Here is a 55,802-nt window from a genome sequence, read left to right as displayed (position 1 = left end):
TCCTTGGGACCATAGCGATTTCGGCTGTCGTCTATCTGGTTGCCGTTGTGCTGTCGGGTGGAATCGACAAGGGCGAGATCAAGCGGAGCCTGCGGCGTCGCAGGGCTTGATCAGGCGCTCCGGCTCGTACATAAGCGCACGAATATTGCGGACAGGCGACTGGGCATTCACAGAGCGGATTATCGGGAGCAGCGGATGAGTGAGTTCAAGCAGCTCGTTTTCTCGGGGGTGCAGCCGACAGGCAACCTGCATCTGGGCAACTATCTCGGGGCCCTGCAGAAGTTCGTCGCGCTTCAGGACACGTACGAGTGCATCTACTGCGTCGTCGATCTGCATTCGCTGACCGCCACGCTGGTCCATGACGATCTGCCGGGCCAGACCCGCTCGATCGCGGCGGCCTATCTCGCTGCAGGCCTCGATCCGAAGAAGAGCATCATCTTCAACCAGAGCCGCGTGCCGCAGCATGCGGAACTCGCCTGGATCTTCAACTGCGTGGCCCGCATCGGCTGGATGAACCGCATGACGCAGTTCAAGGACAAGGCGGGCAAGGACCGCGAGAACGCCTCGCTCGGCCTGCTCGCCTATCCGAGCCTTATGGCCGCCGACATCCTGCTCTACCGCGCCACCCATGTGCCGGTCGGCGACGACCAGAAGCAGCACCTGGAGCTGACGCGCGACATCGCCCAGAAGTTCAACAACGACTTCTCGCAGCGCATCGCCGAGCTCGGCTACGGCGTCGAGATGCAGGTGGGGGAGGAAAAGGTGAACGGCTTCTTCCCGATGGCGGAGCCGCTGATCGAGGGCCCTGCCACCCGCGTGATGAGCCTGCGCGACGGCACCAAGAAGATGTCCAAGTCCGATCCATCGGACCTGTCGCGCATCAACCTGTCGGACGACGCCGACACGATCGCCAAGAAGATCCGCAAGGCCAAGACCGATCCGCTTCCGCTGCCGGACAATGTCGAGGAGCTCAAGGACCGTCCCGAGGCGCAGAATCTCGTGGGCATTTACGCCGCGCTCGCCGGCATGACGAGCGCCGAGGTGCTGTCCGAGTTCGGCGGCAAGCAGTTCTCCGAGTTCAAGCCGGCGCTGGCCGAGGTGGCCGTGGCGAAGCTCGGCCCCATCAATGCCGAGATGCGCCGCATCTCCGCCGATCCGGCATACGTGGACAGCGTGCTGCGCGACGGCGGTGAGAGGGCAGGTGCCAAGGCCGAGGAGACCATGAAGATGGTTCACGAAATCGTCGGCCTGCTCACGAATTAGCAAGCCCCTGCAAAGTGGCTTGCGCGCCGGTTCGGTGGAATGTCAGATTAGCGCGTCCGGCAGAGGCCGCAAGCTCGAGGAAGGACACGCATGGTTTCCAAGCGACTGAGCCGTGAAGCAGGCCACAAACGCAAGTTCCTGGCGATCGTCGACGAAACGCCGGAGTGCGAGCGCGCCATCTACTACGCCGCCCGCCGTGCCCTCGCGACAAACGGTTCGCTGGTGCTGCTCTACACGGTGGAGCCGGGCGATTTCCAGCACTGGCTAGGGGTCGAGCAGCTCATGCGGGACGAGCAGATGGCGGCAGGGCAGGCCGCCCTGGACGCGCAGGCCCAACGCATCCGCACGACGGTCGGGATCGAGCCGGAGCTGGTGCTGCGGGAAGGCAAGAAGGCCGAGCAGATCATGCAGCTCATCGAAGAGGATCAGGACATCGCCATCCTGGTACTCGCCGCAGGCAATGCCAAGGAAGGCCCGGGACCGCTGGTGAGCTCGATCGCCGGCAAGGGCGCAGCCTTTCCCATACCCGTGACCGTGGTGCCGAACGCTCTCAGCGACGAGGAAATCGACGCTCTGGCCTGAAGCGGACCCAGAGGGCGGCTTCCGGGGGTTGATGTTCCGCCTTCGCATCTCTATTTTAGAATTATTCCAAACGCGGAGCATTTCTCGATGTTCATCCAGACCGAATCGACTCCCAACCCTGCGACGCTCAAGTTCCTGCCGGGCAAGGTGGTGCTTGAACAGGGCACGGCGGAATTCCGCGATGCGGAGAGCGCAAGAAATGCTTCGCCCCTTGCGGGCAAGCTGTTCGAGATTCCCGGTGTCGTCGGTGTATTCTTTGGCTTCGACTTCATCGCCGTCACCAAGGCCGACGCGGACTGGCAGCACATCAAGCCCGCGATTCTCGGCACCATCATGGAACACTTCATGTCCGGCAAGCCGATCATGCCCTCGACGGCCGCTGCGGCGCTGGATGAGGATCACGACGGCGAGTTCTATGACAAGGAAGACGAGGAGATCGTCGCGACCATCAAGGAGCTGCTGGAGACGCGCGTTCGTCCGGCCGTGGCCCAGGATGGCGGCGACATCACGTTCCGCGGTTACCGGGATGGCACCGTCTATCTGAACATGAAGGGCGCGTGCTCCGGTTGTCCGTCTTCCACGGCGACGCTCAAGCACGGCATCCAGAACCTGCTGCATCACTTCATTCCGGAGGTGGTGCAGGTCGAGCAGAGCAACCTCTGATCGCCGTTCTTCCGTCCTTTCTGACGAAAAAGCCGGGCTGGAAATCCAGACCCGGCTTTTCTTTACGTGAAACCGTCGAACGGGAACGAGCGAAACCGTTCCCGGGGTGAAGGATGTGCCTACTGGACGATCACCTTGGCGCCAACCTTGACGCGGTCGTAAAGGTCGATGATGTCCTGGTTGAGCAGGCGGATACAGCCGGAGGACATGGCCTTGCCGATCGAATGCCATTCCGGCGTGCCGTGCAGGCGGTAACCCGTGTCACCGTTCTTGTTGAACAGGTAGAGCGCACGGGCGCCCAGCGGGTTGCTAAGGCCAGGGGGCATGCCGCCGCGCCACTTGGCAAGCTCGGGCTGGCGCTTGATCATCTCGGCCGGCGGGGTCCACGTGGGCCATTCGCGCTTCATCGCAACGCGGGCCGTGCCGGACCACTCGAAGCCCTGGCGGCCGACGCCGATGCCGTAGCGCATGGCCTTTCCGCCCTCCATCACGAGATAGAGAAACTTTTCCTTGGTATCGACAATGATCGTGCCCGGCTTTTCGTCCGTCTTGTAGGATACGACCTGACGGTGATACTTGCTCGGGATCTTGTCGACCGGCACGCTTGGCAGCTTGTAGCCGGCGTCGGTCACGGCGCCATATTCATTCGTGAAGATGCGCGGAACGCCATCGCTGCTGCAACCGGTCAGAATCGCTGCCAGACCGAGCAGCACGCTCAGATAGAAAGATCGGAAGTTCATAGAAAAAAGCCCCATTGCCGGACGGGACTGTGCCCAACCCGATGCCCCATTGTTGCCTCAATTGTTAAAATTTACGTTAATTAGCCGTTACGGCAATTCCGCGTACCCGGCTGAAGTCATTTTCTGCTTGGGCGGACCATCACTTTTGCGTTATTTGTAACGGACGTTCTACTTTTGTACCGGGGCGGACCCGCAAGCCATGGCCATCATCTCACCGACCTTCCGCAATCCGCTGGCTGACGGCCGACAGTCCGACAGGGCGCTGCTGGTCAGGCGTGGGGTGCAGCGGCTGCTTCTGGACATGGGAGCGGTGGCGGTGCCGGAGCTTTCGCTTGCGAGCGGGCGGCGGGCCGACCTCGTCGCGCTGATGCCAAAGGGCGACATCTGGATCATCGAGATCAAGTCGTCGGTCGAGGATTTCCGGGTGGACCGGAAATGGCCGGACTATCGGCTTCACTCGGACCGGTTCTTCTTCGCGTCGCATCCGGACGTGCCCACGTCGATCTTTCCGGAGGAATGCGGGTTCATCCTGTCGGACGGCTACGGGGCGGAAATCCTGCGCGAGGCGCCGGAGCACCGCCTGCCGCCGGCAACCCGGCGGGCGCTGATGTTCCGCTTCGCGCGCGTCGCGGCGATGCGGCTGACGGCGGCGGAGCTGGCCGGCATCCACCTGCCGGCTGACGAAGGGGAAGAGGGTTGAGCCAAGGTTCCAAACGAAGCTTGACGGCCGGTCGAGCGAGGCGGCCCGGACTGACCGGCTGAGAAAAGGACGTTCAGGGCTCCTGCCTCGAGCAATTCAGATTTTCATGGAGACTCTGAATTGCTCTAAGTAAGAGTCGTGTCGCAGTTCGGACGGAAACCGGTTTCACCTTTTCCCTAAAGCTGCTGAGGAGCCACTGTTCGCGGCAAAGGCTTCCGCCCGACAAGGCCGCGTACGCGAAAAAGGCGCCTGCGCGGCGCCTTTTCGATAACCTTCTCGGAGCAGGATCTCAGCGCGGTGCACGCTTGGCGAGAATGCGCTGCAGGGTCCGGCGGTGCATGTTGAGCCGCCGCGCCGTCTCGGAGACGTTCCGGTCGCACATCTCGTAGACGCGCTGGATGTGCTCCCAGCGCACGCGGTCCGCAGACATCGGGTTCTCCGGCGGCTCAGCCTTCTCGCCTTCCCTGCGCATCAGGGCGTTGTAGATGTCGTCCGCGTCGGCCGGCTTGGAGAGATAGTCGATCGCGCCCAGCTTCACCGCCGTGACCGCCGTCGCGATATTTCCGTAGCCGGTCAGGATGATGGCGCGGGCGTCCTGGCGCTTTTCGCGAAGGGCCTCGACGACGTCCAGCCCGTTGCCATCCGTCAGGCGCATGTCGATGACCGCAAAGGCGGGAGGCGACGTGCGGATCTTGTTGATTGCTTCCTCTACCGTTTCTGCGGTCTCAACCTGGAAACCACGCCCTTCCATGGCCCGAGCCAACCGAGCAAGAAACGGCCTGTCGTCCTCGACCAGGAGCAGAGTCCGATCCTCGGGGAGGACATTGCCATTTTCAACAGCCGTGTTCGTCATTTTGTGCTCGCTTTCGTGAACAATCTAGGAAGTCGGCATCACTTTTTCCAGCCGCTTCCTACAGCCGAGTGCCTTCCGCAGATAAAAATCTTTCCCGTGGCCAGGTGATCGTGACGACAGCCCCCTTACCCGCCTCCACGGCGTTACTGAATTCAAGTGTCGCGCCGGAGCGCTCGAGCAGCGTCTTAGCAATGAACAATCCAAGGCCCAAGCCCCCACCTGACGACGATCCCGAACGACGCCTGGAAACATACGGCTCCCCGATCCGGTCGATCACCTCAGCGGGGAAGCCGGGACCATCATCGGTTATTGTCAGCCTCACGATCGAGTTGTCCCACTTCCAACGGATGACAACGGTTTCGCGCGCGAAGTCAACAGCGTTCTCGACCAGGTTGCCAAGCCCATATGCGACGCCCGGGTTCCGGCGCCCGACAGGTTCTGGACCAACCGTAGCCTCGGGCTCCATTATTATATTTATACCAAAGTTTCTGTGAGGTGCCGCAATTTCCTCGATCAGCGACGTCAGCGGCAGACGCGCCAGATGCTCCTCGCCCTCCGAGGAGAGGCTTGTCAGTCGTTTCAGGATTTCGCGGCAGCGCTCGCTCTGGCTGCGCAGCAGGGTGACGTCCTCGGCAAAGCGGGGATCGTTGCCGAGCGCCTTTTCCATTTCGCGCGCCACAAGGGTGATCGTTGCAAGGGGCGTGCCAAGCTCGTGGGCGGCGGCGGCGGCGAGGCCGTCGAGCGCGGACAGATGCTGCTCGCGCTGGAGCACCAGTTCCGTCGCGGAGAGCGCATCTGCCAGCATGTGCGCTTCCTTGGCCACCCGGTATGCGTAGACGGCGGTGAAAACCGTCGCGCAGATGAGGGCGATCAGCATGCCGAGCACATGGACCGGCGGTATGACCAGCTCGGTGTCGGGCCGCCAGGGCAGCGGCAGGTGAAAGACCGAGATGAGCGTGATGATGGCCACGACATAGATCCCGAGCATGGCGGTCCAGCGTTCGGGCAGGGTCGTGGCGGAGATCACCACCGGCACGATCATCAGCATTGCAAAGGGATTGGTGATGCCGCCGGTAAGATAGAGCAGGCCTGCGAGCTGCGACGCGTCGAAGGTGAGGATCGCGAGCGCAGCCATGGGCGGCAGCAGGTGGACCGACGGGTAGCGGAACGTCAGATAGAGGTTGAGCCAGGCGGAAGCGGCGATCAGCGCGAAACAGGGACCGACCGGCAGCGGAAATCCGAGACCGAAGAAAACCACCAGGATCGTTATGCTCTGGCCAATGATGGCCAGCCATCGCAGGCGGATCAGCGTGCCGAGCCGCAGACTGCGGTGGCGGATGGTTGGGGTGCCAATTTCTTCCTTCTCGGCCATCTGTCGTTCCTGCGCGGTTGGGTGACGGTCAGGTTCCGCGCGGCTTTGCCCTGTTGGTGGGAGCCGCGCTGGCCGGGTCCTCCGGCCACACGTGTTTCGGATAGCGCCCGCGCATCTCCGCCCGGACATCGGCCCAGGAGCCGCGCCAGAAGCCGGGAAGGTCGCGGGTCTTCTGGATCGGGCGGTGGGCGGGCGAGAGAAGTTCGAGCGTGAGCGGTATGCCATTGCCGATGGTCGGATGAACCGTCAGGCCGAACAGTTCCTGCACCCGTATCGCCAGAACCGCTTCACCGTTTTCATACCGTATCGGTACGCGACTCCCGGTGGGCGCCGTGAAGTGGCTCGGGGCAAGCGTGCCAACCTGGCGCTGCAGGTCGTAGGGCAGAAGCGACAGCAGTCCCTGCTGCAGGACGTCGGGAGTGACGGCGGCAATGGAAGGCTCGCCCGTCAGGAAGGGCAGCAGCCATTCGTCCAGCCGTTCAAGCAGCGTTTCGTCGCTGAGATCCGGCCAGGGCTCGCCTTCCATGGCGTGCATGAAGGAGAGGCGGGCGCGCAAACTCAGGACTCCGTCCGTCCAGTCGAGAATGCCGAGGCCGTGGTGGCGCAGGGCATCCAGGATCGCTTGGTCCGCATCGGCCCCGCGCGGTGCGGGAAGCGGCTTTTCGGACAGGACGATCGCCCCAATGCGCCGGATCTCGCGCTGGCGCACCGCACCCTTCTCGCGGTCGAAGACGGTTTCGACGCGGATTTCCACCCGGTGACCGAGTTCGGCCAGCAAATCCTCTTCCGTAATGGCGCAGGCGGCGGTGATGCGGGCATTGCGGGCCTGGCCCTGAAGGTCGGCCACTACAAGCCAGGGGGAGCCCGCGAGGCGCTCGGATTCGTCCAGCTGGCCGCCGCGGCCGTTGGCGAGCACGAAATGGCCGTAGGCGCCACGTGCCTTCGCCACGCGGTCGGGCCAGGCGTGGATCAACAGCGGACCGGCGGGCCCGCCCTTCTCTTCGGACTGCACCTTGCCGCCACTCGCCTGGGCGGCAAGGCGGTCGGCGAGCGCGCGGGCGCTCTGGGCGCGCGGCGCGCGGTCGGAGGCAAAGCGGGACAGGCGCTCGTCGAGGTCCACAGAATTGCCGCCCAGACCGCGCTCGGAGATGACCATTGCCAACCGCGCGGCATCGCGGGCGCGACCCTCTCGCGCCGCTACGACGACCATGTGGGCAAGCCGGACCGGCAGGGCAAGCTTCCGCATTGCGGCACCCTCCGGCGTCAGGCGGCCAGCCTCGTCGAGGGCGCCGAGGTTGCGCAGCAGGGCCCGCGCTTCCGCCACGGCTGACGCCGGGGGCGGATCAAGGAAGGCCAGGGTCCCGGGATCAGTGACACCGAAGGCCGCGCAGTCCAGGAGAAGGCTCGAGAGGTCGGCTTCCAGAATCTCCGGCGGCGTGAAGGCGGGCAGGGCAGCCGTCTGCTCCTTGCGCCAGAGCCGCAGCGCGATGCCCGGGGCGGTACGGCCCGCACGGCCTGCCCGCTGGTCGGCGGAGGCGCGGGAAACGCGCACGGTTTCGAGGCGCGTGAGGCCGGTGTCCGGCTCGTATTTCGGCAGGCGGGAGAAACCGCAGTCCACCACCGCCGTCACGCCGTCGATGGTGACGGAGGTTTCCGCGATGGCCGTGGCAAGAACCACCTTCCGGCGACCGGTTGGAGCCGGTCGGATGGCGGCATCCTGGGCAGCGCCTTCGAGGTTGCCGTGGAGCGGGACCACGTCCACATTGGCCGGCACCTTGCCTTCCAAAAGATCCTGCACCCGCTGGATCTCGCGCTGCCCGGGAAGGAAGGCGAGAATGCTGCCGCTCTCGTCACGGAGCAGCATCTGGATCGCGGAAGCAACAGCCGTTTCCATGGTGTCGTTCGGCGACCGGTCCATGTATCGGACGTCGACGGGATAGCTGCGGCCGGCGCTTTCCAGCACTGGGGCATCGCCGAGCAGTTCGGCGACGCGGGCGCCGTCGAGCGTCGCCGACATGACGATCAGGCGCAGATCGGGCCGTAGAGCGCCCATCACGTCCAGCGTGAGCGCGAGGGCGAAGTCGCCGTCGAGGGAGCGCTCGTGAAATTCATCGAAAATGACCGCCGAGATACCTTCGAGCGACGGGTCGTCGATGATCATGCGGGCGAGGATGCCCTCCGTCACCACGAGAATGCGCGTGCGCGCGGAGGCCTTGCGCTCCATGCGCATGGCATAACCGACCGTGCCGCCGGGCTCCTCGCCCAGGAGCGAAGCCATGCGCCGCGCCGCCGCGCGGGCCGCGAGCCGGCGCGGTTCGAGCAACAGGATCGTGCCGCCGTTCATCCACGGCTCGTCGAGGAGCGCGATGGGCACCAGCGTCGTCTTGCCGGCACCGGGCGGGGCTACAAGCACGGCCTTGCCACGGTCAGCCAGAGCCGCCTTCAGCTCGGGAAGGACAGCGGTGACGGGCAGTTCAGGCATACTGAAGGCGTTCATACCCTAGCCCATAGAGCATTTTGCCGCCGAAGCAAAACAGGTTCAGCATCCATATAGGATGCCCGCGACCGCGCCGCACCTTGCGGCCCTCGTTCCTGCCGTTGTCGATGCGGGACCGACACCTGACCCGTCCGGGAACCGCGCTCCGTTCATCTGACGCCGTTCTGGATGGAAAACCGGTCCCCACGCCTTCGCCACCGCTTCAGAGGATTCCGGCCGACGTGAGCGACATGATGGCCGGCGCGAGGATCACCACGAAGAGGACCGGCAGGAAGAACAGGATCATCGGCACGGTGAGCTTGGGCGGCAGCGCGGCCGCTTTCTTCTCGGCGGCGTTCATGCGCTGCTCGCGGCTTTCCTCGGCCATCACGCGCAGGGCGTTGCCAATCGGGGTACCGTAGCGTTCGGCCTGGATGAGCGCCTGGGTCACGCTCTTCACGCTGTCGAGCCCGGTGCGCGTGGCAAGGTTCTCGTAGGCCTGGCGGCGCTCGGGAAGGAAGGAGAGCTCGGCCATGGTGAGCACCAGCTCTTCGGCCAGCGGAACGGACTGGGCGCCGATTTCGTCGGCCACGCGCCGGAAGGCGGCTTCGATGGACATGCCGGATTCGACGCAGATCAGCATCAGGTCGAGCGCATCGGGCCAGGCAAGCTGGATCGATTCCTTGCGCTTGGTGGCGGCATTGGCCACGTAAAGCACCGGGGCGTAGAAGCCGGCGTAAGCGCCGAGGATGCAGGCCACAACCTTGAACATGGTCGGCTGGTTCGCAAGACCGCCGCCCAGATAGATCCACGCGAAGACCAGCGATGCACCCACGAAGGGCAGTGCAAACCGCAGGAAAAGGTAACGCGTCATGGCGCTTTCGCTGCGGAAGCCCGCGTTGCGCAACTGTGCGGCGGTCTTCTCGTCCGCCAGCGCGCGGCGCAGATCGAGGCGATCAACGATGCCGCGGACGCCCGAGGTGTCCTGGCGGCGCAGGCTGCCGCCGCGATTGCGCTCGGCTTCCGCCAGGCGCGCCTTCTGCTTGGCGCGCAGGGCCTCGCGTTCAAGGGCAACGCTTTTCATGCGCGACCTGAGGGATGGCCCGGCCGACGGCAGGAAGGTGAAAACCGTCGCGAAGACGGCAATGGAAACCAGTGCCGTCATCAGGAATTGAGGGTCCATCACGATCCGGGCGATTTCCTGCATGCTAGACCTTGAAGTTGATCATCTGACGCATGATGAAGATGCCGAGGCCCATCCACACCGCACAGATCAGCAGCAAAAAGTGACCCGTGGTCGTCGTGAACAGCGGCATGATGTAGTCGGGGCTTGTCAGGAAGACGATGAAGGCCACGAGCGGCGGAAGCGCACCGATGATGGCCGCCGAGGCCTTGGCTTCCATCGACAGCGCCTGAACGCGCGCTTTCATCTTCTTGCGGTTGCGCAGCACGCGGGCGAGGTTGGACAGTGCCTCGGAGAGGTTGCCGCCCGACTGGCTCTGAATCTGGATCACGATGGCGAAGAAATTGGCCTCCGGGCAAGGCATGCTCTCGACCATGCGCGCCGTGGCTTCGGGCGCCGAAAGGCCGAGGTGCTGGGCCTCGACGATGCGGCGAAACTCGGTGCGCACCGGCTCGCGCGCCTCTGCCGCGATCATGCGGATCGCATCATTGAAGGGCAGGCCCGAACGGACGGCGCGGACGATGATGTCCAGAGCGTTAGGAAACTCCTCCAGAAACGCGGCGATGCGGCGCTTGCGCTTGAAGCTCACGTACCAGCGCGGCAGACCAAGCCCTCCCGCCACGGCGGCGCCCAGGGCCAGCAGGGGATTGGCACCCGCGACCAGCGTGACGAGCCCAACGGCTGCGCCGCAGATGGCCGAGAACATGTAGAATTTCTGGGGCGTGATCTCCAGGCCAGCCTGCTTGAGCAGGAGCCTCAGCGGCGGATTGGTGGAGCTGCGCTCCTTGTTCTTCTGCTTCTGTTCCAGTTCCTGGAGCGAATCCTGGATCGTCTTGCGGCGGCGGGCGGCCTCATTGTTTTGCTCGCGAAGCGCGCGGGCCTGGCTGCGCTCGGACTCTCCCTTCTTGACCGTCTCCAGACGGCGCTCCGTCGTCTTCTCGCTGGAGATCGTGTTGAACAGCAGGACGTAGGCAATTCCGCCGGCGCTGACCGCCGCCAGGACCACGAAGCCAATGGTTCCAAGGTCGAACCCGAACATCAGCTGTTGCGCTCCATCGCCTCGAATGCCGCGGCCAGGCGGGCGTCTTCGCCATAGTAGCGCGCACGCTCCCAGAAGGCCGGACGGGCAATGCCCGTCGAAATGTGCTTGCCAATCAGGCGGCCATTGGCGTCTTCGCCGCGGATGTCGTACACCACCAGGTCCTGGGTGATGATCACGTCGCCTTCCATGCCGACCACTTCCGTGATGTGCGTGATGCGGCGGGAGCCGTCACGCAGGCGCGCGGCCTGGATGATGACGTCGATCGAACCATTGATGATTTCGCGGACCGTCTTCTGCGGCAGCGAGAAGCCGCCCATGGCAACCATGGATTCGATACGGCTCAGGCACTCGCGCGGATTGTTCGCGTGGATTGTGCCCATGGAACCGTCGTGGCCCGTGTTCATCGCCTGGAGAAGGTCGAAGACCTCCGGTCCGCGCACCTCGCCCACGATGATGCGGTCGGGACGCATGCGAAGACAGTTGCGCACCAGGTCTCGCATGGTGATCTCGCCCTCGCCCTCGAGGTTGGGAGGGCGGGTTTCAAGGCGCACGACGTGCGGCTGCTGAAGCTGCAGCTCCGCCGCGTCCTCGCAGGTGATGATGCGCTCCTCGCGGTCGATGTAGTTGGTCAGGCAGTTGAGCAGGGTCGTCTTGCCCGAGCCCGTGCCGCCCGAGATGACCACGTTGCAGCGGACGCGGCCGATGATGCGCAGAAGCTCCGCGCCCTCCGGCGAGATCGAGCCAAGCTGCACGAGCTGGTCGAGGGTCAGACGGTCCTTCTTGAACTTTCGGATGGTGAGCGCCGCGCCGTCGATGGCCAGCGGCGGAACGATGACGTTGACGCGGGAGCCGTCCGGCAGGCGGGCGTCGCAGATGGGGCTCGATTCATCGACGCGGCGGCCAACCTGGCTCACGATGCGCTGGCAGACGGTCAGGAGGTGCTGGCTATCGCGGAAGCGGATGTTGGCTTCCTGCACCTTGCCGCCCACCTCGATGTAGACCCGCTTCGGGCCGTTGACCATGATGTCGGAGATGTCGTCTCGCGCGAGCAGCGGCTCAAGCGGGCCGAAGCCCAGCACGTCGTTGCAGATGTCCTCGAGCAGCTGTTCCTGCTCGGAGATCGACATCACGAAGTTCTTGATCGCGATGATGTCGTTGACGATGTCGCGAATTTCCTCGCGCGCCGTCTGGGAATCGAGCTGTGCCAGCTGCGACAGGTCGATGGTGTCGATCAGAGCCGAGAAGATCTGGCTCTTGATGTCGTAGTAGTTCTCGTTGTGTTCATGGGACGCAGCAGCCCTGGCCGGCTCCCGGGGGGAGCTGGCCGCCGCCGGCGGGGGCGGCGACGCGGGCGCGGCTTCCGCGCTGCGCGGCTGCGTTGCAGGCGCCGCAGCGGGAGCGCCATCAGCAACGGCAGAGACCTTGGGAAGGTCTCCCTTCGGTTCGTCCCTGCGACCGCTAATGCCTCTTTTCCCGAACATCTCTACCGCCTGTTACTTGCTCTTCCTGCCAAGACCCTTCAACAGCCAGGCGAGCGGAGATTCCTTGCCGCCGGAAGCCGTCCCGCGCCGGCGGGCCAGCGTGGAGGCGATGGTGTTGATGGTCTGGCTGATCGGATGCTTCGGATTGATCTGTGCGAGCGGGCGACCGCTGTTCGCCGCCTTTCCGAACAGTTGGGGATCGAAGGGAATGACGGCCAGGGGCGTGAGACCCAGCGGATCGCAGAACTCGCTGACGGAGATCTCCGGCTTCTTCGGGATGCCTGCCTGATTGATGATGAGCCGCGGGGCCGGATCGTTCGGCCGCAGCTTCTTCAGCGTGTCAATCAGGTTCTTGGCATTGCGAAGGTTGGCGAGGTCCGGCATGGCGGTGATGACGATCTCATCGGCACGCGCCAGTGTCGTCTGAATCCAGTTGGTCCAGCCATGCGGCACATCAAGGACGACGTTCGGCACGGTCCGCTGGGCCGTTTCGATGACCGGCGAGAAGGCCTCGGCGTCGAAATCGTAGGTGCGTTCGAGCGACGAGGGCGCGGCCAGCAGCGACAGGTGCTGCGAGCAATCCGCCAACAAACGGTCGAGATAGACCTCGTCGATGCGGTTGGGCGAGTAGACGGCCTCCGCAATACCCTGGGGCGGGTCCTGGTCGAAGTTGATGTTGGCGGTGCCGAAAGGCAGGTCGAGATCGGCGATCATGACCTGGCTTTCCAGCAGTTCCGACATCGCCCAGGACACATTGTGGGCAATCATGGAGGAGCCGACGCCGCCCTTGGCCCCGACAAACGCGATGGTGCGGCCGAGCGGCTCGGCGGCGGGATCGACGAAAAGGTCGGAGATCACCGTGATGACGTCGGTGAGGCTCACCGGCGCGATCAGGTACTCCGAAACGCCGGCGCGCATCAGGTCGCGGTAGAGGCTGACGTCGTTGTAGTGGCCGATGATGACGACCTTGGTGCTCGGCTCGCAGACTTCCGCCAGCGCCTCCAGCGCCTGCATCAGCCTGCCCGGCTCGTCATGGGTCTCGAGTATGAGCAGGTTGGGCGTCGAGGTCGCGCGGTAGAATTCGGTGGCGTCCTCGATGCCGCCGGTTCTCACACCGAAATGTGCCTTGGACAGCCGGCGGTCCTGCCCCGTCTTGCGCAGGACATCCGCCACATCCTCGCTTTCGCAGAAGGCCTGGATGGAAATGCGGGGAATGGGCCGCATTTCCTGCAGCGTCTCCGCATCAGCGGTTCTCTCCAGAGATGGTTCGGTTTCCACGCTGAGGCTCATCGTCTTCATCTCCGGGCGTTAGTAGTTGACCTCGGAACGCGTCATGAATTCGCTCGAAATGCCGCGCGACTGGTAGACGTTGATGGAGCGCGTGCGGTTGGCCATGTCGGCCGGCGCCATCTTGCGCGGTCCGAGCAGATCCGCCGGATTGGCGATCTGCGCGGCCAGATTGTTCTGGTAGGAACAGCCGAAGTTGTAATACTGGCGGTTCTCGTAGGTGTTGGCGAGATCCTCCGGCCACTGGCCGCACGGTTCCACCGACGCCCTCATCACCGGATAGGAAATACGGATCGGCGCCGAGTCCGAGGGATCGGCCTCGTAGGTCAGCGTCTGCATGCGGCCCGAAGAGATCCCGCGCGAGCGCAGGAACTTCGAGATGTCGTTGGCCGTGCTGCGTGCCGCGCCCGCGTTGGCGGAACCCCGCGGGACCAGGATCGTCACCACACCGTTGCCACTGTTGGCATAATTGGCCATGAAGCCTTCCAGCGCGGTCCGCTGCATCGTCGTCATATTGAAGGATGTCAGGCCGACCGGAAGGTCCAGTACCTGGTCCTTCTCCTGGATGACGATCGGATGGCGGGTCCGGTAATCGTCCGGCAGAGAATGGACGACCATCGGGTCCTGCTTGGTGCATCCCGCCAGCACCGGCACGGCCGCCGCCACCAGGAGAGCAAGCGCGTTTCTAGTTGCCCGAGATTTCTGCATAGGCCCCCGCCTCCTGCTACTTGTAAATGTACCCAACCACGCCGTGGTAACGGCCTTCCGGCAGCTTCGCCTGGCGATTGCCGTAGATCTTGTTCACACGGCCCAGGAACATGCCGTTCGTGTCATCCGGGACGTTGAAATTGTCGTCCGGCTTGGACAGCTCGTTGCGTGCCACGGGCTTCGACAGATAGGGCGTGATGATGATCACAAGTTCGGTCTCGTTGCGGACGAAGTCGCGGCTGCGGAACAGAGCGCCGAGAACGGGCACCTTCGACAGGCCCGGCACGCCGTTCAGAACCTGGCGCACGTCGTCGCGGACAAGACCGGCGATCATCATGGAGCCGCCGGACGGCAGCTCGACCGTCGTGTCGGCCAGGCGCTTGCGGATGGAGATGAGATTGGTGCCCCAAGAGGCGCCAAAATAACCACTGGACCGAGGATCTCTGGCAGAGCCTTCCATCATCACCGAGCCTTCCGTGGCCGGCTCCGATACCGACGTGCGAACCTTCAGGCTGATGCGGCCCGGGGACAGGACGACGGGCTGGAACTCAAGCCCGATGCCATATTCAATCTTTTCGAGCTCGTATTGCGTCGCGCCGTCCAGATTGTCGCGCGAGCGCGCATTGGAGACCTTCGTCACGAGGTTGAACTCGCCGCCGACCTTGAAGGTGGCCTTCTCGCCGGAGACTGCCGTGAGCGTCGGTTCGGCCAGCGTGCGCATGACGCCTGCCTGCTCCATCGCGTTGAAGTATGAGGTCAGCAGCCGTCCGCTGACAGCACCCATGGTGTTCGACAGCGGCTTGCCGAGGCCGAATGCGCTCTCGGTAATCAGGCCCCAGGAGATGTTGTCAGCCGAGCCGCTGCCGATCATGTTGACGCCGAGCTGCTTCATCACGTTGCGGCTCACCTCGGCCACCGTGACCTTGAGGGTCACCTGGTCCTCGCCGATGACCTGCAGCATGTTGACGATGGCGCTCTGGCGGCGCTGCCCGTCCGGGTTGCTGATCGCCACACCGCCGCCGTCGGTCGGCGCGGTGGCCGTCTGCGAATAGGCGCCGGTGGTGGCCTCGCCGCCGGTGACGAAGGCCTGGGCCAGCTGAACGGCGCGCGCCGCATCCATCGGGGTCTGGACCGTGCCGGTCAGCACCACGTTGTCGTTGATCAGCTCGACGCTGATGCTGGAGTTCGGGAGGAAGCGCTTCAGATAGGCTTCCAGATCCTGCACGTCGCGCTCCACTGCCACGTCGAAACTGGCGATCTGCTCGCCGTTGCGGCCGAAGACGAAAATGTTGGTCTCGCCCACCTGCTTGCCGAAGAGATAGATCCGTCGGGAGGTGCGGGTAATCGCGTCGGCGATGCGGGGGTTCGACACGAGGATGTCAAAGGCGTCCGCCGGCAGGTCTACCACCAGCGACTTGCTAAGACCCAGCCGCACGCGCTCCGATGCGCCGCGCAGGGGGACGACCGATTCAGCGTGGGCGTGCTGCATCCCCAGATCGACAGTTGCAAACGCGCCGGCCACAGCAATCAGGACTGCTGCCTGAACGCGACGGAAGATACCCAATTCAGCCCTCATTTCGGCGCCCCCACGTAGCTGACTTCGCCTGTCTTGATGAACCGTATCGCGTTGCCATGAGAACCGCTGATCAGATGGCGACCGGTTTTCGAGGATCGCTGCCTGTAGTCCGCCAGGGATCGCAGGGCGAGCGTCAGCCGGTCCGCCATGCGCTGCGCGACGGTCACGACTTCGGCCTGCTCGGGCGTAACTTCCAGGGTAGCAGTCTCGCCGATGATTGCCGGCTGGCCGTCCTCGTTCTCATCAAGCTTCTGGTCGATCGCCAGGACACGAATGTTCTCAAGAACCGTCTCGGTGATGTAGGTGACGGAGCCGTTCTCGCTCTCCGAGCGGCGGGTCATGATCAGGTCGACATGGTCCCCCGGCAGGATAAAGCCGCCGGCCGACGTTTCCGGCGATATCTCAACGGCGACCGCGCGCATTCCCGGCGTCAGAAGGGCGGACATAAGCGTCTGTCCGCCGGGCACCAGCCTTTCGCGGCGTACAGGCTCGCCGGGATACAGTGTGTAGCGCGCGATCGATTCCTGCAGCTCGTCGAGCGCATCCGGCTGTTTTTCCCGGGTGATGAAGGAGTCGTCAATGAGCGTTACCGGCCATTCCTGCCACTTGAGTGCAGTGCCCAGCCGCTCGCCCATATCTACCTTCTGCGCGACCAGAAGGACGTCCCGCGTTTCAACAGGCGGCTTTGCAGCGGTCTCGGCGACAGGCTCGGCCGGTTGGGAGGACATGCTCCTGGCAATGTAACCAGCGCCAATCGCGGCAAAGACCGCGACGCCCAGTATGACGATGCGGGATCGGTTCATTCATTGCCCCCTTCTGCGAATCCCATCAGCCGGGGATCATGGGGCGTAAACCTCAAATTAAGGTTAACAAAACCATTCCGCCGACCGGATCCCAAGGCAGCGGACGGATCATTCGGTCGCAGGCTCGCGCGAGGCGCGGGTTAGCCGGCGCACTCGGACAAAGGGGTCAACTTATAGAGAATCAGAATATATTCGAGAAAACAAAAAATCATTAAAGGAAATATTATAGAATCATGTACAAGAATGGAGAAATCGAAATCCGAGTGAAGTGCCGTGAAACCTTACGGTGAATTCAGCGTTTGTTGAGCGCCATATGAGAAAAACGAGGTTTGAATGAGGTTGCGCGGCAACAGGACCGCCAGGAAGACTGATATTGCGAACGCGATTTACAGGCAGACGAGGCGGAAAGAGAATACGACGTTTCTGCGGTGCATGCCGCAGTTCAGGGTCCAGGAGACCGTTCCCGCCTATATGAACAGTTTACTTTTCGAGCTCGATCAGGCCGAACGGAGAAGCAAGGGGCAGAACGGTAACGCCCCCTGATTCATCACATCGGCATGGTCAGTGAAGCGCGTCTGCAATCAGGCAGCGCGATTTCCGCGCTTGGTCGACAGTCCCTCGCGCTGGGCGAGCTTGCGCGCCAGTTTGCGCTGGCGGCGGATGGCTTCACTCTTCTCCCGAGCCCGACGTTCCGAGGGCTTTTCATAGGCCCGGCGGGCCTTCATTTCACGGAAGACGCCTTCACGCTGCAGCTTGCGCTTGAGGACACGAAGAGCCTGATCGACATTGTTGTCGCGTACAAGAACCTGCAATGGAATACCTTCTTTCTTCGGTTGGAGTTGAGAAGACGCCGCGGCAACCCAAGGGTGCCGGTCGAAAATGCCAGAGCGATCCCGATGGAGCCCGGCCAATCAACGGCAAGCGGAGACGTCTTCATACACTTTACCGTACAAAGGGGATATAGGCAGCCAGAAAATATTTCCAAGACCGCCGGCACGCGGCCGCCCTTGTGGCCCAGCCCGGCCCATGGACGGCCGGGCCGTTGCCATCACGGCTTCAAGGCCACACCACCGACGATCATCCATTAACAACGGGACTAAGAGGCCAGCCGGCGCCAGGCGTATCCGTTGCGGGCGGCCGGAAGGGCCGCGGGCTGGTAATGATACCGTATCCCTCCCTTATTGCCCGCCTCGAGCCTGCGGATCGTTACGGGGTTGCTTACCTCGAACTCGGAAAAGCCGCAGCGCAGCATGTGCGAGATCTGGTCGATCAGCACGTCGCCGGTGGCGCGGATTGCGCCCCTGAAATCGTGACGCGTGCGCAGGAGGGCGGCCTTGGAGTAACTGCGGCCGTCATTATAGGCCGGGAAGGAAAGCGCGACGAGCTCCATGCGATCGAGATAGGGAAGGAGCGGGTCGATCGGCTCGGCGGGCTTGAGCTCGACGGCAATGCGGTCGGCAGCGCCGCGCCGCGTTTCCTCATCGAGGCTCTGGAAGTCTTCGAGTGAAAGGATGAGGCGTGCGTTGGAGGCTTGCAGCTCTTCGGCCGTCCCGCGCCGCCACTCGTCGGCCTGAAAGCCGAAAAGGGTCCAAAGTCTGGGTGTTATTAAGTTCGTCATTGCTGGTGAATCCTGGATGCGCTTGAGGAAAGCGCGTTCTCGAGTCCTGATAGGTGAATGCCGCATTCGGTCTTGGCTTTGCCGGCCCAGCGCCCCCAGCGCGGATCGTCGCCCGGCTGGACCGGTTGGGTACAGGGGAAACAGCCAATGGAGAAATAACCGAAGGCAACCAGCGGGTTTTCGCGCAGGTTGTGGCGACGCATGTATTCGGCCTGATCGGCGGTCGTCCAGCGCGCGAGCGGGTTGATGCGGATGCGCGTTCCCACCGCTTCGAACACGGGCATGGCGGCGCGGGTGGCCGCCTGATGGCGCTTGCGGCCGGTGAGCCAGGCGGCGTAGGGCTCGACAGCGCGGGCCAAGGGCTCAACCTTGCGGATGGCGCAGCAGCGGTCGGGATCGGACTGGTGGAGCCTGCCCTCCGGGTCGGCCTCGGCGAGCACGTCGGGCAGCGGGGAGATGCTGATGACATTGGTGAGGCCGAGGTCGGCCGCCAGCCGGTCGCGGTATTCCAGCGTCTCGCCGAAGTGCTGGCCCGTGTCGAGAAAAAGCACGGGCAGGTCCGGGTCGACCGTCGCGATCAGGTGCAGCAGAACCGCCGAATCCGCGCCGAAAGACGACACAGCCGCCAGGCCGCCGCCGTTCCGAAACAGCTCGTGGGCGGCGCCAATGATCGTCTCGGCGCTGCTCGTCTCGTGCCGGGCATTGAGTTCGGTGGCGAGTTCCTTCGCGTCAGGCAGCCCGTGCGTCGCTCCCATACAGCGCCTCCCTGAACGGTGCGGGGCCGAGCCGCTGGTAGGCGGCAAGAAAGGGTTCCTCCGGCCCCGTGCGAAACTTCAGATACGTGGTCACCAGGATTTCGACCGCATCCACGATTTCGTCCGCGCCGAAGCCGCGGCCGATAATGTCGCCGAGTGCGGCATTCTCGTCTCCGCTGCCGCCGAGCGTGATCTGGTAGAGCTCATCACCCTTCTTCTCGACACCGAGGATGCCGATGTGGCCGACATGATGATGGCCGCAGGCGTTGATGCAGCCGGAAATCTTGATCTTGAGATCACCAATCTCCTCCTGCCGGGACAGGCTGGCGAAGCGTTGGGCGATGCCCTGCGCGACGGGAATCGAGCGGGCGTTGGCGAGCGCGCAATAGTCGAGGCCCGGGCAGGCGATCATGTCGCTGATGAGCCCCGCGTTGGGGGTGGCGAGCTTCACGGCGACCAGGCCGTCATAAACCGCGCGCAGGTCGCCGCGCGCCACATGCGGCAGGATCAGATTCTGCTCGTGACTGACGCGGATTTCGGAGAAGGCGAAGGCATCCGCCAGGTCCGCCACGGCCTCCATCTGATTGGCCGAGATGTCGCCCGGCACGTCGCCAATCCCTTTGAGGGAAATGGTGACCGACACATAATCCGGGTGCCGGTGGGTATGGAGGTTGCGGCGGGTCCAGGTTGCGAAGCCCGGGTCGCGCGCGGCTTCGAGGGCGACGAGCGCGTCGCCCTCGGGACGGTCCGGCAGGACGGGCGGAGCGAAATAGGCCCGGATGGCGCGGATGTCTTCCTCGGGAAGTCTGAGCTCGCTCTCCCTCAGGTGGGCGAATTCCGCCTCCACCAGTTCGGCCATCTTCTCCGCGCCGATCTCATGAACGAGGATCTTGATACGCGCCTTGTACTTGTTGTCTCGGCGGCCCTGCAGGTTGTAGACGCGCAGGATCGCCGTGACATAGGCGAGCAGGTCGGACTCCGGCAGAAAGTCGCGGATCTTCTTGCCGATGAAGGGCGTGCGGCCGAGCCCGCCGCCGACGTAGACGGTAAAGCCCAGTGCGCCGGCCCCGTTTCGCCTCAGGTGCAGGCCGATATCGTGCACCTGTACTGCGGCGCGGTCGCGCTCGGCGCCGGTCACGGCGATCTTGAACTTGCGCGGCAGGTACGAAAATTCCGGGTGGACGGTGGACCACTGACGCAGGATTTCCGCATAGGGACGGGGGTCCGCCACCTCGTCCGCAGCCGCGCCGGCAAAGTGGTCGGCTGTAACGTTGCGAATGCAGTTGCCGCTGGTCTGGATGCAATGCATTTCAACCGAGGCAAGCTTTTCCAGGATGTCGGGAATGTCCTTCAACGCCGGCCAGTGGAACTGCAGGTTCTGGCGCGTGGTGAAATGGCCGTAACCCTTATCGTACTCGCGGGCGATGCGGGCCAACATGCGAAGCTGCCGGGACGACAGGGTACCGTAGGGGATGGCGATCCGCAGCATGTAGGAGTGAAGCTGCAGGTAAACGCCGTTCATCAGGCGCAGCGGCTTGAACTGCTCCTCCGTCAGCTCGCCGCTCAGGCGCCGGGCCACCTGGTCGCGGAACTCATCGACCCGTGCCCGGACGAAGGCGTGGTCGAACTCATCGTATCTGTACATGGGCACGCGCTCTCAACGGAATTCGACGGCGGCCTTGCGGGCCGCCTGCTTGCCGAGATTGGGGTGAATGGAGGGACCTGCCGCGCGGATGCGCTCGCGCAGGCGGAGGGGCCGCACCTCACCGCCGGCCAGATCCACATCGATCAGTTCGGGCTCGACGATGATGTTGGCGGCGACGGCCTCGCGGGCGATCGCCACCAGTGCGTCCGCGGCGGCGGGATCGGCGACGACGTCTGCGCCGTTGATGTCCTCGACCCAGGTGCCGTCGGGTCCGAGCCAGACCGCGATGCCGTCGATGAGGCGGTTTGCAGCGAGAATCTTCATGCGGCGGCCTCCTCGCCCATGGCTGACGCAAGCGCGCGGCGGCGGGCGAGCGGCTCGGAGTTCTCGAAGGAGGCGCCCGCCACCGCGTCGCCGATGATGGTGAGCACCGGGCCGGTCAGGTCGTCGAACCCGGCGAGCGCTGGCAGGTCTGCCAGCGTCCCGTGGAACAGGCGGCTGTTGGGCAGGCTCGCATTCTCGACCACCGCCACGGCGGTGTCGGGCGAGAGACCGGCGGCGGCGAGGCGCTCCGAGACGTCGGCGGCCGTGGAGCGGCCCATGTAGACGGCGACTGTAGCGCCCTCGATGGCAAGCCGCGCCCAATCGGGAAGCGAATTGCCCTTCAAATCATGGCCGGTGGTGAAGACCATGGACGAAGCCACGCCCCGGAGCGTCAGCGGCAGGCGGAAGTCGGCCGCGGCGGCGCAGGCTGCGGTGATACCCGGCACGATTTCGTGCGGGATGCCGGCTTCGCGCAGAGCGGCAAGCTCCTCGCCGACGCGGCCGAAAACCATCGGGTCGCCGCACTTCAGGCGCACGACGCGCTTGCCTTCGCGCGCGAGCGAAACGAGCAGCTCGTTGATCTCTTCCTGGCTCTTTGAGTGGCAGCCCTTGCGCTTGCCTGCGTTGATGCGGTCGGCATCGCGGCGGCCCACGGATACGACGGACTCAGGAACCAGCGCGTCGTGAACGATGACGTCGGCCTCCATCAGCAGACGCTGGGCGCGGAGCGTCAGAAGATCCTGGGCGCCGGGGCCGGCGCCGACAAGGGCGACGTGGCCGACAGGCTCGACGGGTTCGTGATCGCGCAGCAGCTTTTCGACCTCGAGGGCCGCGTCCTGCAGGGCGCCATTTTCGACAGAGCGGGCGATCCTGCCACCAAAGAAGCTCGACCAGAACCGGCGGCGCGCCGCGCCGCGCGGCACGCGCAGCTCCACGGCCTCGCGATAGTGGGCGGCGAGGGTGGCAAGCCGGCCCAGGGCGGGGGAGAGCATCTGGTCGATGCGGGCGCGGATCTGCTGAGCGAGTACGGGGCCGGTGCCCTCCGTGCCGATCGCTACGGCAACCGGCGCGCGGTTGACGATCGCCGGCGTGTAGAAGTCGCAGAGCTCCGGGCGGTCGACCACGTTCACCGGAATGGAAAGGGCGCGCGCATCCTGCGCCACCCGGCGGTCGGTGGCGAGATCGCCGGTCGCGGCGAACACGAGGACGGAGCCAGCGAGCAGGTCGCGGTGATAGGGGACGCGCAGGAAGTCGATCCCGTGATCGGCTCCCCACTTGGCAAAGGCGGGGTCGATGACTTCGGCAATGACGAGAAGGCGCGCGGAGGATTGCGCCAGCAGGCGCGCCTTGGCGAAGGCTTCGCCTCCGCCGCCAATGATGGTCACGCGCTTTCCGTCCGTCTTCACGAAGATCGGAAAGGCATTCAGTGTGGCGTTCTGTTCGGACATGGCGGTGCTCCGGGTCGTTGCCCAGAGTCTGGACCGGAACGCCGCATTCAAGAAGGAACCCGGTGGCGCGGGTGGATGACAGGCGCGATTGCTTTTCCTAATGTGTGGAGATCCAGAGAATTTCGTTCGTCGGGTCCACCCGGAACGACCCCCCGCGCAAGATGTTTGTTCCAGAGGTACACGGCATTCCAAAGGAGAGCATCATGGCAGGTCCGCGACTTGAAAAGGGCATCTGGGTACTGGTTGCAGACGGCGAGAAGGCGCTGTTCCTGCGCAATGTCGGCGATGCCCTGCGCCCGAATTTCGAGGTGTTTCACGAACTGGCAAACGAGAATCCGCCGAACCGGGAGCAGGGAACAGACCAGCCCGGCCGTTACTTCGATGCAGGGATGCCCAACAAGAGCGGTTTCGAGGCGACAGACTGGCACAGGATCGGCAAGGAGCGGTTCGCGGAGACGCTTGCCGAACGCCTCTACAAGCATGCACATGCCGGCGAATTCAAGAAGCTGATCATCGTCGCGCCGCCGCTGGTGCTCGGAAAGCTGCGCAAGGAGCTGCACAAGGAGGTGGCGGGGAAGGTGGTCGAGGAAATCCCCAAAACCCTCACCAACCACGCCACTTGGGATATAGAGGAACTGCTGAAGTCCGCGGTGGAGGAGTAGCGTCACTCAGAGCGCGGCTTCCGGCCGTCATGGCGGGAGGTGATACCGCATGAAACAAACGCGCCGGCGGTGGCCGGCGCGCCTTCGGTCCTGATGGAGTCCGACAGCCAGGGCTGGTACGACAATTCGTGTCCTCCGGTTCCAGAGCGGGAGCCGATGATCGTTCGTCCCGTTACAGCTCTAGAACTTGTAGGCCACGCCCGCCCTCAACGTATGACCTTTCACGCGAACACGAGCATAGTCGGTCTCGTCGGAGAAGCTTCGGTTGCCGAAGTCCAGATACTGGTATTCGAGCTTCGCGATGGTGTTCCGGTTGATCGCGTAGTCGAAACCGCCGCCGAGCGTGTAACCCGTGTCGCCCCGTTCTCCGACCCACTCGTTGCCATTGTCGGTCACCGTGGCCTTGAATGAGCCGAAGGCCAGACCGCCGGTAACATAGGGGAGCAGGTGGCCCATGTCCTGCCCGAACATGTCGTTCATGGCGTAGCCCGCACGAAGCCGCGTCGAGCCAAGCCATTGGGTCGTGAATTCAGCGACGGGACCGCCGTCATCGGCATGGGTGCCCTTGATGCCGGCGTACTGAATGTCACCCTCAAATCCAAAATACAGTTTGCGGGCCTGACGCCCAAATCCCGCATAGACGCCACCGAAGGCACCTTCCGTCTGCCGGATGTTGAAGATGCTTTCGGGGATGTTTTCGGTGACGAAACTCTCCTTCACCTTCCCCCGACCAAAACCAAGGTCAACCCCGACGTAGCGTCCCGACCATGTGAAGGGACCCTCGGGAAGGGAAACGATCGGCGGAACCGGATCCGGATCGAAAATGATGTCGGCAGCAAAACTCGGAGCACTAATCAGAGAAAGAATAGAGATTGAAAGAATGGCTCGCATAGTTGCCTCGCAGAATCATTATTCTTCAAATTACTATGCATGAGTGTGTCAATAATTTGGCATATTAATTTTAAGCAATAACTTATTAATATATAGGGGATATATATTTACGATATGCCTGCCTGACGGGAAATTCTGACGCTGCCAGCCTCCTGCGCGCGAATGACGCACGCAAAAATGCAAACCAGAAATGCGTCTGAGGCCTTTAAATTCGCGGCCAGGGGGATTATGTAGCCGCCAAGTTTCCGGCGGGGTCCTCCTCCTCCTCCCGTCCCTGTCGGACTGGTCAGCACTCCTCCCTCCTCCCGAGGCTGACCAACTTAAGAAGCGCTCGCCGGTCCTCCTCCCTCGGCGAGCGCTTTTTTGTTTGCCGAACAAGTAAAATTGTCTTTCGGAAGGCGAGCGGAAATTTATTGAATAGAATCGTATGGGGCTAATCATTTCCATATTTCGTCATAAAGCGGTCCATCCCCCGCCCAATTTCGCCGATCTAAGCTCCGTCATATCCAAAATCTTTCCGGAGCTATCGTTGATGAAGAACCTATTCTCTCCGGGAGGCATCCGTCTTCTTACGGCAACAGCCGTGCTTCTCCTTGCCTCCCACGCCGCCGAGGCCCAATGCGGAAAAGCATCCTGGTATGCGCTGCATTCCAAGACCGCCTCGGGCGAAAGAATGAATCCCTCGGCCATGACAGCCGCTCACCGCAGCCTTCCCTTCGGAACCAAGGTCAAGGTCGTCAATCCCAAGAACGGGCGCAGCGTCGTTGTAAGGATCAATGACAGGGGCCCCTTCATCCGCAACCGCATCCTCGATCTTTCCAAGGGCGCTGCTGCAAAGCTCGGTTTCATCCGGACCGGCCACACCCACGTGTGCCTGGAGAAGATCGGTTAGGCCTCGAGCGGAACGCGATCCCATCCTCGTGGCTGGACTGCGAAACAGGATTTCGGCGCAGCTTGAAGCATGCCGCTGCGGGCTGCGCCGGCTTCCTGTCAACGGATGGGAAGCGCGCCGTTCAGCCGAACAGGAATAGGCCGATCATTCCGGCGATGCCCACGATGATGCGCCACCAGCCGAACAGGCTGTAGCCACGGACCGAAACGTAGTTCAGCAGAGAGCGGACCACGAACAGGGCCGACACGAAGGCGGCGACGAATCCGACGCCGATGATCTGCAGGTCTGCGGCACTCAAGGCGTCGTAATTCTTGTAGAGATCGTAGGCGAAGGCGCCCGCCATGGTCGGCATGGCAAGGAAGAAGGAGAACTCGGCCGCCGAGCGCTTGTCTGCCCCGAGCAGGAGAGCGCCGACGATGGTGGAGCCGGAGCGCGAGGTGCCCGGGATCATGGCCAGGCACTGGAACAGGCCGATGCCGAAATAGACCGAGAGCGGGTAGCGGGTCGCGTCGTGGTAGCGGGGCCGCGTCGCCCAGCGGTCCACCCAGAGGAGGACGATGCCGCCGAGGATCAGCGTGGTGCAGATCAGCATAGGCGTCTCGAACAGGACGGTCTTGATGATCTTATAGGCGAGCACGCCGATCACCGCGGCCGGGAGGAATGCCAGAAGGACGCCGAGGACGAAGCGCTGCGTGGCGCGATCGCGGGGCAGGTCGAGGGCCATTTTCCAGAGCCGGGCGGCATAGACGCTCAGAATCGCGAGAATCGCGCCGAGCTGTATAAGAATTTCAAAAGCTTTGCCGGTAGACTCGAAACCAAGGAAATGTCCTGCCAGAAGGATATGGCCGGTGGACGAAACGGGAATGAATTCGGTAAGGCCTTCGAGAATGCCGAGCAGCAGTGCTTCGACTATGGTCGTGTCGTCCACGGTACCCCCTTCGGCGGGTTTGCTTGTCACATCTGAAATCTGCCCATATAGCTCGGTGAGCCTGTGAATCGGGCTATGGGAGGAATAGCGATCCGGTGGCCGGTTGGCCAGTAACTTCATACCATGAGCCCTCGCATGCTGACGCTCTTTCATCATCCTCTCTTCGCTTCATGCCGGTTCGTGCGCATCGTCCTCGGTGAGTACGGCGAGGACGTCTCGCTCATCGAGGAGCGGCCATGGGCGAGACGGAAGGAGTTTCTGGCGCTCAATCCTGCGGGCACGATTCCGGTGCTGCTGGCGGAAGGGGATCACCCCGTCATCGGAGCGGTGCCCATCGTGGAGTATCTGGATGAAACACGCGGCGTGTTTCACCGGGAGCGCCGGCTGATGGCCGAGGATCCGTTCGCCCGCGCGGAGATCCGCCGCCTGATGGAATGGTTCCTGGTCAAGACCGAAAACGAGGTGACGAAGCACCTGGTCCGCGAGCGGGCGCTGAAGCCTCTGATGGGCGGCGAAGGTGCGCCGGACGCCGGCGCGATCCGCGCGGCGCGTGCCAACGTGCGCCAGCACCTCAAGTATGTGAACTGGCTGGCCGCCACGCGTGACTGGCTGGCGGGCCCAAGGATTTCCTACGCCGACCTTGCCGCCGCCGCGGCCTTCTCGATCCTCGACTACATGGGCGAGATCGAGTGGAGCGAATTCGAGGCAGCGCGCGACTGGTACAGCCGGATCAAGTCGAGACCGTCGTTCCGCCCGCTGCTGGCTGAACGGGTGCGCGGTCTCGCCCCGGCCTCGCACTATGCGGACATCGACTTCTGATGACTGAGACCCGCGCCCGGCCGAAGGATCGGCTGCGCGCCTTCATCGAAAGGGAAGCTTTCGCCGCCGGGTTCGACGCGGTCGGTTTCACCCACCCGGACGCCATCCCGCAGGCGGGGCCACGGCTTGCGGCGTTCGTCGCCGACGGCCGGCACGGCACGATGGAGTGGATGGCGGAAACCCTGGAGCGGCGGGCCTCGCCGCACGGGCTGTGGCCGGAAGTGCGCTCCATCGTCATGCTGGGCATGAACTACGGGCCGGATGGCAATCCGCTGGAACTGCTGCAGCGGAAGGACCGGGCGGCCATCTCGGTCTATGCCCGGCACCGTGATTACCACGATGTCATCAAGGGCAAGCTCAAGCAGATCGCGGGCAAGATCGCGGCGCGCACAGGCGGCGACGTGAAGGTGTTCGTGGACACGGCCCCGGTGATGGAGAAGCCGCTGGCGCAAGCCGCCGGGCTTGGCTGGCAGGGCAAGCACACCAATCTCGTCAGCCGCCCGTTCGGCTCGTGGCTGTTCCTCGGAGCGATCTTCACCACGGCGGAGATCGAGCCGGACGAGCCGGAGCGGGATCATTGCGGCTCGTGCCGCGCGTGCCTTGAGGCCTGCCCGACGCGGGCTTTTCCGGCGCCCTATCAGATCGACGCGCGGCGCTGCATCTCTTACCTCACCATCGAGCACAAGGGACCGATTGCGCGTGAGCTGCGGCCGCTCATGGGCAACCGGATCTATGGCTGCGACGACTGCCTGTCCGTCTGTCCGTGGAACAAGTTTGCGCAACAGGCGCGGGAGGTGAAGCTCCAGGCCAGGGATGACCTCAAGGCCCCGGAGATCGGTCAGTTCCTGACCTTCGACGATGCGGCGTTCCGCACGTTCTTCTCGGGTTCGCCGGTGAAGCGGATCGGGCGCGACCGGTTCGTCCGCAACGTGCTCATCGCGGCGGGCAATTCGGTCATGGGCGCGTTCATTCCCCAGTGCGAGCGGCTTCTGGGCGATCCGTCGCCGCTGGTGCGGGGTGCTGCCGTCTGGGCGCTGTCACGGCTGATGGATCCGGAGGCATTCGCTTCCCTGAAGGCGCGGATGTATGATGGCGAGACGGACCCGCAGGTCCGGGAGGAGTGGAGCGCAGGGCTTGCGCCGCAGGAGGAGTGATCCATGGACCAGACGCGCGTACTCATTCTCGGCGCCGGATATTCGGGACGGGTGATCGGACGGCGGTTGGCGGAACAGGGTGCGCTGGTGGCCGGAACCAGCCGGACGGCCGACAAGGCCGCCGCACTTGCGAAAGCCGGCATAGGTCCCTTCATCTATGCAGCGGGGGACATGACGCCCGACCTGCTTGAAACGGTTCGCGAAGCAAGCCACCTCATTGTTTCGGTCCAGCCGGACGAGGCGGGCGATCCGGTGCTGCGCGATCTTCGGGCGGCGGGCGTGAAGGCGCTGCCCAGGCTCAGCGGCATCATCTATCTCTCCACCGTCGGCGTCTACGGCGACCACGGGGGAGCCTGGGTGGATGAGGAGGCCGAATGCCGGCCGGTCTCACGTCGCTCGGCACAGCGGCTGAGGGCCGAGGCCGAATGGCAGGCGTTCGCGGATAACGTCGGGGCAGGGCTGGTGGTCTTCCGGCTGGCCGGGATCTACGGGCCGGGGCGAAATGCCTTCGTGAACCTCAGGAACGGGACGGCGAAGCGGATCATCCGGCCCGGACAGATCTTCAACCGCATCCATGTGGACGATATCGCCGGCGCGGTGGAGCATTTCATCCGCACCGGCGCGACGGGCATCTTCAATGGCGCGGACGATGAGCCGTCCCCGCCGCAGGACGTGGTGGAATATGCGGCGATGCTCATGGGCGTTGAGCCCCCGCCAGCGGTCGACTTCGACGAAGCGGAGCTCTCGCCGATGGCGCGCTCGTTCTATGCGGAATGCAAGCGCGTTTCCAACCGGAAGCTGCGTCAGCGCGGATACGAACTGGTCCATCCCGATTTCCGCAATGCGCTCACAATCATGTGGGAAACGGGTAGCTGGAAAGGGTTAACGCAGCCTTTACCATGAGGAAACCGTCGGGCTGTTAGGGTTGGCACACTTGTGTCCGTGTCACCCGTACGAAAGAGAGGGGCCCCAATGCGTCAGTTCCTGTACCGTCTAGCGTGTGCGTCTCTCGTTCTGTGCTCCGCGTTCGCCGCCAATGCCATGGCAGAACCGCTGGCAAAGGATCTGTTTGCCGCCCACCGGCTGCCGGCTGTGGCCGCGCCGCAGTCCATCGGCTTCTACTCCAAGGGTTGCGTAGCGGGGGCGATTGCCATTCCTCCGGACGGGCCGACCTGGCAGGTGATGCGGCTCAGCCGCAACCGGCGCTGGGGACACCCGGAACTCATCAAGCTTCTCGTCCAGTTCTCGCAAGATGCGGCGCGGGACGGATGGCGAGGCCTGCTGATCGGCGATATCTCGCAGCCGCGGGGCGGACCCATGTCGTCGGGACATGCCTCGCATCAGATCGGGCTGGACGCCGACATCTGGTTCTCGCCCATGCCGGCACAACGCATGACGGTTGAACAGCGGGAACGCGACGGCTCGCCTTCGATGCTGAAGAAGGGGTCGCTCTACGTGGACGACAGCCGCTGGACGCGCGCCCACGAGGCGGTGTTGCGGCGGGCGGCAAGCTATCCGCAGATCGAGCGCATCCTCGTTCATCCGGGCATCAAGAAGAAGCTCTGTGACACTGTGAAGGGAGACCGGAGCTGGCTGAGAAAGATCCGGCCCTACTGGGGGCACGATGCCCACTTCCATATCCGGATGAAGTGCCCTGCAGACTCGCCGGGCTGCAGGCGGCAGGATCCGGTGCCGCCGGGAGACGGCTGCGACAAGTCGCTGGCCTGGTGGTTCACCGAAGAGCCGTGGCGCCCGGCCAAGGGACCGGCCAAGCCACCGGCGCGCGACGTAATGACGATCTCGGCGCTGCCCAAGGAATGCCGGGCGGTGCTGGCCGCGCCGTCGCCAGCTTCGGAGGTGGCGGTGACCTATATGGGTGGTGGCGGTCCGTCGGCCCCCGTTGCGGCCAGCGCGGCGCAGGGCCTGCCGCTCATGTCGCTTCAGCCGCAAAGCATCCCGCTGCCGACGCCCCGCCCCATGCGGTGAGGCGGGCAGCGACAGTGCGTCGGGAACCATTATGTAAGTCATTGTTTTGGCACATTTGGACCGAGAGGATGGTGTTCCATCTCGCAGGCGAATGGGGTAATACGCGATGCGCATAACCTGAAGGCTTGTACCCATGGCGTCCCTTTCCGACCACAGCAGCATCATGGAATTCCCGATCCTCATAGGTGACATCGGGGGAACGAACGCACGGTTCGCCATCATCGTGGACGCTTATGCGGACGCGCGCGAGTTTCCGACGATCCAGACGGCGGATTTCGAGACGATCGACGACGCCATCCAAAGCGTGCTGGACCAGACCAACATCATCCCGAAATCGGCGATCCTGGCGGTGGCCGGGCCGGTCGAGGGCGACGAGATCGACCTCACCAACAGCAAGTGGGTGGTCCGCCCCCGCGAGATGATGGAAGGGCTCAACATCGGCGACATCGTCGTCCTCAATGATTTCGAGGCGCAGGCGCTTGCGGTGGTCGCACTCGGCGAGGAACATCTGGAGAAGATCGGCGGCGGGCCGGCGGCGACCGCTGGCAGCCGAGTGGTGCTCGGGCCCGGAACGGGGCTTGGCGTTTCGGCTCTGCTGCACGCGCGCCGCGTGTGGATCCCGGTGCCCGGCGAGGGCGGGCACATCGACCTGGGGCCGCGCACGGAACGCGAGATCGAGATCTTCAGACACCTTGAGAAGGTGGAAGGGCGCGTTTCCGCCGAGCAGGTGCTTTGCGGCCGCGGCATCGTCAAACTTTACCGCGCGGTCGCCAGGGCCGACGGCAAGGAGCCGACGTTCTCCAAGCCGGAGGAAATCACGGCCGCGGGGCTCGACCGCTCGGACGAGACCGCCAGCGAGACGCTGGACCTGTTCGTGACGTTTCTGGGACGCGTCGCCGGCGACCTGGCGCTGATCTTCATGAGCCATGGCGGCGTGTATCTCGCCGGCGGCATCTCGCAGCGCATCCTGCCGGCGCTCAAGACCGGGCTCCTCCGGGAGGCCTTCGAGGACAAGGCCCCGCACAGCGAGGTGCTGCACGAGATTCCGATTTTCGTCATCACGCATCCGCGCGCGGCAATTGTCGGCCTTGCCGCCTATGCCCGGACGCCCGCACGCTTTGGCGTCAACACGACGGGGCGGCGGTGGAAACGGGGCGAGGTGCTCTAGAGCCATTCAGGTTTTCACGGAAACCCTGAATGGCTCCGGCCATTTGTTCGCTCGACTTCCGGGGAAGCCCGGTTTCCACTTTTCGTGGAACCGTTCACGCTCAATCGGTTCAGGGCCCGAATGCAGGATTGCGGTAAGGCTCATCAACCGCTAAGGCAAACGCGAAATGGCAGAGCAATTCGGTCTGCCGACAGTTCAACGCATTCCCGAGGAGTTTGCTTCGGGAACTGCAGTTTCAGGGCTTTGGACCGTTGTCTCGAAAGAGCAAGCAAGACAGACCCGGGTCGGATGAAGTCATCGCCATAATGCGCCGCGTCATCGGCGAGAATGGCCGGGAGTTCATGTCCCACTACGCGCTTGCCGCGTTCTTCATGGTCGTGATCGCTGCAACCACGTCCTTCTCGGCCTGGATCATGCAGTCGATCGTGGACGATGTGTTCGTCCGCCAGCGGTGGGATCTGCTCGGCTGGATCTGCGGGGCGGTTCTCTTGTCATTCATGCTGCGGGGATTTGCAACCTACGGGCAGAACGTGCTGCTCGCCAAGGTGGGCAACAATATCGTGGCGCGCTACCAGCGGCGGCTGTTCGACCACCTGATGCAGCTCGACATGGGCTATTTCTCCGGCGCGCATTCCGGACAGTTGGCGGCGCAGATCGCCCAGAACGTGACGGGCATCCGCGATCTGCTCAACATGACGGTGACGGCGGCGGCAAGGGATTTCATCTCGCTCATCGGCCTGATCGCCGTGATGGTCTACATGGACCCGGTGCTGTCGCTCGCCGCATTCCTCATCGGCCCGCCGCTGATCTTTTCGGTCAATTACCTGATGCGCCGACTGCGCACGGTCACGCGCGAGTCCGTCGAGATCAACTCGCGCCTGCTCGGCGCCATGCAGGAGGCCGTGCAGGGCATCGCGGTGGTCAAGGCCTTCACAATGGAGAAGGTGCTGGCCCAGAAGATGGCCGGCCTGATCGACTATGCCGAAAACCGGTCCAACAAGATCGCCCGGGTGTCCGAGCGGCTGGGGCCGATCACCGAATTCCTCGCGGGTGCGGCGATCGCGGCGGTGCTTGCCTATGCCGGCTGGCGCGCCTCGACGGCGGCGGAGCCGCCCGGCTCCGTGTTCGCCTTCATCACGGCGCTGCTGCTCGCATACGATCCGGCGCGGCGGCTCGCGCGCGTGCAGGTCAACATCGAGCGGGCGCTGGTCAATGCGCGGATGATCTACGAGATCCTCGATACGCAGCCCAAGCAGCGGGACAATGCGGGCGCGAAGCCCATTCGCGTGACGGACGGCGGGGTGGAGTTCGACAAAGTGCGCTTCTCCTACAAGGAGAACGTTCCGGTACTGCGTGGCGTGAGCTTCCGTGCCGCGGCCGGGAAGACGACCGCAATCGTCGGCCCCTCTGGCGCGGGCAAGTCCACACTGTTCGCACTGCTGCAGCGGTTCTATGATCCCGACAGCGGTGTGATCCGCATCGACGGGCAGGACATTGCCGGCGTCACCAAGCAGTCGCTCCGGCAGTCGATCGCCTATGTCTCGCAGCATCCCTATCTGTTCGAGGGGACGATCCGCGACAATATCCGCTATGGGCGGCCGGACGCGACCGATGCGGAGATTGAGGCGGCGGCGCGGCTCGCCAATGCCGAGGAGTTCATCCTGCAGCAGCCGCAGGGCTACGACACGCTGATTGGCGAGAACGGCGTGACGCTGTCGGGCGGGCAACGGCAGCGCATCTCCATTGCCCGCGCCATCGTGCGCAACGCGCCGATCCTGCTCCTCGACGAGGCAACCTCGGCGCTCGACAACGAATCGGAAGCGAAGGTGCAGCAGGCGCTGGACCGCGTGATGGACAAGCGGACTACGCTGGTCATCGCGCACCGGCTATCCACGGTGGTGAACGCCGATCACATCGTTGTGCTGGAAGATGGCCTTCTGGTGGAAGAGGGCACACACGAGGATCTCGTGCGCCAGGACGGGCTTTACGCCCGGTTTTACCGTATGCAAACGGAAAAGGCTCACAGCCTGCTCGAGGGTGGAGAGCAAAACTCGGACGAAACGATTCCGACGGAGGAACGATGATGGGCGACATGGGCCTTGTGGTGGTGGGCGCTGGCGGCCGCATGGGCCAGACGCTCATTCGCGTGATCCACGAAATGGACGGCGTGCAGCTTGCCGGCGCGGTCGAGCGGCCGGGCTCTCCGTCGCTTGGGCGCGATGCGGGTGAAGTGGCGGGCGTGGGGACGCTCGGCGTCGCCGTGACGGACGATCCGCTCGCCGCCTTCGCCAAGGCCGATGGGGTGCTCGACTTTACCACTCCCGCCGCATCCGTCGAATTCGCGGGCTATGCCGCGCAGGCCCGTATCGTGCACATCATCGGCACGACGGGGCTTTCATCCGACGACGAGGCGAAGATCGCCGCAGCCGCCCGCCATGCGACCATCGTCAAGTCCGGCAACATGAGCCTTGGCGTCAATCTGCTGGCGACGCTGGTGAAGCAGGCGGCGAAGGCGCTTGCCGCGGCAGATTTCGACATCGAGATCATGGAAATGCACCACCGTCACAAGGTTGACGCGCCGTCCGGCACGGCGCTGCTGCTGGGGCAGGCAGCGGCCGAGGGCAGGGGCATCGGCCTCGCCGAGAGCAGTGTGCGCGTGCGCGACGGCCACACCGGCCCGCGCCAGACGGGGACAATCGGCTTCGCCACGCTGCGCGGCGGCTCGGTGGTCGGCGACCATTCGGTGATCCTCGCCGGCACGGGTGAGCGCATCACGCTGTCCCACCACGCGGAGGACCGCTCCATTTTCGCCCGCGGGGCCGTGAAAGCCGCCCTGTGGGCGCGGGACAAGAAGCCCGGTCTCTACTCCATGCTCGACGTGCTCGGGCTGGCCTGAATTCTATCAACCACCTGCATTGAGGATACAGTATGTCGGGAACTCTCATTCTGGTCCGCCATGGCCAGAGCGAATGGAACCTCAAGAACCTGTTCACCGGCTGGCGCGACCCGGATCTGACCGAGAAGGGCGTCGAGGAAGCGATTGCCGCCGGCCAGCGTCTGAAGGCCAAGGGCATCAAGGCTGATATCGCCTTCACGTCGGCGCTGACGCGCGCGCAGCGGACGCTCGGCCTGATCCTCAAGGAGCTTGGTCAGGAGTCGCTCGAGACCATCCGCGACGAGGCGCTGAACGAGCGCGACTACGGCGACCTTTCCGGTCTCAACAAGGACGATGCCCGCGCCAAGTGGGGCGAGGAGCAAGTGCACATCTGGCGCCGCTCCTATGACGTGCCTCCGCCCGGCGGCGAGAGCCTGCGCGATACGGGCGCCCGCGTGTGGCCCTACTACATGACGGAAATCCTGCCCCGCGTGCTGCGCGGCCAGACCGTGCTCGTCGCTGCGCATGGCAACTCGCTGCGTTCGCTGATGATGGTGCTCGACCGCCTGAACAAGGAGACGATCCTCAAGCTGGAGATCGAGACGGGCGTGCCGATCGTCTACCGCCTGAATTCGGATTCCACCGTGGCCAGCAAGGAAGTGCTGCACGGGTAGTTCGGGCGCCCCTCATGGCGAACCCCTCGAACCATGAGGGGCTGAAGCATCCAATCGATCTTCCTCGTGGGGCGCCCGGATTACCACGAGGAGGATCCAGCGCTGTCGGCCCGGCGGCGGCAGGTTCAGCTTCCAGAGGAAGTCGTTTCAGTTGACGCTGCGGGCGTCCAGCAGCTCCTCGCCGGCGCGCGATCGCTCCCTGGGCGAGGTGAGGGCCTTGTAGAGGTGCATCATCATGGCCGCTCCGAAGAGCGGGGTCAGCAGGTTCAGGATCGGCACCGACAGGAAGGCGGCGATGACGAAGCCGGCCAGGAACACGGTGCCGGCATGGCGGCGCCGCAGTGCGCGGGCCTCGGCTTCCGGCACGAAACGCATCGCGGCGAACTGGAAGAATTCGCGGCTGAGCAGGTAGGCATTCACCACAAAGAACGCGATCAGATTCACGCCCGGCATCAGCAGAAGCAGCAGGGCGATGATGTTGCCGAGGATGACCACGCCCATGAACTTCACCGAGAGGATGAGCGACGGGCCGAGCGGCACGGCTTTGCCAGGCGGATCCTGCGGATAGGTGTCGCGCTCGACCGCCTCCGCGATCGCGTCCAGAAAGACGCCGGCGACGACTGCCGAGACCGGCGCTATGAGCAGGGCAAGGCCCAGCGCCAGACCTACGCCCGCGATGAAGGCGGCAACCAGGCCCAGCCAGCCGACCCAGCTCGGCATGCCGGGCAACAGCTGGTCTATCCAGGGCATGGCGAAGTAGTCGAACAGTTCCTTCGCGCCGAACCAGCAGCCGACGAGCAGCAGAAGGGTAAGGCCGAGGGTTCTGAAGAACACGCGTCGGAAGGGTGGCGTGAAGAGCTGGCTGATCGCCAGGCGCGCTGCATCGAAGATCATTCAGGTCACCCTTTCGGCTGGCACATGCCATCCGCAAATAGGAGCGCATTGCGGCCGGCGCAAGCGGGAAGGGCCTTTCCTTTTGCCTGCAAAATACTCTAAACCCGTATCCAAAGTTTGCGCCCCCTGCCTGTACGACCGGGAGATTTCCTGCATGAGCGAATACGACGTTCTCTGCATCGGCAACGCCATCGTCGACATCATTTCCCGCTGCGAGGAATCCTTCCTGGTCGAGCACCGGATCATCAAGGGCGCGATGAACCTGGTCGACGCTGACCGGGCCACCTTCCTCTACGACAAGATGGGGCCCGCGGTGGAGACCAGCGGCGGCAGCGCGGCCAACACGGCGGCCGGGCTGGCTGGATTCGGCGGCCGGGCAGCCTATCTCGGCAAGGTGGCCGACGACATGCTGGGCGAGGTGTTCCGGCATGACATCCGCGCCCAGGGCGTGGCCTTCGACACGCCTTCGCTCAACGGCTTTCCGCCGACGGCGCGCTGCATGATCTTCGTGACGCCGGACGGCGAGCGTTCGATGAACACTTATCTCGGCGCCAGCACCCAACTCGGGCCCGTGGACGTGGACGAGGAGAAGGCCAGGGCGGCCAAGGTCACGTATTTCGAGGGGTATCTGTGGGATCCGCCGCAGGCGAAGGAAGCCATCCTGCGCTGCGCGAGCATTGCTCACGCGGCCGGGCGGGAGGTGTCAATGACGTTGTCCGACCCGTTCTGCGTGGACCGCTATCGCGACGAGTTCCTGGAGCTAATGCGCACGGGCAAGGTGGACATCGTCTTCGCCAACGAACAGGAGGTGAAGTCGCTCTACCAGACCGCTTCGCTGGAGGCCGCTGTGGAAGCCTATCGCGCCGATTGCAGGCTCGGCGTCGTCACGATGGGCGCAAAGGGATCGGTCATCGTGCGTGGCGGGGAGACGGTACATGTGGAGCCTCTCGCGGTCGAGAGGGTGGTCGACACCACCGGCGCGGGCGACCTCTATGCGGCAGGATTTCTGTTCGGCTACACGCAGGGTTTCGACCTCGGGCGCAGCGGCAGGCTCGGCTCGCTCGCAGCGGGGCTCGTGATCCAGCAGATCGGTCCCCGGCTGCAGGCCAGCCTCAAGGATGCGGCCATCCAGGCGGGGTTGCTTTAGGGTTCAAGCATCGCACCTTTCAGGGTGAGCTTGTCCGAACGACGAAGGGGTGCCCACCGAATCCCCTCATGCTACGCTGGCGCTCCCTCACCGCGCTCACCATGAAGGGGCGGGCCGAGATGCTTCGGATCAGTCGATTTCCTCCGGCCGGCGACCCGGGCGCGGCTTGTAGCGCGGGAAAGTCCAGCCGAACTTCAACGCGCCGCCGCGGATCACGAAGGCTGCCGTCATGGCGATCAGTGCGTCGATGACGGGCGGGAAATCGGCAAACTCGGTGAGCGTGAACACGCCCGAACCCACCAAAGCGGCGGTCACATAGATTTCCGGGCGGAGGAGCACGGAAGGCTCGCTCGCAGGAAGGTCGCGCAGCACGCCGCCGAAGGTGGCGGTCAGAACGCCGGAAATGATGGCGATCACCGGAGAGCCGGTTACGTCCATGCCCTTGGCCGCGCCGACGGCGCTGTACAGGGCAAGGCCGATGGCGTCCAGCCAGAGCAGCAGCTTGTACCGGGATTCCACGAGATGGGCCGTGAAGTAGACGAACACCGCTGCGACAGTGCAGACCAGCACATAGTCGGTGTTGACGACCCAGAATACCGGCACGCCAAGGACGAGATCGCGCACGGTGCCGCCGCCCGTGCCAGTCACACAGGCGAGGAACAGGAAGCCGATGATGTCCAGCTGCTTGCGGGAGGCCGCGAGCGCGCCGGTGGCCGCGAAAACCGCCACGCTGGCATAGTCGATCACCTGGAACAGGGTCATGGAGGCTCCCTTGCATCCGTGCGCCACCGTGCCTCCGGGTAAAGGCAAGGTGGAGATCAGCCGTCGCCATCAGGGGTAACGGATGTGCGTCGGAAAGGGAAGCGGGGGGAAAGAATTGGGCAACTGCGCTTGCTTGGGCAGGCATATGCCTGGGCAGGTTCGTGCCTCAACGGGTTCGCATCGCGCAGGCCCGCGCCTCGGCAGGGTCGGCATGAGGGAAGAAAAGCGGGACAAAGAAAAAGGGCCGGCACGGCGCCAGCCCTGGCGAACCCTGTGACGGTGTCCGTTACTTCGCTTCCGTTCCGCCGGCACCATCGGCAGCGCCGTTCGCGGAGGGCTGCTCGGCGGGAGCCGCCTTCGGGCCGCCGGTGGAGACACCAACCAGCGCGGGGCGCAGGACACGCTCTCCGATCACGTAGCCAGCCTGGACGACCTGGACGACCGTGTTGGCCGGAACCTCCGGATTGGGAACCTCGAACATGGCCTGATGGAAATTCGGGTCAAAGCGCTGGCCCTCGGCAGCTTCGATGCGTTTCACGCCATGCCGCTCCAGCGTGGAGAGCATCAGGCGTTCGGTCATTTCCACGCCCTCGATCAGGGCCTTCAGCCCATTCTCACCGGATTCGCGGGCTTCCGCAGGCACGGCCTGCAGCGCGCGCTGAAGATTGTCGCTCACGACGAGCATGTCGCGCGCGAAATTGGCAATGCTGAAGGCGCGGGCGTCGGCCACGTCGCGCTGGGTGCGGCGGCGAAGATTTTCCATCTCCGCCGCGAGACGCAGCGCGCGGTCCTTCAGCTCCTCGTTCTCGCGGGTGAGCTTCAGCAGGACGTCCTCCTCGGTCACTTCCGGGGCGGCCGATTCCTCTGGGGCGTTCGCGGCTTCATTCGCCGCGGCAGCGTCCACGACCGTTTCCTCGGTCTGGTTTTCTGCCGTTGCGGATTGGTCCTTCGGGTTCGTGGTCATTGCCTATCCGTTATGGGTCTCTGGTAAGTCAGCCCGGATATCGAGCTTCGCGACCGCAAAATCAAGGGGCGGTCATCCTTCGCGACCGAGAGCGGGTCCGATTCGCTTCCTTCTCAGCGCAGCATCCGGCCGATCAGCTGGGCAGTGTAATCCACCATCGGAACGATGCGGGCGTAGTTCAGCCGCGTGGGGCCGATGATGCCCAGAGCGCCGATGATGCGCGCGTTCTGGTCGCGGTAGGGCGCCACGATCAGCGAGGAACCGGACAGCGAAAACAGCTTGTTCTCCGAACCGATGAAGATGCGCACGCCGGGACCTTCCTCCGCCAGCTCCAGAAGCTGCACGAGGGATTCCTTGGTCTCCAGTTCCTCAAACAGATGCTTCAGCATCTCAAGATCGGTCTGGGCCATGGCGTTTTCGAGCAGATTGGCCCAGCCGCGGATGATGAGCTGCGGAGCGCCCGTCTCGCGGCCCGTCCAGATGGCGAGGCCCTGGTCCACGAGCGACTGGGACAGCGAATCGAGCGCCCGGCGGGCTTCCTCGCGCAGACGCTCCATCTCCGTCCGGGCCTCGGTCAGGGTCAGGCCGCGGATGTGGGCGTTGAGGTAGTTCGAGGCCTCCACGAGCTGCGAAGCCGTCACGCCCGCGGGCAGGTCGATGATGCGGTTCTCGACGTCGCCGTTCTGCGAGACGAGGATGGCCAGCGCCTTGCCCGGCTCGAGCTGGATGAACTCGATATGCTTCAGCGGCGCGTCTGACTTGGCGGCCAGCACCATGCCGGCGCCGCGGGAAAGGCCCGACAGCAACTGGCTCGCTTCCGTCAGCATCTGCTCCAGAGACTGCTTGCCGCTCGCGACGATCTGCGCTTCGATGACCTTGCGCTCGTTTTCCGACAGGTCGCCGAGTTCCATGAAGGCATCGACGAAGAAGCGCAGGCCCTGCTGCGTGGGAAGGCGCCCGGCGGAGACGTGCGGGGAGTAGATGAGTCCCAGATGCTCGAGATCCGCCATCACGTTGCGGACGGTGGCCGGCGAAAGCTGCTGGGGCAGCCGGCGGGCCAGGTTTCGCGAGCCGAGCGGGTCACCCTCTGCCAGGTAATTCTCGACAATGAGGCGGAAAATTTCCCTCGACCGTGCGTCCAGCGACTGAAGCGTTGGCTCTGTGACTGGCTTCGTCATGGTCTTTTTGGCCTTCAATGTCTTCATTCCAGGCTAAGCTCGTATCACCCAACCGTGTGCAGAGATATGGTGACGAAAAATCTTTGCGTCCATAGAAATGGAAAGCTACAACCCGCGCAACACCCTGTTCACATGCTTATCTGAAAGGCCTGTTCCATGCGACCATCGAAACGGCAACCGGACGAAATGCGCGCCATAAGCTTCGAGCGCGGCATTTCCAAGCACGCAGAAGGTTCGTGCCTCGTGCGGTTCGGGGATACGCACGTGCTCTGCACCGCGAGCATCGAGGAGAAGGTGCCGACCTGGTTGCGGAACAGCGGCAAGGGCTGGGTCACCGCCGAATATGGCATGCTGCCGCGTTCCACGGGCACACGTATGCGCCGCGAGGCTTCTTCCGGCAAACAGGGCGGCCGCACGCTGGAAATCCAGCGGCTGATCGGCCGCAGCCTGCGCGCGGTGGTCGATCTGGAAGCGCTGGGCGAGGTGCAGATCACCGTGGACTGCGACGTGATCCAGGCGGATGGCGGTACGCGCACGGCGTCGATCACCGGTGGTTTCATCGCGCTGCACGACTGCCTGTCGTGGATGCAGGCCCGGCAGATGATCAAGCTCGACAAGGTTCTGAAGGATTATGTCGCGGCGGTTTCCTGCGGCATCTACGAGGGCGTGCCGGTGCTTGACCTTGACTACGACGAGGATTCAGCGGCGGAAACGGACGCCAATTTCGTGATGACCGGCAGCGGCGGAATCGTCGAGATCCAGGGCACGGCCGAGGGCAAGCCGTTCACCGAGGAACAGTTCCAGGAGCTGGTGGGCCTCGCCCGCAAGGGAATCGCACGCCTCATCGAACTTCAGAAGATGGCGGTCGGCTGATCGCCGGAAGGAGCGCAGCCATGCAGCCCGCCGCCGTCCTTGAATCCGCCCTTTACGTGACCGACCTTAGGGAGGCCGAACGGTTTTACACGGAGGTGCTCGGCCTGGAGGTCATCGCCAGGGCGGAAGGGCGGCATGTGTTCTTCCGGTGCGGCAAGGGCGTCGTGCTGCTGTTCAATGCAGACGCGACGGAAATCCCGCCCGCGCCGGACGCCAAGCTGCCGGTGCCGCCGCATGGCGCGCGGGGACCCGGGCACCTCTGCTTCGCGGCAACCGGCGAGGAGATCGAGCGCTGGAAAGAAAGCCTAACGGCATCGGGCGTGGCGATCGAGGCGGAGCTTGAATGGCCGAATGGTGGCCGATCGATCTATTTCCGCGATCCGTCAGGGAATTCGCTGGAATTCGCGGAACCTTCCATCTGGAAACTCTGATGAGACAAATCGAAAACAGGAAACTGATCCTTGCCAGCCACAACCGCGGCAAGCTGAAGGAATTTGCCGAACTGCTCGCGCCGTTCGGCTACGAGATTCAGTCGGTGGCCGATCTCGGGCTGCCGGAGCCGGAAGAGACTGGCACGACCTTCGAGCAGAACGCATATACGAAGGCCTACGCCGCGGCGAAGGCGACGGGCCTGCCGGCGCTGTCAGACGATTCGGGCATCTGCGTGGATGCGCTCGACGGCCAGCCGGGCGTCTACACGGCGGACTGGGCGGCGAAGCCGGACGGTTCCCGCGACTTCGGCATGGCGATGCAGAAGGTGGAGGATCTGCTGCAGGAGAAGGGCGCGACCGCGCCCGAGCAGCGGCGGGCCCATTTCGTGGCGGTGCTGTGCCTGTGCTTCCCCGATGGCGAAGCGGAATACTTCCGCGGCGAGGTGCATGGGACGCTGGTCTGGCCGCCGCGCGGCGAGCTCGGCTTCGGCTATGATCCGGTGTTCCTGCCGGACGGCTACGACCGCACCTTCGGCGAGATGAGCTCGGAAGAAAAGCATGGCTGGAAGCCGGGTGACGAGCATGCGCTGTCGCATCGGGCGCGGGCCTTCCAGCTGTTTGCGAATGCGCGACTGAGCAAATGAATCCGAACGATGACGAGGCAGGCTTTGGAGTCTACGTGCACTGGCCGTTCTGTGCGGCCAAGTGTCCGTATTGCGACTTCAACAGCCATGTCCGTCACAAGCCGGTGGACCAGCCGCGCTTTGCCGCGGCGTTCCTGCGCGAGATGGAGCGGATGCGCGAGCGGACCGGCCCGCGCACGGTTTCCAGCATCTTCCTGGGCGGCGGCACGCCATCGCTGATGGAGCCGGCTACTGTCGGCGCTGTGCTGGATGGTGTGGCGAAGTTCTGGACGGTCGCCCCGGACGCGGAGATCACACTTGAGGCCAATCCGTCCTCGGTGGAGGCGAACCGGTTCCGCGGCTATCGCGCGGCGGGAGTGAACCGCGTTTCGCTCGGAGTGCAGGCGCTCAACGACCGCGACCTGCGATTCCTCGGACGGCTGCACAATGTCGAAGAGGCGCTCTATGCCATCGGGCTTGCGCGCGAGATCTTTCCCCGCATGTCGTTCGACCTGATCTACGCCCGGCCGGGGCAGACGGCTGAAGCATGGGCGGCAGAGCTCAAGCAGGCGATCGGCCATGCGGTCGATCACCTGTCGCTCTACCAGCTCACCATCGAGGAAGGCACGGCTTTCCACGGGCTTTACAAGGCAGGGAAGATCGACATTCCCGATCCGGACCATGCCGCGCAGCTCTACGAGATCACGCAGGAGGTGACGGCGGCACACGGGCTTCCGGCCTATGAGGTTTCCAACCACGCACGGCCGGGATCGGAAAGCCGGCACAACCTCATCTACTGGCGCTACGGCCAGTACGTCGGGATCGGGCCCGGCGCGCACGGGCGATTCGTCGAGGACGGTCGGCGGGTCGTGACCTTCACCGAGAAGATGCCGGAGGCATGGCTTGAGCGGGTCGAGTGCGAGGGAACGGGGGTCGTTGACGGCGAGGTACTGACGCGCGAGCAGGAGGCTGACGAGTTCCTGCTGATGGGGCTGAGGCTCGTGGAAGGCATCGACCTCGACCGGTTCGAGCGGCTGGCAGGACGGCCCCTGGATTGGGAGCGCGTGCGCCTGCTCCAGGACGAGGGGCTAGTGGAGCCGGTCGGCAACTCGCGGCTGAGGGCAACGGCCGCGGGCATGGTTGTGCTTGATGCGCTGGTGGCGGAGCTTGCCCGGTGAAACGGAGGTGATCCGGTGACAGAGGATCAGGAAATACGCAGCTTCGTCATTGGCGGAACGGTCATTCCGGCGCGGCCGCTGGAGCCTGCCATCTATCTCGTGGCGACACCGATCGGCAATCTCGGCGACATCACGATCCGGGCGCTGGAAACACTGGCGGCGGCGGACGTGGTGGCCTGCGAGGACACGCGGGTGACGCGCGTCTTGCTCGAACGCTATGGCATCCGGCGCAGGATGATCGCCTATCATGAGCACAACGAGACGGAAGCCGCGGCGCGGCTCGTTGCCATGGTGCAGGACGGCAAGAGCGTGGCGCTTGCCAGCGATGCGGGGACGCCGCTCGTCTCCGATCCCGGCTATCGGGTGGTGCAGGAGGCGATCCGGCAGGGCGTGCGGGTGGTGCCCGTTCCGGGCGCCTCGGCGGTGCTGTCTGCCCTGACGGTTGCGGGGTTGCCGACGGACGCCTTCCTTTTCGCCGGGTTTCTGCCCACCAAGGCGGGGCAGAAGAAGGCTCGGCTTGAAGAACTCGCAAGGGTTCCGGCCACGCTGGTGTTCTACGAATCTCCGCGGCGGACGGCCGATACGCTTGCGCTGATGGCGGAGGTGCTGGGCAACCGGCACGCCGTGGTGGCGCGGGAGCTTACCAAGACCTTCGAGGAAGTGCGGCGGGGGACGCTGCCGGATCTCGCCGCGCATTATGCGTCGGCCGGCGATCCCAAGGGCGAAGTGGTCTTGTGTGTGGCGCCGGCAAGCGACACAGTGGGGCACAGCGAGGAGGACACAGACCAGCTGTTGCTGGAGCTGGCCGCGGAAATGCCGGCGGCCAAGGCGGCGGGGGAGGCTGCGCGCATGACGGGACGCAAGAAATCGGAACTCTACCAGCGGCTGTTGGAGCTCAAGTCCAATGCCGGCGGCGAAGGCTGACGGGCGGGCGCGCCGGCAGAAAGCCTATCGCAAGGGGCTCGCCAGCGAATGGCTGGCGGGCCTCGCGCTCATGCTCAAGGGCTACCGCATTGCCGCGTGGCGCTACCGCACGCCGCTCGGGGAGATCGACCTGATCGCGCGGCGCGGCGATCTGGTGGCGATCGTCGAGGTGAAGGCGCGGCCGACGCTCGAGCAGGCGATGGAGGCGGTGGGGCCGGTCACACAGCGGCGGATCGACGGTGCGGCGACGCTCTGGCTTTCCCGGCAGAAGGATCAGGCGCGGCTCAGCCTGCGTTACGACCTCGTGGCCGTGCTGCCGTGGAAGTGGCCGGTACATGTCGAGAATGTGTTTCAGGGGCGCGGGTAGAGGCGGGAAGCCGATAGTCCTCATGCTTCGGCAGGCTCAGCACGATGCTTCGACGAACTCGGCATGGGAGCGCTAACGCCGCGTCACGCGCATCGGCAGGCCGCCTTCCGGCTGGGTGGTGAGCTTCTGGACGGGCCAAGGGCGGGTTTCGGGCACGAGCTCGAAGCGGTAGCGGGAAAGCAATACGGCCAGTACGATCATTGCCTCCTGCATGGCGAAGCTCGCGCCGATGCAGACGCGCGGGCCCGCACCAAAGGGCAGGTATTGGAAACGGCCAATCTTGTCGCGGTTTTCCGGATAGAAGCGGGACGGGCGGAAAGCCTCGGGATCGTCCCACAGCTTGCGGTGGCGGTGCACGGTCCAGGGCATGACGAGCACCTGTGTGCCGCGGCGGATCTCCAGATCCCTGTAGCGGTCGTCCTCGATCGCCTCGCGGTTGATGGAGGGCGCCGGCGGGTAGAGCCGCAGGGCTTCCTCGAAGGAGGCGCGGGTGAGCGGCATGGCGTCCGGCCATTGCACGGGATCGAGGCCAGAGGCGATGATGCCATCGATCTCCCGTTCAATGTGCTCGCGCTCGGCAGGCAGGTTGGCGAGACAATAGATGGTCCAGCCAAGCGCCCGGGCGGTGGTCTCATGACCCGCGCCGATGAAGGTAATGATGTTGTCCTCGACCTCTCCGCGGGTGAGACCCTCCGGCCCCTGCGCGCGGAGCAGCAGGGTCAGAAAGTCCTCGGGCACATCCGCGCCGCGCTCAAGCTTCTCCTGACGCATGCGCATGGTCTCGGCGACGATGCTGCGGAAATAGGCGAGCGACTTGCGGCCGAGGATGCGGGTGATCCGCGGGATCCAGTCCGGCGCGCCGAGCAGGTCCAGGGGGTCGACGCGGCCCATCGTTTCGAAGAGGCGGTCGACCTGGGCGGAGAAGTCGTCGGGATTGCCGGCGATCTCGCCGGAGAACAGAGTCTCAGCCAGTATGTCGAAGGTGAGCATGGTCATGTCGCGGGAGACGTCGACCACTTCGCCGATTTTCTCCTCGTAGCGCCGGGCAAACTTCTCCGCCTCCCGCAGCATGGGTTCGGCGAAGCCCGCGATGTGACGGGGCGTGAAGACCGGCGCCATGGCCCTGCGGGAACGTCGCCAGATCTCGCCTTCGGCGGTGAGAAGCCCGTCACGCAGGATGGGGCGCAGGATCTTCTGGCGGACACGGGCCATCCGGTAGTTCTTCGCATTGTCCACGAGCACATGGCGGATGAGGTCGGGGTCGTTGGCGATGACCAGCGGGCCACCGAGACCGCCGCTGATGGAGATCCACGGTTCGTTGTAGGAGGGCTCGCCCCACAGCTCGAGCGGATTACGGTAGACGATCCGCATCATCTGGAGCGTCGACGGCGGAGTCTGGCGCGGCGATGGCGCAGGCGGCCTGAACGAAAGGACTTTTCCAGCCGGTATGTCCATTACGCTCTCCCCAGGTTCATCCGATTGGGTGTGCCCATCCACCTGACCAATATTGTCCCAATCAATGAAGCAGTTGCAAAAATAGATAAATTGTGAAGTTTCTCCTGATGGTGCTAACTGGCATGGTGGTTACACCAGATAACGAAAGATGGGGCTGCTTCCCTCCCTGGCGCAGCCCGATCCCGGGAGCCACGAATGGAAAGTGACTTCGCTGCAGCAAAGGTGCTTCTGGAGCTCGCAAGAGAGGAACTTCGGGGACCGGACCCCACCAGCGAAAAGATGCGATATGCCATCGACCTTTTCATTGAAGCGATCATCATGGCACAGCACCGACAGGTTTCCGGGGAGATCATCCCCTTTCCGGGCTCGTCCTCCGGCGGCGAATGATGCCGCCACGGTCAGCTGTTTCGTCTAGCCGACGCATCGGTCTGGCGGGCCAGGTGCCTTACCACCTGGCACACCTGGTCGATCGTGAAGGGCTTGCGCACCAGCTGGATCGAGTCGAAGCCTGAGGGAAGTTCGCTCCGTCCGTAGCCCGAAAGAAACGCGAAGGGGATGGACCGGGCCTGGAGAGCTGCCGCTATGTCTTCCACGGGCTCGCCCGCCAGATTGGCGTCGAGCAGCGCGAGGTCGAACTGTCCCGCGCGCACGAGGGCCTGCGCCTGCGCCGCCGTGGCGGCCGGACCGACCACGCTGCAGCCCATCTCTTCCAGAGTCGTGACCAGGTCGAAGGCGATGGCGGCCTCATCCTCGATGACCAGGACGCGCGGGGCGTTCTCGTTGGCGGGTGGTCCGGGAGGCGCGGAGAGGTCCCCGGCGCGAGTGACCGAACCCAGATCCAGGGGCTGGGACGCGCCCGCAAGCGGTAAACTGATCTGACACTGCAGGCCGGCCGGATCATAAACCAGCGACACGTCGCCATCATGGGCGACAAGGCTGCGGCGTATCAGTGTAGTGCCCAGGCCAGTGGTGACTGGCTCCGTGACTTCCGGCCCGCCTTTTTCCACCCAGTGAAGGACGACGCGGGGCCAGTCCCTGTCCGATCCGTCGATGCTCCAGTACACGGAAAGTGTGCCACCGGGCTTCGACAGGGCGCCGTGGACGAGGGCATTCGTCGACAATTCCTGCAGGACAAGCGACAGGTGGAGGGCAAGCTGCGGTTCCAGCAGAACCGACGGCCCGGACACCTGCACCCCGGTGCCGGGAGGAACATCCGCCTCGACCCGTTCGCGAACGATAGTTTCGAGTTCCGCGCCGCGCCACATGTTGCGGGACAGGAGGTCGTGCGTCTGGCTCAACGCGACGATGCGCCGGCTCAGGTTCGCGGAAAATTCCGTCGGGGAGGAGGCCAGACGCGCCGTTTGATTCGCGAGCGACTGCACGGTGGCCAGCGTGTTCTTGACCCGGTGGTTGAGTTCCTTGATCAGGCCGCGCTGGATCTCTTCCGCGCGCCTGCGCTCGGAAATGTCGCGGGCGATCTTGGAGGCGCCGACGACGCGGCCCAGGCAGTCGCGGATCGGGGAGACCGTCAGGGAAATCTGTATCCTGCGGCCATCGCGGGTAAGGCGCTCCGTCTCGAAATGGTCGATCCTCTCGTTGTTGCGCAGCCGCCGCAGAATGTTTTCCTCCTCCGCCAGCCGCTCCGGCGGGATGATCCGGGTGATGGACTGCCCGATCATCTCGGAGGGTAGGTAACCGAAGATTTCGGTGGCGCCGGCATTCCAGGTCTCGACGATGCCGTCCAGTGTCTTGCTGATGATCGCATCGCGCGAGGAGTTGACGATCGCCGACATGCGCGACGTATGGAGCTCTGTCTCATGCGAGGCTTTCGCCTCGAGCAGGATCGTGACGGCTCCGACGGCGCGGCCATCGCGATCCCTGATCACCGACACGAGCGGCTGGACGCGCACCCTGCAGCCATCGTGGCTTTCCCCGATGATCTCGCGCAGATGATCGGACACCGGCTTGCCGTTGAGGATGAGGGCAGTCGGACCCCTGTCTTTCGACAGCGGTTCACCGAACGCATTGTAGATGTTGCGGAAAGGGCTCCATCTGTCGGTATCGGGGCCGGGCACGAAACCGCACAGGTCGATGGCTGCCCTGTTGCAATGGACGATCCTGCCGTCCGAATCGATGGCGTAGGCGGGGGCGGCGAGCAAATCGATCAGCGCGTGAAGTCTGGTGCTTGGCGGAAGGGCGCCATCTTCCGCTGGAGACGACTCAGGCACCGGCTGAATGTAGGCCGCGACTCCGGCCAGCAGGCCCTGGCCGTCAAACAGCGGTTCCGCTGTGAGCAGCGCGGTGAAGCGCGCACCATCCCGGCCAGCCAGCCGAACCGGGATCTCCCGCTCTGCCGCTCCGCTTGCGATCGATCTGGCGACGGGGGTTTCGGACCATGGAATTGGGCCATGCTGATTCTCGCACGCGACGAGGTCGGCAAAGGGCTCGCCGGGCGCCAAGGAGGGAAAGAGCCTTGCCGCGGCAGCGTTGCCATAGCGAATAACACCGGAGGTGTCGCAGCAGAGAACAGGCAGGGGAACAAGATCAAGAGCCTGCAGGGAAGGAAAGTCGTGCCCGAGCACCGTGGTGACGGCAGCTTTCAATTGTTTCGGCACATGCTGTCTCCATCCCCATCGGCGCAGCAGGATGCGGCACCTGTTGCTTATTGCCTTCCGATTGTGCGGAATTGCTCACGCGCGGACAGAACGCCAATCCATAGGAATTGTTCCGGAAAGAACAATTATGCGCAATTCGCGCATCAACCGATCAGGCTTCCGGCGGGCGACAGAACAGCATGATAATGCCGTCAAGCCAGAAGAATGCGAGAGAAGAGAGGAGAATTTGGTGGAGCCAAGCGGGATCGAACCGCTGACCTCTTGCATGCCATGCAAGCGCTCTCCCAGCTGAGCTATGGCCCCGTGTCACTCTTGCGAAGCAGCGTCGCCGCTCGTGACGTGAGGGCTTCTAGCGTCGCCTGAACGCATAATCAAGCCCCCTTTTTGCAAAAATTTTGAGTTGTTATTCACAACCCTGTCTTTGCAGGCCCCGACGTCACGATGCGGGGCCGGTCGGAGCGGTCTGCGGTCCCGGTAGAACCCGCGGCAGCTCCTGAATTTCGTGTTGCGGTTCCCTGCCGAAAACGGGTTTCCCGGTTTTCCGAGAACCGCTCGCTCCCGGAGGCAGCGCTTCCGGGAAACGGACTCATTCAGCTTTTATCGCTCGTCGTCCTCGTTGCTGACGCCGATGATGCCGGTAACGTCGTCCTCGTCTTCCTCGTCCTCGAGGAAGGTGTCGTCGTCATCGCCGAGGTCGACCTCATCGTCGCCAAGGTCCGGGATCACGTCGTCGTCGGCCGGGATGACGTCGTCATCGCTATCGTCATCCAGAGGCACCATGTCCGCCGCATCATCATCGTCCAGCGGCTTCTGATCGAGTTCTTCCTCATCCTCGACCTGGGACTCCGTGGCGGTCTCGAAGTAGCTCCGCGGGTAGGAGATCCCCGTGTATGGAGACACGATCGGATCCCTGTTCAGGTCGTAGAATTTGCGCCCCGTTTCCGGGCAAATGCGCTTGGTGCCAAGTTCGGGTTTAGCCACCGTAATGCCTCTTGGGTTTGTTGGGCTTAGTCATCCGCCTAAGATCGGGCGAGAGCGCCCAACCGGATAGTCGCCATCGGTATTTTGCACCCCATACTCACAGAACTTGACGCTGTAAAGACTTCATGGCGATGCGGCGTAACATGCGTTGCGCCTTGGCTTGCCGCATGCTGCAAGCTGGGGGATGACCGGGCGGCGGCGGCGTGATAGACGCAGCTCAACGAGGGTTTTCCGGAGACGTTCATGAGCGAAAGCCAGCAGCCCCGCCCCGCCACCAGCCACAGATCGGACGGCCTGACGGGTACCGTCCGTGTGCCGGGCGACAAGTCCATCTCCCACCGCGCATTTCTGTTTGCCGGCCTCGCGGCCGGGCAGAGCCGCATCACCGGCCTTCTCGAAGGAGAAGACGTGCTGCGCACGGGCGAGGCGATGCGGGCCATGGGCGCGGCAATCCGGCGTGAGGGCGATGCCTGGATCGTCGATGGGGTGGGCAACGGCTGCCTGCTCGAACCGGACCACGACCTGGATTTCGGCAATGCGGGAACGGGCTCGCGGCTGACGATGGGTCTCGTCGGCATATATGACATGAAGGTGCGGTTCGTGGGCGATGCCTCGCTATCGCGCCGGCCGATGGCGCGGGTGCTCGAGCCGCTGCGCCAGATGGGAACGCAGGTGCTGGAGGCTCAGGAGGGCGGCCGGCTGCCGATCACCCTGCGCGGGCCGCGGCATGCCGCGCCGATCACCTACCGCGTGCCGGTGCCGTCGGCGCAGGTGAAATCGGCGGTGCTGCTCGCGGGGCTCAACACGCAGGGCATCACGACTGTCATTGAGCCGGTCATGACGCGTGACCATACGGAAAAGATGCTGGCCGGGTTCGGGGCGGCGATCGAGGTCGAGACGGATGCCGAAGGCGCACGTCACATCCGTCTGCAGGGGCAGGGCAAGCTCATGGGCCAGGTGCTGGAGGTGCCGGGCGATCCGTCTTCAGCCGCGTTCCCGTTGGTGGCCGCGCTGATTGCGCCCGGGTCCGAGATCGTGATCGAGAATGTGCTGCTCAATCCGACGCGCACGGGCCTCATCGAGACGCTGGTCGAGATGGGCGCCGACATCGAGGTCATGAACCCGCGGATGGCGGGCGGCGAGGAGGTCGCGGATCTGCGGGTGCGCTCCTCCGATCTCAAGGGCGTCGAGGTGCCGGCGGAGCGCGCGCCTTCGATGATCGACGAGTATCCTGTGCTGGCGATCGCCGCGAGCTTCGCCGAGGGCGAGACGCGAATGCCGGGCCTTTCGGAACTGCGTGTGAAGGAATCCGACCGGCTGGCGGCCGTGGCCGCCGGGCTCAAGGCCAATGGTGTGGAGTGCACGGAGGGCGAGGATTTCCTCGTCGTGCGGGGTGTGCCGGGCGGCAGGGGACTGGGTGGAGGAAAGGTCGAAACGCATCTCGACCACCGCATCGCCATGTCGTTCCTGGTGCTCGGACTTGCCACGGAAAAGCCGGTCACGGTGGACGACACGTCAATGATCGCCACCAGCTTTCCCGAGTTCCTGCCGCTGATGCAGAGCCTCGGGGCCGACATCCAGTAGGGAGCACAACAATGTCAGAGAAGAAAGTGGCCATGGTCATAGGCGGAGGGAGCGGCATGGGCGCCGGGGCGGCGCGCAAGCTTGCGGAGGACGGTTTTGCCGTTGCCATCCTCTCTTCCTCCGGAAAGGGCGTGACACTGGCGAAAGAGCTGGGCGGCCTGGGGTTCCAGGGATCCAACCGCTCGGTCGAGGATCTCGAGCGCTTCACGCAGGCGGTGCTCGATCGCTACGGCCGGATCGACGCGGTCGTCAACAGCGCCGGCCACGGCCCGAAGGGCGAGATTCTCGCGATCAGCGACGAGGACTGGCAGACGGGCATGGAGTTCTACCTTCTCAACGTGGTGCGGATCGCGCGGCTGGTCACGCCGGTGATGCAGGCGCAGAAATCCGGCTCCATAGTGAACATCTCGAGCTATGCAGCCGTGGAGCCTGAGGAGGCCTTTCCCACTTCCGCCGTGTTCCGCGCGGGGCTGGCAGCCTTCACCAAGATCTTCGCGGACAAGTATGCCGCCGACAATGTGCGCATGAACAACGTGCTGCCCGGCTTCATCGACAGCCTGCCGGAGAAGGAAGAGCGCCGCAGCCGCATCCCGATGGGACGGTACGGCACCACCGAGGAGGTGGCGGAACTCATTTTTTTCCTGGCGTCGGATCGGTCGAGCTACATCACCGGCCAGAACATTCGCGTCGACGGCGGCATCACAAGGTCTGTCTGATATGCAGCAAGACGTCATCACCATCGCAATCGACGGCCCGGCCGCGTCGGGCAAGGGCACGCTGGCCCGGCGCATTGCCCAGCGCTACGGCCTCAACCATCTCGACACCGGCCTGTCCTACCGGGCCGTGGCGAAGGCGCTGCTCGACGCGGGACAGCCGCTCGAGGACGAGGAAGCCGCAGTGGCCGCGGCGAAGGCGGTGGACCTCTCCAAGGCCGATCCTGAGGTTCTCTCGGCCAATGAGATCGGCGAGGCGGCCTCCAAGGTGGCCGTCATTTCCGCCGTGCGCCGCGTGCTCGTCGAAAAGCAGAGGGCCTTCGCCCAGACGCCGCCCGGCGCCGTGCTCGACGGGCGTGACATCGGCACCGTGGTTTGCCCCGACGCCGATGTGAAGATCTATCTGACGGCCGATGCGAAGGTGCGGGCAGAACGGCGCTGGCGCGAAATCGTGGCGAAGGGCGGGAACGTCGAATTTGCGGCCATCCTGGCCGACATCGAGCAGCGCGACCGGCGCGACATGAACCGGGTCGACAGTCCGTTGAAGCCCGCGGACGACGCGCACTTGCTTGACAGCAGCAAAATGGATATAGACTCCGCGTTTCTCGCGGCTTGTGGCATTATCGATAACGCTCTGGCTTCGAGGAAATAAATCAGTCGGAGGTCGCTGCCGTTCCTCACGGATCGGGCAGCTATTTCCATAGGAACCGGGTCTGCCAGCATCCTTCGCGCCGGAAACGCCGCCTTTGCGGCGAAGCCCATGAAGGGCCGGATGCCAGGCGGGCCGAACGCAACACTAACCCACCGGCGCAAGCCTCAAGAGGCTGTTTCAGGAGTTTCAATGTCATCACTTAATCCGTCTCGCGACGAATTTGCGAGCCTTCTCGACGAGTCCTTCAGCGCCAGCGCCAACATCGAAGGAACCGTCGTCAAGGGCGTCATCACGGCCATCGAGAAGGACATGGCCATCATCGACGTCGGTCTCAAGGTTGAAGGCCGCGTTCCCCTCAAGGAGTTCGGCGCGAAGGCCAAGGACGGCCAGCTGAAGCCGGGCGACGAAGTCGAGGTGTATGTCGAGCGCATCGAGAACGCGCTTGGCGAAGCCGTGCTGAGCCGCGAGAAGGCTCGCCGCGAGGAGAGCTGGGCCCGTCTCGAGGAGAAGTTCCAGAAGGGCGAGCGCGTCGAAGGCATCATCTTCAACCAGGTCAAGGGCGGCTTCACCGTCGACCTCGAGGGCGCCATCGCCTTCCTGCCGCGCAGCCAGGTCGACATCCGTCCGATCCGCGACGTCGGCCCGCTCATGCACACGCCGCAGCCGTTCGAGATCCTCAAGATGGACAAGCGCCGCGGCAACATCGTCGTTTCGCGCCGCACCGTCCTCGAGGAGAGCCGCGCCGAGCAGCGCTCCGAGATCGTCCAGAACCTCGAAGAGGGCCAGGTGGTCGAGGGTGTGGTCAAGAACATCACCGACTACGGTGCGTTCGTTGACCTCGGCGGCATCGACGGCCTGCTCCATGTCACGGACATGGCGTGGAGGCGCGTGAACCATCCGACCGAGATCCTCAACATTGGCCAGACGGTGAAGGTGCAGATCATCCGCATCAACCAGGAGACGCACCGCATCTCGCTCGGCATGAAGCAGCTCGAAGCCGACCCGTGGGAAGGCATCGGCGCGAAGTACCCGCTGGGCAAGAAGGTCAAGGGCCGCGTCACCAACATCACCGACTACGGCGCGTTCGTCGAGCTGGAGCCGGGCATCGAGGGCCTCATCCACGTCTCCGAGATGTCCTGGACCAAGAAGAACGTCCATCCCGGCAAGATCCTGTCCACGACGCAGGAAGTCGAGGTCGTCGTTCTCGAGGTGGATCCGGTCAAGCGCCGCATCTCGCTGGGTCTCAAGCAGACGCTCGAGAATCCGTGGGAGGCTTTTGCCCGTAACCATCCGGTCGGCTCCGTCGTCGAGGGCGAGGTCAAGAACAAGACCGAGTTCGGCCTGTTCATCGGCCTCGAGGGCGACGTGGACGGCATGGTCCACCTGTCCGATCTCGACTGGAACCGTCCGGGCGAGCAGGTGATCGAGGAGTACAACCGCGGCGATATCGTCAAGGCCCAGGTGCTTGACGTTGACGTCGAGAAGGAGCGCATCTCCCTCGGCATCAAGCAGCTCACCCGTGACGCCATCGGCGAGGCCGCCGCTTCCGGCGAGCTGCGCAAGGGCGCCGTCGTGACCTGCGAAGTGACCGGCATCAAGGACAACGGCATCGATGTCCGTCTCGTCGACCACGACATCGAGACGTTCATCAAGCGCGCCGACCTGTCGCGCGACCGCGACGAGCAGCGCCCCGAGCGCTTCTCCGTCGGCCAGAAGGTCGATGCCCGCGTCACGGCCTTCGACAAGAAGACCCGCAAGCTGACGGTTTCGATCAAGGCTCTCGAGATCGCGGAAGAGAAGGAAGCTGTCGCGCAGTACGGTTCGTCCGACTCCGGCGCTTCGCTCGGCGACATTCTCGGCGCCGCCCTGCGCCAGAAGCAGGAGGAGCAGGAGTAAGTCCTGTTCCGAACCGGCAAGTTCGGCCCCGCGTGCTCCGGCACGCGGGGTTTTTTCTTGAGGGGTGTGCTCTGAGCAGCTCCGGACAGATAGAAAGCGGTTTTCCGTCCGGAACCGCGGAAGATACCGGTGACTGATGGGATCGGTGCGGGGCGGTGGCGTTGAATGGCCTTCAGCAACGGCCTTCTTTCCAATAAGACGGAAATCCGCCATAGGGGATCAGGACACTGCTCAGCCCGGGGAGAAGACATGCGCGGCGAGGGAAAACGTATCCTGCTGATCATCGGCGGCGGCATTGCCGCCTACAAATGCCTTGACCTCATCCGCAGGCTGCGCGAGCGCGGGTATTCGGTCCGCTGCGTCATGACGAAGGCCGCGCAGGAGTTCATCACGCCCCTTTCCGTCGGCGCGCTCTCCGCCGACCGGGTTTTCGCCGACCTGTTCGACCGGGAGGACGAACATGACGTCGGGCATATCCGGCTGTCGCGCGAGGCAGACCTTCTGGTGGTGGCGCCGGCGACGGCCGACCTCATGGGCAAGCTCGCCAACGGGCTTGCCGACGATCTCGCCTCCGCCGTGCTGCTCGCCACCGACAAGCCGGTGCTGATGGCCCCGGCCATGAACCCGCGGATGTGGGCGCATCCGGCGACAAGGCGCAACCGCGCGACCCTGGAGGGCGACGGTGTTCATTTCGTCGGGCCCAATTCGGGCGAAATGGCGGAGAGCGGCGAGGCGGGTGAAGGCCGCATGGCCGAACCGCTCGAAATCGTCGCCGCAGTGGAGGCGCTGCTTTCCCCCAAGGAACAGCCGCTCAAGGGGTGCAAGATCATTCTGACATCCGGTCCGACGCATGAGCCGATCGACCCCGTGCGCTATATCGCCAACCGGTCCTCGGGCAAGCAGGGGCACGCGCTGGCGGCGGCGCTGGCCGAGCTTGGCGCCGAGGTGCATCTCGTGTCCGGTCCGGTCACAATTCCCGATCCCAAGGGAGTGAAGACGTATCATGTCGAGACCGCGCGGGAGATGATGGCGCAGGTGGAGAAGCTGCTTCCGGCCGATGCGGGCGTGTTCGTGGCGGCGGTCGCCGACTGGAGGACCGACAGCGAAGCCACGCAGAAAATGAAGAAGGAGAAGGGACAGGCCGCGCCTACCCTCAAGCTGGTCGAGAACCCGGACATCCTCGCCACCGTCGGCCATCACGCGAAGCGGCCGAAGCTGGTGGTCGGCTTCGCTGCGGAGACCAATGACGTGATCGAGAACGCGCGCGGCAAGCTCGTCCGCAAGGGCGCGGACATGATCGTGGCGAACGACGTTTCGCACAGCAGCGGCATCGGCGAGCGCGGCGTCATGGGCGGCGACCGCAACCGCGTGCACCTTGTGACGGCGGCCGGCGTGGAGAGTCTCGAAGAGGCCAGCAAGGACGAGGTGGCCCGGCAGCTTGCCCGCAGGATTACGGAGATCCTGAAGCGGTAAGGGCAGCCGGGGCCGCCCCTCTCGTCGGAGATTTCGTCAGATGGCGGCCGCTTCAGCGGCGGCGCGGATTGCGGAAATGTTCGCGCGGTAGGACTCTTCGCTGTTGCCCTTGAAGACGGCAGAGCCGGCGACGAGGATGTTCGCGCCGGCGGCGGCCACATCGCCCGCATTGGCGGCGGTGACACCGCCATCGACCTCGATGTCGATGGGGCGGTCGCCCACCAGCGCGCGGACCTGGCGGATCTTCTCAAGCATTGCCGGGATGAAGGCCTGGCCGCCGAAGCCCGGATTGACCGTCATGATGAGGATGAGATCAACATCATCCAGAACGTGCTCGACGGCGGAGACGGGCGTAGCCGGGTTCAGCGAGACGCCAGCCTTGATGCCGAGATTGCGGATGGTCTGCAGAGAACGGTGCAGGTGCGGGCCTGCTTCCGCATGGACCGTGAGGACGTCGCAGCCGGCCTCGGCGAAGGCGGCGAGGTAGGGATCGGCCGGAGAAATCATCAGGTGGCAGTCGAACA

At 64.3% G+C, this 55,802-nt stretch carries 55 protein-coding genes and 1 tRNA gene (2 of these 56 only partly in view); 28 read left to right on the top strand and 28 right to left on the bottom strand.

Annotation, left to right across the window (positions count from 1 at the left end):
* From murJ to ABD906_RS05925, 4 genes are all read left to right on the top strand, one after another.
* A protein-coding gene (gene murJ / locus ABD906_RS05940; protein WP_165277282.1) for a murein biosynthesis integral membrane protein MurJ crosses the window boundary here: on the top strand, positions 1–110 show its 3' portion. 1,453 nt of this gene lie to the left of the window's left edge; 110 of the gene's 1,563 nt are visible here — the last part of the coding sequence; the start codon falls outside the window, past its left edge; it ends in the stop codon at positions 108–110.
* Between the two features lie 85 nt (positions 111–195).
* The gene (gene trpS / locus ABD906_RS05935; RefSeq protein WP_165277281.1) at positions 196–1,263 is read left to right on the top strand and encodes a tryptophan--tRNA ligase; all 1,068 of its coding nucleotides are present in this window, start codon (positions 196–198) and stop codon (positions 1,261–1,263) included.
* Positions 1,264–1,353: 90 nt separating this feature from the next.
* Complete coding sequence (locus ABD906_RS05930; protein ID WP_165277280.1) at positions 1,354–1,845, top strand: universal stress protein; 492 nt, start codon at positions 1,354–1,356, stop codon at positions 1,843–1,845.
* 87 nt (positions 1,846–1,932) lie between these two features.
* Positions 1,933–2,508: a NifU family protein gene (locus tag ABD906_RS05925; protein ID WP_345098616.1), complete on the top strand. Its 576-nt coding sequence runs from the start codon at positions 1,933–1,935 to the stop codon at positions 2,506–2,508.
* Between the two features lie 119 nt (positions 2,509–2,627).
* Here ABD906_RS05925 and ABD906_RS05920 read toward each other — a convergent pair whose 3' ends face one another.
* On the bottom strand, positions 2,628–3,248 hold the full coding sequence (locus tag ABD906_RS05920) for a L,D-transpeptidase family protein (protein WP_165277278.1): 621 nt from the start codon (positions 3,246–3,248) through the stop codon (positions 2,628–2,630).
* A 199-nt stretch (positions 3,249–3,447) separates the two neighbouring features.
* On the opposite strand from ABD906_RS05920, the gene ABD906_RS05915 reads away from it, so the two are divergent.
* The gene (locus tag ABD906_RS05915) at positions 3,448–3,948 is read left to right on the top strand and encodes an MmcB family DNA repair protein (RefSeq protein ID WP_165277277.1); all 501 of its coding nucleotides are present in this window, start codon (positions 3,448–3,450) and stop codon (positions 3,946–3,948) included.
* 289 nt (positions 3,949–4,237) lie between these two features.
* Here ABD906_RS05915 and ABD906_RS05910 read toward each other — a convergent pair whose 3' ends face one another.
* The 16 genes from ABD906_RS05910 to cysG form a co-directional block, all read right to left on the bottom strand.
* On the bottom strand, positions 4,238–4,801 hold the full coding sequence (locus ABD906_RS05910; protein WP_165277276.1) for an ActR/PrrA/RegA family redox response regulator transcription factor: 564 nt from the start codon (positions 4,799–4,801) through the stop codon (positions 4,238–4,240).
* A gap of 58 nt (positions 4,802–4,859) precedes the next feature.
* Positions 4,860–6,173, bottom strand: a complete 1,314-nt coding sequence (locus ABD906_RS05905) for an ActS/PrrB/RegB family redox-sensitive histidine kinase (RefSeq protein ID WP_165277275.1) — start codon at positions 6,171–6,173, stop codon at positions 4,860–4,862.
* 28 nt (positions 6,174–6,201) lie between these two features.
* On the bottom strand, positions 6,202–8,670 hold the full coding sequence (gene hrpB, locus ABD906_RS05900; protein WP_165277274.1) for an ATP-dependent helicase HrpB: 2,469 nt from the start codon (positions 8,668–8,670) through the stop codon (positions 6,202–6,204).
* Positions 8,671–8,872: 202 nt separating this feature from the next.
* Positions 8,873–9,856, bottom strand: coding sequence for a type II secretion system F family protein (locus ABD906_RS05895; protein ID WP_165277273.1), 984 nt, complete (start codon positions 9,854–9,856; stop codon positions 8,873–8,875).
* 1 nt (position 9,857) lies between these two features.
* Positions 9,858–10,871 carry a type II secretion system F family protein gene (locus ABD906_RS05890; RefSeq protein ID WP_345098612.1) on the bottom strand — a complete coding sequence of 338 codons (1,014 nt, stop codon included), beginning with the start codon at positions 10,869–10,871 and terminating at the stop codon, positions 9,858–9,860.
* The gene (locus ABD906_RS05885; protein ID WP_165277271.1) at positions 10,871–12,355 is read right to left on the bottom strand and encodes an ATPase, T2SS/T4P/T4SS family; all 1,485 of its coding nucleotides are present in this window, start codon (positions 12,353–12,355) and stop codon (positions 10,871–10,873) included. The genes ABD906_RS05890 and ABD906_RS05885 overlap by 1 nt, the downstream gene beginning before the upstream one ends.
* A 12-nt stretch (positions 12,356–12,367) precedes the next feature.
* Positions 12,368–13,654 (bottom strand): CpaE/TadZ family protein, encoded by a 1,287-nt coding sequence (locus ABD906_RS05880; RefSeq protein WP_378188285.1) that lies wholly within the window; start codon positions 13,652–13,654, stop codon positions 12,368–12,370.
* Positions 13,655–13,663: 9 nt separating this feature from the next.
* Complete coding sequence (locus tag ABD906_RS05875; protein ID WP_165277269.1) at positions 13,664–14,350, bottom strand: CpaD family pilus assembly lipoprotein; 687 nt, start codon at positions 14,348–14,350, stop codon at positions 13,664–13,666.
* Between the two features lie 16 nt (positions 14,351–14,366).
* Positions 14,367–15,926 (bottom strand): type II and III secretion system protein family protein, encoded by a 1,560-nt coding sequence (locus ABD906_RS05870; RefSeq protein ID WP_345098609.1) that lies wholly within the window; start codon positions 15,924–15,926, stop codon positions 14,367–14,369.
* Positions 15,923–16,729 (bottom strand): Flp pilus assembly protein CpaB, encoded by an 807-nt coding sequence (gene cpaB, locus ABD906_RS05865; RefSeq protein WP_165277267.1) that lies wholly within the window; start codon positions 16,727–16,729, stop codon positions 15,923–15,925. The genes ABD906_RS05870 and cpaB overlap by 4 nt, the downstream gene beginning before the upstream one ends.
* A gap of 581 nt (positions 16,730–17,310) precedes the next feature.
* Positions 17,311–17,541, bottom strand: coding sequence for a 30S ribosomal protein S21 (gene rpsU / locus ABD906_RS05860; protein WP_165277266.1), 231 nt, complete (start codon positions 17,539–17,541; stop codon positions 17,311–17,313).
* 284 nt (positions 17,542–17,825) lie between these two features.
* Entirely contained in the window at positions 17,826–18,347 is a 522-nt protein-coding gene (locus ABD906_RS05855; protein WP_165277265.1) for a DUF934 domain-containing protein, read from the bottom strand.
* Positions 18,344–19,102 carry a phosphoadenylyl-sulfate reductase gene (locus ABD906_RS05850; protein ID WP_165277264.1) on the bottom strand — a complete coding sequence of 253 codons (759 nt, stop codon included), beginning with the start codon at positions 19,100–19,102 and terminating at the stop codon, positions 18,344–18,346. Before ABD906_RS05850 ends, ABD906_RS05855 begins: the two co-directional genes overlap by 4 nt.
* On the bottom strand, positions 19,077–20,747 hold the full coding sequence (locus ABD906_RS05845) for a nitrite/sulfite reductase (RefSeq protein WP_345098608.1): 1,671 nt from the start codon (positions 20,745–20,747) through the stop codon (positions 19,077–19,079). The genes ABD906_RS05850 and ABD906_RS05845 overlap by 26 nt, the downstream gene beginning before the upstream one ends.
* A 12-nt stretch (positions 20,748–20,759) precedes the next feature.
* On the bottom strand, positions 20,760–21,071 hold the full coding sequence (locus tag ABD906_RS05840; protein WP_165277262.1) for a DUF2849 domain-containing protein: 312 nt from the start codon (positions 21,069–21,071) through the stop codon (positions 20,760–20,762).
* Complete coding sequence (gene cysG, locus ABD906_RS05835) at positions 21,068–22,519, bottom strand: siroheme synthase CysG (protein ID WP_345098607.1); 1,452 nt, start codon at positions 22,517–22,519, stop codon at positions 21,068–21,070. The genes ABD906_RS05840 and cysG overlap by 4 nt, the downstream gene beginning before the upstream one ends.
* Before the next feature lie 203 nt (positions 22,520–22,722).
* Between cysG and ABD906_RS05830 the strand changes: the two genes are divergently transcribed.
* Positions 22,723–23,181: a baeRF12 domain-containing protein gene (locus ABD906_RS05830; protein ID WP_165277260.1), complete on the top strand. Its 459-nt coding sequence runs from the start codon at positions 22,723–22,725 to the stop codon at positions 23,179–23,181.
* Between the two features lie 180 nt (positions 23,182–23,361).
* Here the strand turns inward: ABD906_RS05830 and ABD906_RS05825 are convergent, their stop codons facing one another.
* Positions 23,362–24,072, bottom strand: coding sequence for an outer membrane protein (locus ABD906_RS05825; protein ID WP_345098606.1), 711 nt, complete (start codon positions 24,070–24,072; stop codon positions 23,362–23,364).
* A 532-nt stretch (positions 24,073–24,604) separates the two neighbouring features.
* Here ABD906_RS05825 and ABD906_RS05820 point away from each other — a divergent pair.
* Positions 24,605–24,964 (top strand): septal ring lytic transglycosylase RlpA family protein, encoded by a 360-nt coding sequence (locus ABD906_RS05820; protein ID WP_345098605.1) that lies wholly within the window; start codon positions 24,605–24,607, stop codon positions 24,962–24,964.
* 121 nt (positions 24,965–25,085) lie between these two features.
* On the opposite strand, the gene ABD906_RS05815 is transcribed toward ABD906_RS05820, so the two are convergent.
* Entirely contained in the window at positions 25,086–25,892 is an 807-nt protein-coding gene (locus tag ABD906_RS05815; RefSeq protein ID WP_165277371.1) for an undecaprenyl-diphosphate phosphatase, read from the bottom strand.
* Positions 25,893–26,027: 135 nt separating this feature from the next.
* Here ABD906_RS05815 and ABD906_RS05810 point away from each other — a divergent pair, with 135 nt between their 5' ends.
* From ABD906_RS05810 to ABD906_RS05775, 8 genes are all read left to right on the top strand, one after another.
* Positions 26,028–26,711 carry a glutathione S-transferase N-terminal domain-containing protein gene (locus ABD906_RS05810; RefSeq protein ID WP_165277258.1) on the top strand — a complete coding sequence of 228 codons (684 nt, stop codon included), beginning with the start codon at positions 26,028–26,030 and terminating at the stop codon, positions 26,709–26,711.
* Positions 26,711–27,865 carry a tRNA epoxyqueuosine(34) reductase QueG gene (queG, locus tag ABD906_RS05805; RefSeq protein ID WP_165277257.1) on the top strand — a complete coding sequence of 385 codons (1,155 nt, stop codon included), beginning with the start codon at positions 26,711–26,713 and terminating at the stop codon, positions 27,863–27,865. The genes ABD906_RS05810 and queG overlap by 1 nt, the downstream gene beginning before the upstream one ends.
* 3 nt (positions 27,866–27,868) lie before the next feature.
* Entirely contained in the window at positions 27,869–28,768 is a 900-nt protein-coding gene (locus tag ABD906_RS05800) for an SDR family oxidoreductase (RefSeq protein ID WP_345098604.1), read from the top strand.
* A 69-nt stretch (positions 28,769–28,837) separates the two neighbouring features.
* Entirely contained in the window at positions 28,838–29,851 is a 1,014-nt protein-coding gene (mepA, locus tag ABD906_RS05795; RefSeq protein ID WP_165277255.1) for a penicillin-insensitive murein endopeptidase, read from the top strand.
* Between the two features lie 133 nt (positions 29,852–29,984).
* Positions 29,985–31,019 carry a glucokinase gene (locus ABD906_RS05790; RefSeq protein WP_165277254.1) on the top strand — a complete coding sequence of 345 codons (1,035 nt, stop codon included), beginning with the start codon at positions 29,985–29,987 and terminating at the stop codon, positions 31,017–31,019.
* Positions 31,020–31,324: 305 nt separating this feature from the next.
* The gene (locus tag ABD906_RS05785; protein WP_165277253.1) at positions 31,325–33,103 is read left to right on the top strand and encodes an ABC transporter transmembrane domain-containing protein; all 1,779 of its coding nucleotides are present in this window, start codon (positions 31,325–31,327) and stop codon (positions 33,101–33,103) included.
* Complete coding sequence (dapB, locus tag ABD906_RS05780) at positions 33,103–33,915, top strand: 4-hydroxy-tetrahydrodipicolinate reductase (RefSeq protein ID WP_165277370.1); 813 nt, start codon at positions 33,103–33,105, stop codon at positions 33,913–33,915. The genes ABD906_RS05785 and dapB overlap by 1 nt, the downstream gene beginning before the upstream one ends.
* 32 nt (positions 33,916–33,947) lie before the next feature.
* Positions 33,948–34,568, top strand: a complete 621-nt coding sequence (locus ABD906_RS05775; protein WP_165277252.1) for a 2,3-bisphosphoglycerate-dependent phosphoglycerate mutase — start codon at positions 33,948–33,950, stop codon at positions 34,566–34,568.
* Positions 34,569–34,715: 147 nt separating this feature from the next.
* On the opposite strand, the gene ABD906_RS05770 is transcribed toward ABD906_RS05775, so the two are convergent.
* Positions 34,716–35,462 (bottom strand): sulfate transporter family protein, encoded by a 747-nt coding sequence (locus tag ABD906_RS05770; RefSeq protein ID WP_165277251.1) that lies wholly within the window; start codon positions 35,460–35,462, stop codon positions 34,716–34,718.
* 154 nt (positions 35,463–35,616) lie between these two features.
* On the opposite strand from ABD906_RS05770, the gene ABD906_RS05765 reads away from it, so the two are divergent.
* The gene (locus tag ABD906_RS05765; protein ID WP_165277250.1) at positions 35,617–36,609 is read left to right on the top strand and encodes a PfkB family carbohydrate kinase; all 993 of its coding nucleotides are present in this window, start codon (positions 35,617–35,619) and stop codon (positions 36,607–36,609) included.
* Positions 36,610–36,738: 129 nt separating this feature from the next.
* On the opposite strand, the gene ABD906_RS05760 is transcribed toward ABD906_RS05765, so the two are convergent.
* From ABD906_RS05760 to hrcA, 3 genes are all read right to left on the bottom strand, one after another.
* Positions 36,739–37,371 (bottom strand): trimeric intracellular cation channel family protein, encoded by a 633-nt coding sequence (locus ABD906_RS05760; RefSeq protein WP_345098603.1) that lies wholly within the window; start codon positions 37,369–37,371, stop codon positions 36,739–36,741.
* A gap of 286 nt (positions 37,372–37,657) precedes the next feature.
* On the bottom strand, positions 37,658–38,335 hold the full coding sequence (gene grpE, locus ABD906_RS05755) for a nucleotide exchange factor GrpE (RefSeq protein WP_165277248.1): 678 nt from the start codon (positions 38,333–38,335) through the stop codon (positions 37,658–37,660).
* Between the two features lie 113 nt (positions 38,336–38,448).
* Positions 38,449–39,513 carry a heat-inducible transcriptional repressor HrcA gene (gene hrcA, locus ABD906_RS05750; RefSeq protein ID WP_165277369.1) on the bottom strand — a complete coding sequence of 355 codons (1,065 nt, stop codon included), beginning with the start codon at positions 39,511–39,513 and terminating at the stop codon, positions 38,449–38,451.
* A gap of 156 nt (positions 39,514–39,669) precedes the next feature.
* On the opposite strand from hrcA, the gene rph reads away from it, so the two are divergent.
* Genes rph through ABD906_RS05720 form a run of 6 tightly spaced genes read left to right on the top strand, consistent with a single transcriptional unit; the run spans position 39,670 to position 43,909 of the window.
* Positions 39,670–40,386, top strand: a complete 717-nt coding sequence (gene rph, locus ABD906_RS05745) for a ribonuclease PH (RefSeq protein WP_165277247.1) — start codon at positions 39,670–39,672, stop codon at positions 40,384–40,386.
* 20 nt (positions 40,387–40,406) lie between these two features.
* On the top strand, positions 40,407–40,817 hold the full coding sequence (locus ABD906_RS05740) for a VOC family protein (RefSeq protein WP_165277246.1): 411 nt from the start codon (positions 40,407–40,409) through the stop codon (positions 40,815–40,817).
* Complete coding sequence (rdgB, locus tag ABD906_RS05735; protein WP_165277245.1) at positions 40,817–41,461, top strand: RdgB/HAM1 family non-canonical purine NTP pyrophosphatase; 645 nt, start codon at positions 40,817–40,819, stop codon at positions 41,459–41,461. The genes ABD906_RS05740 and rdgB overlap by 1 nt, the downstream gene beginning before the upstream one ends.
* Positions 41,458–42,618, top strand: coding sequence for a radical SAM family heme chaperone HemW (hemW, locus tag ABD906_RS05730; RefSeq protein WP_345098602.1), 1,161 nt, complete (start codon positions 41,458–41,460; stop codon positions 42,616–42,618). The genes rdgB and hemW overlap by 4 nt, the downstream gene beginning before the upstream one ends.
* Before the next feature lie 15 nt (positions 42,619–42,633).
* On the top strand, positions 42,634–43,542 hold the full coding sequence (gene rsmI / locus ABD906_RS05725; protein ID WP_345098601.1) for a 16S rRNA (cytidine(1402)-2'-O)-methyltransferase: 909 nt from the start codon (positions 42,634–42,636) through the stop codon (positions 43,540–43,542).
* Positions 43,523–43,909, top strand: a complete 387-nt coding sequence (locus ABD906_RS05720) for a YraN family protein (protein WP_165277242.1) — start codon at positions 43,523–43,525, stop codon at positions 43,907–43,909. The genes rsmI and ABD906_RS05720 overlap by 20 nt, the downstream gene beginning before the upstream one ends.
* A 72-nt stretch (positions 43,910–43,981) precedes the next feature.
* On the opposite strand, the gene ABD906_RS05715 is transcribed toward ABD906_RS05720, so the two are convergent.
* Positions 43,982–45,364, bottom strand: a complete 1,383-nt coding sequence (locus ABD906_RS05715) for a cytochrome P450 (protein WP_345098599.1) — start codon at positions 45,362–45,364, stop codon at positions 43,982–43,984.
* A gap of 195 nt (positions 45,365–45,559) precedes the next feature.
* Between ABD906_RS05715 and ABD906_RS05710 the strand changes: the two genes are divergently transcribed.
* Positions 45,560–45,751: a hypothetical protein gene (locus ABD906_RS05710; protein WP_165277240.1), complete on the top strand. Its 192-nt coding sequence runs from the start codon at positions 45,560–45,562 to the stop codon at positions 45,749–45,751.
* A gap of 11 nt (positions 45,752–45,762) precedes the next feature.
* On the opposite strand, the gene ABD906_RS05705 is transcribed toward ABD906_RS05710, so the two are convergent.
* The 3 genes from ABD906_RS05705 to ABD906_RS05695 all read right to left on the bottom strand — a co-directional run bounded on the left by ABD906_RS05705 (position 45,763) and on the right by ABD906_RS05695 (position 48,960).
* Positions 45,763–47,979 (bottom strand): PAS domain S-box protein, encoded by a 2,217-nt coding sequence (locus ABD906_RS05705; RefSeq protein WP_345098598.1) that lies wholly within the window; start codon positions 47,977–47,979, stop codon positions 45,763–45,765.
* 227 nt (positions 47,980–48,206) lie between these two features.
* Positions 48,207–48,282 (bottom strand) — tRNA-Ala (locus ABD906_RS05700).
* 294 nt (positions 48,283–48,576) lie between these two features.
* Positions 48,577–48,960 (bottom strand): TIGR02300 family protein, encoded by a 384-nt coding sequence (locus ABD906_RS05695; protein ID WP_345098597.1) that lies wholly within the window; start codon positions 48,958–48,960, stop codon positions 48,577–48,579.
* A 243-nt stretch (positions 48,961–49,203) separates the two neighbouring features.
* Between ABD906_RS05695 and aroA the strand changes: the two genes are divergently transcribed.
* The 5 genes from aroA (at position 49,204) to coaBC (ending at position 55,278) form a co-directional block, all read left to right on the top strand.
* Entirely contained in the window at positions 49,204–50,544 is a 1,341-nt protein-coding gene (gene aroA, locus ABD906_RS05690; RefSeq protein WP_345098596.1) for a 3-phosphoshikimate 1-carboxyvinyltransferase, read from the top strand.
* An 11-nt stretch (positions 50,545–50,555) separates the two neighbouring features.
* Positions 50,556–51,260: an SDR family oxidoreductase gene (locus ABD906_RS05685; protein WP_165277236.1), complete on the top strand. Its 705-nt coding sequence runs from the start codon at positions 50,556–50,558 to the stop codon at positions 51,258–51,260.
* A gap of 1 nt (position 51,261) precedes the next feature.
* The gene (cmk, locus tag ABD906_RS05680; RefSeq protein WP_345098595.1) at positions 51,262–51,909 is read left to right on the top strand and encodes a (d)CMP kinase; all 648 of its coding nucleotides are present in this window, start codon (positions 51,262–51,264) and stop codon (positions 51,907–51,909) included.
* 189 nt (positions 51,910–52,098) lie between these two features.
* On the top strand, positions 52,099–53,805 hold the full coding sequence (rpsA, locus tag ABD906_RS05675) for a 30S ribosomal protein S1 (protein WP_165277234.1): 1,707 nt from the start codon (positions 52,099–52,101) through the stop codon (positions 53,803–53,805).
* A gap of 249 nt (positions 53,806–54,054) precedes the next feature.
* Positions 54,055–55,278, top strand: a complete 1,224-nt coding sequence (coaBC, locus tag ABD906_RS05670) for a bifunctional phosphopantothenoylcysteine decarboxylase/phosphopantothenate--cysteine ligase CoaBC (RefSeq protein ID WP_165277233.1) — start codon at positions 54,055–54,057, stop codon at positions 55,276–55,278.
* 36 nt (positions 55,279–55,314) lie between these two features.
* Here coaBC and rpe read toward each other — a convergent pair whose 3' ends face one another.
* Positions 55,315–55,802 carry the 3' portion of a ribulose-phosphate 3-epimerase gene (gene rpe / locus ABD906_RS05665; RefSeq protein WP_165277232.1) on the bottom strand. Its footprint extends 196 nt past the window's final position, so 488 of the gene's 684 nt are visible here — the last part of the coding sequence; its start codon lies beyond the right edge, outside the window; its stop codon occupies positions 55,315–55,317.

Origin of the sequence: Chelativorans composti (genome assembly GCF_039541695.1) — a bacterium.
Lineage (GTDB): Bacteria > Pseudomonadota > Alphaproteobacteria > Rhizobiales > Rhizobiaceae > Chelativorans > Chelativorans composti.
Note: the sequence above shows the minus strand (reverse complement) of the source record. Positions and strands in the feature narration are given on the sequence as shown.

Bases quoted from the DNA above. Each gene is read 5' to 3' on its own strand.
- rdgB (WP_165277245.1), top strand. From the start codon at position 40,817: ATGAGACAAATCGAAAACAGGAAACTGATCCTTGCCAGCCACAACCGC.
- ABD906_RS05925 (WP_345098616.1), top strand. From the start codon at position 1,933: ATGTTCATCCAGACCGAATCGACTCCCAACCCTGCGACGCTCAAGTTC.
- ABD906_RS05895 (WP_165277273.1), bottom strand. From the start codon at position 9,856: ATGCAGGAAATCGCCCGGATCGTGATGGACCCTCAATTCCTGATGACG.
- cysG (WP_345098607.1), bottom strand. From the start codon at position 22,519: ATGTCCGAACAGAACGCCACACTGAATGCCTTTCCGATCTTCGTGAAG.
- hrpB (WP_165277274.1), bottom strand. From the start codon at position 8,670: ATGAACGCCTTCAGTATGCCTGAACTGCCCGTCACCGCTGTCCTTCCC.
- hemW (WP_345098602.1), top strand. From the start codon at position 41,458: ATGAATCCGAACGATGACGAGGCAGGCTTTGGAGTCTACGTGCACTGG.
- ABD906_RS05840 (WP_165277262.1), bottom strand. From the start codon at position 21,071: ATGAAGATTCTCGCTGCAAACCGCCTCATCGACGGCATCGCGGTCTGG.
- ABD906_RS05760 (WP_345098603.1), bottom strand. From the start codon at position 37,371: ATGACCCTGTTCCAGGTGATCGACTATGCCAGCGTGGCGGTTTTCGCG.
- cmk (WP_345098595.1), top strand. From the start codon at position 51,262: ATGCAGCAAGACGTCATCACCATCGCAATCGACGGCCCGGCCGCGTCG.
- dapB (WP_165277370.1), top strand. From the start codon at position 33,103: ATGGGCGACATGGGCCTTGTGGTGGTGGGCGCTGGCGGCCGCATGGGC.
- ABD906_RS05875 (WP_165277269.1), bottom strand. From the start codon at position 14,350: ATGCAGAAATCTCGGGCAACTAGAAACGCGCTTGCTCTCCTGGTGGCG.
- ABD906_RS05870 (WP_345098609.1), bottom strand. From the start codon at position 15,926: ATGAGGGCTGAATTGGGTATCTTCCGTCGCGTTCAGGCAGCAGTCCTG.
- ABD906_RS05715 (WP_345098599.1), bottom strand. From the start codon at position 45,364: ATGGACATACCGGCTGGAAAAGTCCTTTCGTTCAGGCCGCCTGCGCCA.
- queG (WP_165277257.1), top strand. From the start codon at position 26,711: ATGACTGAGACCCGCGCCCGGCCGAAGGATCGGCTGCGCGCCTTCATC.
- ABD906_RS05765 (WP_165277250.1), top strand. From the start codon at position 35,617: ATGAGCGAATACGACGTTCTCTGCATCGGCAACGCCATCGTCGACATC.
- ABD906_RS05890 (WP_345098612.1), bottom strand. From the start codon at position 10,871: ATGTTCGGGTTCGACCTTGGAACCATTGGCTTCGTGGTCCTGGCGGCG.
- hrcA (WP_165277369.1), bottom strand. From the start codon at position 39,513: ATGACGAAGCCAGTCACAGAGCCAACGCTTCAGTCGCTGGACGCACGG.
- ABD906_RS05915 (WP_165277277.1), top strand. From the start codon at position 3,448: ATGGCCATCATCTCACCGACCTTCCGCAATCCGCTGGCTGACGGCCGA.
- ABD906_RS05770 (WP_165277251.1), bottom strand. From the start codon at position 35,462: ATGATCTTCGATGCAGCGCGCCTGGCGATCAGCCAGCTCTTCACGCCA.
- trpS (WP_165277281.1), top strand. From the start codon at position 196: ATGAGTGAGTTCAAGCAGCTCGTTTTCTCGGGGGTGCAGCCGACAGGC.
- coaBC (WP_165277233.1), top strand. From the start codon at position 54,055: ATGCGCGGCGAGGGAAAACGTATCCTGCTGATCATCGGCGGCGGCATT.
- ABD906_RS05905 (WP_165277275.1), bottom strand. From the start codon at position 6,173: ATGGCCGAGAAGGAAGAAATTGGCACCCCAACCATCCGCCACCGCAGT.
- ABD906_RS05740 (WP_165277246.1), top strand. From the start codon at position 40,407: ATGCAGCCCGCCGCCGTCCTTGAATCCGCCCTTTACGTGACCGACCTT.
- ABD906_RS05685 (WP_165277236.1), top strand. From the start codon at position 50,556: ATGTCAGAGAAGAAAGTGGCCATGGTCATAGGCGGAGGGAGCGGCATG.
- ABD906_RS05845 (WP_345098608.1), bottom strand. From the start codon at position 20,747: ATGTACAGATACGATGAGTTCGACCACGCCTTCGTCCGGGCACGGGTC.
- grpE (WP_165277248.1), bottom strand. From the start codon at position 38,335: ATGACCACGAACCCGAAGGACCAATCCGCAACGGCAGAAAACCAGACC.
- ABD906_RS05855 (WP_165277265.1), bottom strand. From the start codon at position 18,347: ATGACGAACTTAATAACACCCAGACTTTGGACCCTTTTCGGCTTTCAG.
- ABD906_RS05785 (WP_165277253.1), top strand. From the start codon at position 31,325: ATGCGCCGCGTCATCGGCGAGAATGGCCGGGAGTTCATGTCCCACTAC.
- ABD906_RS05910 (WP_165277276.1), bottom strand. From the start codon at position 4,801: ATGACGAACACGGCTGTTGAAAATGGCAATGTCCTCCCCGAGGATCGG.
- ABD906_RS05825 (WP_345098606.1), bottom strand. From the start codon at position 24,072: ATGCGAGCCATTCTTTCAATCTCTATTCTTTCTCTGATTAGTGCTCCG.
- ABD906_RS05930 (WP_165277280.1), top strand. From the start codon at position 1,354: ATGGTTTCCAAGCGACTGAGCCGTGAAGCAGGCCACAAACGCAAGTTC.
- ABD906_RS05800 (WP_345098604.1), top strand. From the start codon at position 27,869: ATGGACCAGACGCGCGTACTCATTCTCGGCGCCGGATATTCGGGACGG.
- ABD906_RS05880 (WP_378188285.1), bottom strand. From the start codon at position 13,654: ATGAAGACGATGAGCCTCAGCGTGGAAACCGAACCATCTCTGGAGAGA.
- ABD906_RS05920 (WP_165277278.1), bottom strand. From the start codon at position 3,248: ATGAACTTCCGATCTTTCTATCTGAGCGTGCTGCTCGGTCTGGCAGCG.
- ABD906_RS05775 (WP_165277252.1), top strand. From the start codon at position 33,948: ATGTCGGGAACTCTCATTCTGGTCCGCCATGGCCAGAGCGAATGGAAC.
- ABD906_RS05820 (WP_345098605.1), top strand. From the start codon at position 24,605: ATGAAGAACCTATTCTCTCCGGGAGGCATCCGTCTTCTTACGGCAACA.
- ABD906_RS05810 (WP_165277258.1), top strand. From the start codon at position 26,028: ATGCTGACGCTCTTTCATCATCCTCTCTTCGCTTCATGCCGGTTCGTG.
- ABD906_RS05885 (WP_165277271.1), bottom strand. From the start codon at position 12,355: ATGTTCGGGAAAAGAGGCATTAGCGGTCGCAGGGACGAACCGAAGGGA.
- rph (WP_165277247.1), top strand. From the start codon at position 39,670: ATGCGACCATCGAAACGGCAACCGGACGAAATGCGCGCCATAAGCTTC.
- mepA (WP_165277255.1), top strand. From the start codon at position 28,838: ATGCGTCAGTTCCTGTACCGTCTAGCGTGTGCGTCTCTCGTTCTGTGC.
- ABD906_RS05790 (WP_165277254.1), top strand. From the start codon at position 29,985: ATGGCGTCCCTTTCCGACCACAGCAGCATCATGGAATTCCCGATCCTC.
- rpsA (WP_165277234.1), top strand. From the start codon at position 52,099: ATGTCATCACTTAATCCGTCTCGCGACGAATTTGCGAGCCTTCTCGAC.
- ABD906_RS05720 (WP_165277242.1), top strand. From the start codon at position 43,523: ATGCCGGCGGCGAAGGCTGACGGGCGGGCGCGCCGGCAGAAAGCCTAT.
- ABD906_RS05710 (WP_165277240.1), top strand. From the start codon at position 45,560: ATGGAAAGTGACTTCGCTGCAGCAAAGGTGCTTCTGGAGCTCGCAAGA.
- aroA (WP_345098596.1), top strand. From the start codon at position 49,204: ATGAGCGAAAGCCAGCAGCCCCGCCCCGCCACCAGCCACAGATCGGAC.
- cpaB (WP_165277267.1), bottom strand. From the start codon at position 16,729: ATGAACCGATCCCGCATCGTCATACTGGGCGTCGCGGTCTTTGCCGCG.
- ABD906_RS05850 (WP_165277264.1), bottom strand. From the start codon at position 19,102: ATGGGAGCGACGCACGGGCTGCCTGACGCGAAGGAACTCGCCACCGAA.
- ABD906_RS05830 (WP_165277260.1), top strand. From the start codon at position 22,723: ATGGCAGGTCCGCGACTTGAAAAGGGCATCTGGGTACTGGTTGCAGAC.